The sequence below is a fragment of the Pseudoalteromonas sp. Angola-30 genome (assembly GCF_028599215.1).
GTDB lineage: Bacteria > Pseudomonadota > Gammaproteobacteria > Enterobacterales > Alteromonadaceae > Pseudoalteromonas > Pseudoalteromonas atlantica.
This window is the reverse complement of the sequence record NZ_JAQREI010000020.1, coordinates 1-57,671: the sequence shown is the minus strand read 5'-3', so window position 1 is coordinate 57,671 and position 57,671 is coordinate 1. Positions and strand designations below refer to the sequence as shown.

The window sequence follows — 57,671 nt, the reverse complement described above, 5'->3', positions numbered from 1 at the left end:
TCATCTCCAGCGGCGCACTTACAAAAAATTTACAATCAATCGATTTATCGATGCGTTTTGTATAAAAGTACGACAACAATTTAGTTTTATTGATGCTAATTAATTGACAAAACGCATGAAAAGACTTTTAATAATCCAAAAGGCTTACTTTGTAACATTTTGTTAAATAAAGTATCCTTTTTAGAAAAATTTGTGTGCTTTAAGCATAAAAAAAGTGTTAGACTAACCCTGTTGTATTACTTCTTTGAAAAATATAGTAATAAGTAACTGCTTTTTGTTTTAATCTTCAAAAAATACCTAAAAGATTAAAGCAAATGGTCAGTATGTTTCCTATATTTAGTCTACTTTGTGTTTAGGTAGCCTACGCAAGTTGCAACATAATGAACTCACATTTAGCTTTTGTGTTTCATACCTAAGGCTAAAAGTACGTGAAAATTTATTTTTAAGTAAATCTGTAAAGTTAATCAGGTAAATTAAGCTTGGCACTTTCGCCACTAGCCTGATTACCTTACAAGACATTATCCTTTAGGAGAGGAAACATGAAAACAATGACTCAAAAACAACAGGGTTTCACCCTAATCGAATTAATGATTGTTATCGCGATCATCGGTATTCTTGCAGCTATCGCTTTACCGCAATACCAAACTTACACTAAAAAAGCGCGTTTTTCTGAGGTTGTACTAGCTGCATCTTCAGCTAAAGGTTTAGTTGATGTTTGTTTCCAAACTCGTGGAGCCGGTGATTTAGATAACTGTGATACAGCTGGTGAAATAGGTTTAAACGCTACAGGTGCAGCAGCAGGGGACCATGTCGCTAGCGTTGCAGTGGCGGCTTCTGCGGTAGTTACAGCTACTGGCGCTGCCACTGTAGATAGCGCGACTTATATTCTAACTCCAACAGCAGCAAATGGTACATTAACCTGGGATCAAACTGGTACATGTATTGCTGCAGGTCTTTGTTAAACACTAAATGAAAAAACCACTAGGTTTTTCGCTAATAGAGCTAATGATAGTTATCGCTATAATAGGGATACTCATATCATTAGCTCTTCCTGCCTATAATAATCACTTTAAACGCTCAAAATTTACGGAGGTAGTGTTAGCCTCTAATGCTCTTCAACGTCAAATTGAGATTTGCTTTTACACTAAACATACCCTCAATGAATGCGATACGTTCCAGAAAGTAGGCTCAAGAAAAACTGATTTCACAGCAGCTAGCTACGTTAATGATATTGAAATAACAAGTTCATCCAATTCACTAAAGATAAAAACTACAGCATCGGCTGAATCATCAATATCAGCATCTGGCGATACATACATAATGGGTGGGGCAGTAAAATTAAATCAACTTCAGTGGCAGCTTTCTAGCGATAGTACATGCATTAGCGAAGGGACTTGTTAAACTTAAGCTTTCCATTTTCTTTCGTAACAATCACGATTCCCTTTTTTGTAATTACTCCACACATAGCTCCACACTCGCCTTCAAAGCTGGAAAGGGTAAAAAATTCGTACATTTCTACAGGTGAAATAGCTTCTTTAATTAAACTTTCATATATTTCCCTACCTTCACTACCAACTGCTGGCTCGTCAAATATATAAAATTGCTCATTATTAGCTTCTTTTCTAGACTCCCCTTTATTAACAGCAAAATACGAACCTTGCCATTTTATAAAGTAAGCCAATCTTTGGCTGTCAACCTGAAGTAGCCCATAGCCTAAAGAGCAAAATTGCAGTAAGAGAATAACACTGATATTAATAGTATTTTCTTTGCGGGATTTCACTGGCGAAAGCAGCCATAAACTCAGTAATGGGCCTAAAGCCAAATCTAATAAAAAAATGATAGTTGCTAAGCCAAATAAGTCGCTTAACAAATATCTGCCATCAATAAACCAAGTATTAAAAACTAACAAACTAAGGGTGCTTAATATAATAAGTCCCGAGATAAAGTGTATAAGTGCCCATTTTATTTTCTTAGATATAACTTTAGAAAACACTTTAAACTCTCCATTATTCAAATAGCAGTAAAAAGTAGCTGCATCAATTGTTTAAGTTCAACTTTATGGCTATTATATAGTATAAGGTTAAATTTTATACCTTGTACTTTTATACGGGATTATAATGGCTAAACAACAAGAAAAAAAAGGGCAAGATACCTTTGTTTGGGTCGGTGTTAGTGCTAGAGGTAAACGACTTGAAGGTGAGTTAAATGGCAATAGTATAGCTTTAGTTAAAGCCCAGCTTCGTAAACAAGGTATAACCCCATCTAAGGTGAAAAGAAAAGCAAAACCTCTATTCGGAACTCGTTTACAAAAAATCACACCAAAAGACATCGCAATGGTAACTCGCCAAATAGCGACTATGCTATTAGCAGGTGTGCCGTTAATTCAAGCTATCGAGATGATTGGTACTGGCGCCACAAATAAAAGCGTAGGCAAGTTAATGGAGACTGTTGGCGATGAAGTTAAATCAGGCCAACCTCTATCACAAGCACTCAGAAAACATCCTCGCTACTTTGATGATTTATATTGTGACTTAGTCGCATCGGGTGAGCAGTCGGGTGCGCTTGATAAAATATTTGACCGTGTTGCTTTATATAAAGAAAAGTCAGAAGCGCTTAAGTCAAAAATTAAAAAAGCCATGTTTTACCCTATCGCGGTTTTAGTTGTTGCGCTTATAGTTACTTCAATATTGCTTATATTTGTAGTACCGCAGTTTCAAGATATTTTTAATGGCTTTGGCGCAGAGCTGCCTGCCTTTACCTTGTTTGTAATCGCCATATCTGAATTTATGCAAGAGTATTGGTGGATTATTGTTTTACTTATTGCTGCTTTTGGTTATGGCTATAAAGAAGCGCTACTAAAAAGCCAGAAATTAAGAGATGCAACAGATAGACTTATTTTAAAAATGCCTGTTGTCGGCATGATTTTAAACAAAGCCGCGGTTGCACGATATGCTCGTACGCTTTCGACCACCTTTGCTGCAGGTGTACCCCTTGTTGATGCACTCGACTCAGCTGCTGGTGCGTCCGGTAATGCTGTGTATCGCTATGCTATTTTAGATATTAAAGCGGAGGTGAGCTCGGGTAACCAGATGAACTGGGCAATGCGTAACTCTAAAATATTCCCTGATATGGTTATTCAAATGGTGGCCATTGGTGAAGAGTCTGGCTCGTTAGATGGGATGCTAGCCAAAGTAGCAACAATTTACGAGCAAGAAGTTGATGATGCAGTTGATGGCTTATCTAGCTTATTAGAGCCGCTTATTATGGCAGTTCTTGGTGTGCTTGTAGGTGGCTTAATTGTTGCTATGTACTTGCCAATTTTCCAATTAGGCTCTGTAATTTAAAAACATAGCTGTAAGCTGTAAGCTGTAAGCTGTAAGCTGTAAGCTGTAAGCTGTAAGCTGTAAGCTGTAAGCTGTAAGCTGTAAGCTGTAAGCTGTAAGCAAAATTGTAAACGCTAATTAATAGCTTGCGAAATAAAATTGGCTTATAAATGGCCTGAAGTTAGGTATTTTAATGGAAAATCTTTTTTTTGATATAACCACTGCGATGCAAAGTCAGCAGTGGTTTTATTTTTTGACTGTGGGCTTAGTAAGCCTGTGTATTGGTAGTTTTTTAAATGTAGTTATTTATCGACTGCCGTTAATGATGCAGCGAGAATGGCAAAGTGAATGTAGATTATTATTAGAAGATGAACTAACAAACAAACCTACACAAACCAACACCAATGAGCCATTTAATTTAGTAAAACCTAACTCTACCTGCCCTAAATGCAAAACCGCGATTAAGCCTTGGCAAAATATTCCTATTATTAGTTGGATTATGCTTAAAGGTAAATGTGCTAATTGCAGTAACCCAATATCAGCGCGTTACCCAATAGTTGAAGCCATTACCGCGCTATTAAGTTTAGTTATTGCCTACACTTTTGGGGCTACTGAGCACGCCTTTTTATATATTTTTGTAACCTGGATTTTAGTGGCGCTCACCTTTATTGATATTGACCACATGCTACTGCCCGATCAGCTCACTTTACCTTTAGTATGGCTTGCGCTCATAGCCGCTGTAATGGGTATAACAATAAGCCCGAGCGAAGCAATAGTGGGGGCAGCATGCGGCTATTTAAGCCTGTGGAGTGTGTTTTGGCTATTTAAGCTATTAACCGGTAAAGAAGGCATGGGCTATGGTGATTTTAAGTTACTGGCCGTGTTTGGCGCACTGCTTGGATGGCAGTCACTATTAACCATTATTTTACTTTCAAGCGTGGTGGGCGCCATTATTGGTATTGCCCTTTTAAGTATCCAAGGTAAAGACAAAGCAACCCCTATCCCATTTGGCCCCTACTTAGCTATCGCGGGTTGGATAGCACTGCTGTGGGGAGCTCAAATTCAAGCTGCGTATTTTAATTTAATTGGTTATTAGTATGAATAAGCCAGCAACTAAAATAAACAATTGGGTATTGGGTTTAACAGGTGGTATTGGCTGCGGTAAAACGGCTGTTAGTAATATGTTTGAAGAACTGGGTATTTGCGTTGTTGATGCGGACATTGTTGCCCGCCAAGTTGTAGCGCCTAATAGCAAAGGGCTAAATGCAATCATTGAACACTTTAGCGAGGGTATTTTACTACCCGATGGTACATTAAACAGAGCAGCGCTGCGCACTAAAATATTTACCAACAATGATGATAAAGAGTGGCTTAACGCACTATTACACCCGCTTATTCGGGAGAAAATACTCACCGATTTAAATAATGCAAGCAGTGCTTATGTTGTATTGGTTGCACCATTATTGTTTGAAAATAAACTTAACAAATACTGCAACCGTACTTTATTAATTGATGTACCACAGCCTGTGCAGATTGAACGTACTATAAAACGCGACAATATTAGCCTTGAGCAGGTAAATAGCATTATAGCGTCACAAATGCCACGGGAAGAAAAACAACAAAAAGCCGATGATATTCTAAATAATGACCGCGATTTATCACTTGTTCATGCAGAACTTGTTGTTCTTCATAAAAATTACCTACAATATGCAGTATAAAATACAACTAATGCCCCTTAATGCGGTCATAACAACATAAACTCGTAATTTGGTTAGCAAAAAAGGTGTTGATAAGCACAGCGAATTTAATCACCTGCTTTTTTCTGATAAATTGTTAACTATTGAAGGACTAAAATAGGTGCGCAATGAATATTAACTCACCGTTATTGAGAAAATTTATAACGCTTGGCCGCATTGATGCCGATACCGTAAAAGCAAAACAGCAAGAGTTTGCCTCAACCGCTGAGCTTATATCTAAATGTGGAAAAATTGACAGCAACGACTTAGCTGAACAATGTATAGACTTATTTCGCGTACCGTATTTTGATTTAAAAGACTTCGACCCTGCACAAATCCCCGAAGACTTAGTTAAAGAAAAACTAATACGTAAACACCATATTTTACCGCTGGTTCAAAAAGGCAGAAAAGTATACATTGCCGCCTCAGATCCAACTGACTACGGTGCCTTTGAAAACTTTGAATTTAGCACCGGCTTATCGTGCGAAATAGTCGTGGTTGACTATATTCAGCTAGATAACAAAATTGAGCAACTACTTGATGCTGCAGGCAGCTTAGATTTAAGCGCCGATGAATTTAAAGAGTTTGCCGACTTAGATACTGAAGGCCCTAAAGAAACCACACCTAAAGATGATGATAAAGACGATGCGCCAATCATTGTTTATATCAATAAAATATTAATGGATGCCATTAAAAAAGGCGCTTCTGATTTACACTTTGAACCTTACGAGCACAAATACCGTATTCGCTTTCGTATTGATGGTATTTTGCATGAAGTTGCCAACCCGCCCAATACCTTAGCAAGTAAGCTATCGGCGCGTATCAAAGTAATGTCGAGGCTCGATATTGCTGAAAAACGTAAACCACAAGATGGCCGTATTAAATTAAAAATTACCGAGCGTAAAAGCATCGATTTTCGTGTAAGTACTATGCCTACGTTATGGGGCGAAAAAATAGTAATGCGTATTCTTGATTCATCAAGCGCTATGCTAGGTATTGATGTACTCGGCTATGAAGAAGAGCAGAAAAAGCTCTACATGGATGCGCTTGGGCAACCACAAGGCATGATACTAGTGACCGGCCCAACGGGCTCTGGTAAAACCGTATCGCTTTATACCGGTTTAAATATACTTAACCAGCCAGAGCGTAACATTAGTACCGCCGAGGATCCGGTTGAGATAAACCTTGAAGGGGTTAACCAAGTACAAATTAACCCTAAAGCCGAAATGACCTTTGCTAACGCCCTGCGTGCCTTTTTACGTCAAGATCCAGATGTAGTGATGGTAGGTGAAATACGTGATCTAGAAACCGCAGAAATTTCAATTAAAGCGGCGCAAACAGGTCACTTAGTGTTATCTACACTACATACCAACTCAGCGCCCGAAACCATAACGCGTTTATTAAATATGGGCGTGCCTGCGTATAACGTGGCAAGCTCTATAAGTTTGATTATTGCCCAGCGCTTAGCTAGGCGTTTATGCCCTAAGTGTAAAACCCCTGAAACACTGCCAGCAGAGGAGTTGGCTCGTCAAGGATTTAGCACAACACAAATTGAAGATATGACACTATACGCACCCAAAGGCTGCGAAAATTGCACCGATGGTTACAAAGGCCGAGTGGGTATTTACGAAGTAATGCAAATTACCCCTGAAATTGCACAAATTATTATGCGCGGTGGCAACTCGCTCGAAATCGCAGAGGTATCGCTACAAGCTGGGTTTAATAACTTGCGATTATCGGGTTTACGAAAAGCCGCCGATGGTTTAACGTCTCTGGCTGAAATTAATCGCGTAACCAATATGTAAAAGTGATAGCCCTAATTAGGGCTAAAACACATTGTAGAGAGTAAAGTATGCCAACAATTGTTAACTGTCCAACCTGTAAAAACAAAGTTGAATGGTCACAGCAAAGCCCACATCGTCCTTTTTGTTCTAAGCGCTGTCAGCTTATTGATTTAGGTGAATGGTCTTTTGAGAACAATAAAATATCAACGCCTATTTCCTCGGCTAACCAAATTAGCCAAGATATGATTGAAGATATTGAAGAGATGATGGCTAAAAACGATGACGACTTTTTTAAATAAGCGTTTTTCACCCTCTTAAACGACAAAAGCCAGCATTAAGCTGGCTTTATAGTGTGTAATCTATAAATTAGTCTCTTTGCTTACGGTGTTTTTTACCCATACGCTTTTGCATTTTTGCAAACTTTTCTTGCTGCTCTGCGTTAAGTACCTGCATTACTTGATGCTGTGTTTTTAGCTTAATTAAGCCAAACTCAGTGCCTTTTTCGTGGCGTGCAGCTAATAGCTCTTTTGCAGCGTTTTCGTCAAATGTTGGTGCGCTAAGTAGAGCATCCATTTTCTCTTTTTGAGCCTTACGCTGTGCTTTACGGGCTTCTTTATCATCGCCGCGCAGTGCTTTCATCTGTGTTTTTTGCGCTTCAAAAATAGCTTCAAGCTTAGTTTGCTGTTCTTGCGTTAAATCAAGCTTGTCGGCACCGCGCTCAGATAGTAAAAAATGCGCTTGAGAATGGCCTTGCTTATCGTGCATGCCGCCTTTTGCTAATACGCTACCGGCGCCAAGTGTAGCCGTTGCTAGACCACAAATAAGTACTAATTTTGAAAGTGTATTTACTTTAGTCATAATCATCACCTTAATATTGGATGGATTGAATTTGGTTGTGGCTGCTAAGCCAGTGAGTTAACTATACCTCTTGCAACGCAAAGTAACGCAAAGCAGTGTAAAGGTTGTGTAAAGATTCACTTTTGCACAATTTAAGAAGTAAAATAACCATATAGAAATTGCCTAAGGGTTTGAAATGAAGCTATTAATGATTGATGACGACACCGGTTTGTGCGAACTACTTACTGAATATTTAGCCGTGCAAGGTTTTGACGTACAAAGCGTTCACGATGGCGAGCAAGGTTTAAAGCTTGCTCTATCAAATGACTACGCGCTGATATTGCTTGATGTCATGCTCCCCACCCTTGATGGCTTTGAAGTACTTAAACAACTTAGGCAAACAAAGTTAACACCGGTTATTATGCTCACTGCAAAAGGCGAAGACTTTGACCGCATTTTTGGCTTAGAGCTTGGCGCAGACGATTACATACCCAAGCCATTTAATCACCGCGAGTTACTTGCCCGTGTAAAAGCCATTACCCGTCGTATAGAGCACATAAATAGCCTAAACGTTGCAACGCCTAGCAAAATGAATATAAATGGCATTACGGTTAATTTGGCAGCCCGAGAGGCTGCTATTAACGAGCACACCCTCACGCTTACTGGCACAGAGTACGAAGTACTGGTGTTATTAATTAAAAACGCCGGCGAAGTTGTCAGTAAAGAGCAAATAAGTGAAGAAGTGCTAGGCAGGCGCTTAGCTTCGTTCGACCGCTCAATTGATATGCACGTTAGCAATATTCGTAAAAAAATAGCTGAGCATATTCAAGGCGAGCGAATAAAAACAATGCGAGGAACAGGTTATGTCTTCATCCAAGGTGAGTAATAAACATTACTTTGCATGGCTAAAGCACCCTCGGCATTATTTATTTTTTAAAATATTTATTTGGTTTTGGCTAACAATAACAGGCACGGTGGCTGCGCTTATATTCTTAAGCAATATTACGGCAATTAATGCAGTAAGCACCGAGCCTTTGCGGGGGCCAATGAAAAAAAACCTAATTTATACTGCCAAAAGTATTGAGCGAAGTGCCACTAAACACAAGCGCACCCTTGCTGATGTTTTATCGCACCCTAGGCTTTCAAAACGAAAAATTTTATTTTTAGGCGCAGTACAACCCGAAGATGCATTAAGCAATAAAGAGATCCCCGCTGAAATAGATTTAAACTTACTTAGCTTTAGTCAAAACTTGGCGCCACAGGTCATTTTTACCGAAAAATACCAAGCTTTCGGCCCTGTTAATATTAGCGTGCCAGAGGGGCAGTTTTACCTCTACGAAATAGACATTAACCACCAACCTCCTTTGCTCATGCGCTTTAAGTTAATGCCGAATTGGATGAAAGTACTCGTAGCTATTTTTGCCTCTTTAATCCTGAGTTTTATTTTTAGTCGCAATTTAATCGCCCCAATTAACAGCCTTAAAAAAGCAGCTATAAAGCTTTCATCAGGCGATTTATCAGCGCGAGTTGCCATACCTGCAAGCAGAAAAGACGAGTTAGGAGTACTTGGGCGCGACTTTAACAGCATGGCTAATCAGCTTGAGCAACTTATTAGTGCTCAAAAGCGCTTACTGGCTGATATATCTCATGAGTTACGCTCCCCGCTTACGCGTTTAAAAATGGCAACAGGCCTTGCACAAATGCAAGCCAACGAGGCAAGCCAATCGTATTTATTACGTATAGAAAAAGAAGCAAACCAGCTTGATAAAATGATTGCCGACGTGCTGCAAGTGTCGCGTTTAGAAGCGCAAAGCCAAACTCTGTCACTGCAAAAGCAATCGTTAAAAGATATAGTAGAGCACGTATTAAACGATGCGCAGTTTGAAGCCAAGCAAAATACTAAAACACTTACTTTTAGTGGCAATGCCGATGTAATGCTAAGCTGCGATGAATCATTAGTTGCCAGCGCACTCGAAAACCTATTACGTAACGCAATAAAATACGCGCACAGCAACATTAGCTTTAACGTACACTATAACAACCAAATCTATATAGAGATTTGCGACGATGGCCCTGGCGTTCCAAATGAGCAACTGAGCAAGCTTTGTGAGCCCTTTTTTAGGCAATCAGACGCTCGCGACAGAGTAAGTGGCGGCACAGGGCTTGGCTTAGCTATCGCTAAAAATGCTATTATTGCCCACGGCGGTAGTTTAGCGCTATCTAATAAAGAAAAAGGCGGGCTTTGTGCCAATATCACCCTGCCACTAATTAAAGAGTAAGCATGTTTTACAGTACCGAATCAGCGCTTGAAAGTAACCAAGCACGCATTAATCACTTTTACGAAAATGTACTTAATAAAAACTATTTTAATGCATCTGAAGGTAAACTGTTTTTTGCTTACGCAGTGCCAGAAACAGCTAACACTGCCATAGTAATTAGCTCTGGGCGCATAGAAGGGCTTGAAAAATACAAAGAGCTGCTGTGGGAGCTTTACACTAATAACTATGCGGTATTTATAGCCGACCACCAGGGGCAAGGCCGCTCGTATCGACCGTTAAAAAATAAGCACAAGGGTTATGTAAAACGCTTTAGTGACTACAGTGCCGACTTAGATTTATTTAACCAACATATTGTAAATAAACACTGGCAAGGCAAAAAAATATTATTAGCCCACTCTATGGGCGGCGCTATAGCGTACGATTATTTTGCAAATTACCCGCATACTTTTAGCGGCGCGTTTTTATCTGCGCCCATGTTTGATATTTACACTAAAGGTATTCCTAAACCGGTAGCTAAATTTATAGCCCGCGCCGCCACAAAGCTCGGTTTTGGCTACAGTTATGCGCTAGGGCAAAACGATTACAACCCAGAAGAATTTGCGCTTAATACTTTAACCAGCAGCCAAGTGCGGTACAACCTATTTAGGCTCACTTATCAACAACAGCCACTTTTACAGTTAGGCGGCGTTACATATGGCTGGTTAAATGCAAGCTTTGCTTTTGTGTCTGCCGTGGATACCCACACAATCAACCTCCCTATTTTTATTGCCAGCGCACAAAACGATGAAGTGGTTGATAACAACGCGCAACAAAAGCTCGTAAATAGGCTCCCTAATGCCGAGCTGAAAAGCTTTGCAGGGGCTAAGCACGAGTTATTGTTTGAACGCGACGAAATTAGAAAACCTGTGCTTATGCGCTTGTATCAGTTTTGTTCTTCGTTTGATACTTAGGTACGACCGAGAGCGGATCTAGATGAATTAAAATATCAACCTCAGAGTCAAAGCGCTCGGCAAGCGCCTTCTCTACATCGTCAGCCACATTGTGGGCACGTATTAAACTTAAATGATCATCAAGCTCTAAGTGCATTTGCATAAACTTAATTTTACCGCCTTGGCGAGTGCGAATATCATGTACACCGTGTACATCTTTATGTGCGTTAGCAATATCTAAAATACTTTGCTTTTCATCATCTGGGAGTTCTTTATCCATTAGATGATCGGCACTCTCACACGCAATATCCCAACTGTTATAAAGTAAGTAACCGGCAACGCCTATGGCAAACAGCGGATCTGCGTATAACACCCCATAGTACGAGAGCAAAATAGCAAGTAATACCGCCGCATTTAAAATTAAATCCCCTTTGTAATGCACCGAGTCTGCTTTAATAGCGATGGATTCGGTATGCTTAACCACTTTGATCTGAAAAAACACAATCACTAACGTACAAGCAATAGCAAATATACTCACCCACACACCTAACAGTGAATGACTAAGCACAATTGGGTTAAATAATCGCTCAATACCGTGAAACGCCAATAAGCACCCCGACCCTGCTATAAACGCAGCCTGACCAAGTCCGGCTAGGGCTTCAGCTTTGCCATGACCAAAACGGTGATCGTCATCTGCTGGGCGCAGTGCATACCCTAGCACTAAAAAGCTCATGGCCGTGGCGGTAATATCCATTAATGAGTCGGTTAATGAGCCAAGCATAGAAGCTGAACCCGATGCCAACCACGCCCAGGTTTTAGCGGCTATCATTAAGCTAACCATAACCATGGTAACTATGCTTGATGTTTTAACCCAAAATTCGTAACTACGGTGATGCACGTTAATATTCACTACTTGCGGTATTCAATGGCGCGAGTATATCATTTTTTTTACCGGTTTCGTGTATACTGCCACTCGTCAAATTATAGATTAATAGAAAGGCGCATTATGCTGGATATCGTTTTATATCAACCTGAAATTCCACCAAATACAGGAAATATCATACGCTTGTGTGCAAACACAGGTTACTCATTGCATTTAATTGAGCCATTAGGTTTTGAGTGGGACGATAAGCGAGTAAAACGTGCCGGGCTAGATTACCACGAGTTTAGTAACGTACAGCGCCATGCCTCGTTTGATGCCTACCTTGAAAAGTGCCAACCTAAAAAAGTGTATGCATGCACCACTAAAGGCAGCCAGTTTCATCACGAAGCCAGTTATGAAGCCGGTGATTGCTTGGTATTTGGGCCAGAAACTCGCGGTCTCCCTGATGAGATGATTCAAGCGCTGCCTAACGATCAGCGTGTGCGCATTCCTATGCAGCCCAATAGCCGTAGTATGAACCTATCAAACGCTGTGGCGGTATTTGTTTATGAGTCATGGCGCCAGCTAGGCTTTCCTAACGCGCAATAAGCACCTTGTACCAAACAATAAAAAACCGACATAGCGTCGGTTTTTTTAATAGCAAAGCATGTTCATGCTTTTAATAAAGTGGGCATTATATGCTCATTTATTCGGCGCGCTGCTCTCGGCCTAATAGTGCCATGGCGGCTTCTTTCATATCTTTATTTTCATAAAGTACTTTATAAATTTGCTCAGTAATAGGCATTTCTACACCGGCGCGTTGTGCTAATAAATACACTTCTTTTGTGTTTCTAAAGCCTTCAACAACTTGCCCGATAGACTCAATAGCAGCATCAACCCCTTCACCTTTACCTAAAGCCAAACCAAAGCGACGGTTGCGCGATTGATTGTCGGTACATGTTAAGATTAAATCGCCAAGTCCAGCCATACCCATAAAGGTTTCTTGCTTTGCCCCCAAGGCACATCCTAAGCGCGTTAGCTCAGCTAAGCCGCGAGTGATCAGTGCAGTACGTGCATTAGCTCCAAAGCCCACCCCATCAGACATACCAGCACCAATGGCTATTACGTTTTTAACCGCGCCACCTAACTGAATGCCAATAAAGTCATCGTTGTTATACACGCGGAACGAGCGCCCACAATGGAGTAAATCTGCAAGTTGTTGCGCAAACTCCGTTGAGGTAGACGACACCGATATCGCAGTAGGTAGCCCCATTGCCATTTCTTTTGCAAAGGTTGGGCCTGATAAAACCGCAAGCGGCATTTCATCACCTAGTTCCTGCAGGGCCACCTCTTGTAACAAGCGACCAGTATTTGGCTCAAGCCCTTTTGTTGCCCACGCAACTTGCGCACCTTCAACCAGCGCAGGTTTAATTTGCTGCAATGTATCTGCAAAGGCATGGCTTGGCACAACCACAAGTACAATAGCACTGCTGGCTACGGCTTGTTGTAAATCGGCTTGTAATAAAAGAGTGTCGGGGAATGGTACATCAGGAAGGTAACGTTGATTTTTCCGCTCAGCTGCAAGCGTGGCAACGTCGTCGCTATTGCGACCCCAAAGTGTCACTTGGTGACCATTTCGGGCTAAGCAAATAGCAAGAGCGGTGCCGTAAGACCCCGCTCCTAATACAGTAACAGCTGAAGTTGCTGTACTCATAAATTATGCGTCTGCTGAAACCTGCTCAGCTTGCGCAGTACGTTGTTGCATGTATTGTGCAAATAACGCATCAAAGTTCACTGGCGCAAGGTTAAGCTGTGGGAAAGTACCACGGTTAACAAGATTAGATACGGCTTCACGCGCGTATGGGAATAACACGTTAGGGCAGTATGCACCTAGCATATGTGCTAGTTGTACTTCTTCAAGCTCACCAACTGTAAAAATACCGGCTTGCTGAATTTCACATAAAAACGCAGTTTCTTCACCGATAGAAGCAGTAACCGTTAGTGCTAAAACCACTTCAAACACACCTTCGTCTAGCTTATTAGAGCGCGTGTCTAGGTCTAGCTTAACTTCTGGCGTCCATTCTTTTTGAAAAATCGCAGGCGAGTTAGGCGTTTCAAACGATACATCTTTAGTGTAAATACGTTGAATAGTAAATTGTGCGCCACCTTCTTGTGCTGCTGCGTTTTGATTTTCTTCGTTCATTGTGCTTCCTACGTGTTAGTTTTTATAATTAAAATTAAGCATTTAGCTTAGCGTCAAGTTTACCTTGCGCTTCAATAGCCATCATGTCGTCGCAGCCACCGATATGTTCATCATTAATAAAAATTTGCGGTACTGTGCTTGCACCACCTGCTTTAGCAATCATTTCATCGCGAAGCTCTGGTTGAACACCAATATCAATATTTGTGTACTCAACGCCTTTACTGTTTAAAAGTGCAAGAGCACGTTGGCAAAATGGACAGTACGCTTTGGTGTATAAAACAACATTACTCATAATAAATCCTCTATCGGTACTACTAAACTGATTAGCGACCTGTTGTAGTTGGAAGGCTGGCAGATTGCCACGACCCCATACCACCTGATAATACATAAACCGATTCAAAGCCTGCTTTATGCATTGCATTAGCAATACCTTGAGCAGTCATGCCTGTGGCACATACTAGTATAATGGGTTTGCTCTTGTGCTTTTCAAGGCTTGAAAAGTCAGATTGTTTTGCTTTTTCAGGGCTTAAGTGTTCAGCACCCGCAATACGACCTGCGTTAAATTCTTTTTGAGCACGAATATCAACTACTTTGCCATCTTCACGATTAATAAGAAGTGTTAATTGCTGTGGGTTTATTTCTCTCACTGCTGAAAGCTTGCTCTTTATCCAGCCGCTTACAATAAGGAATACAAGACCAACCCAAGCTAGGCTTAAAATAGGATGATTTGTAATAAATTCAATATATTGATCCATTCTACTTCCACTATGAAATTATGTTCTAAACCTAGGGCGTGTTGGCCTTTGTGGATTGAAATTTATTCAATCTAGGGGCGATTAAATCGCGGCGCGAGATTTGTAACCTAGTGGGCTAAGTAAAAACCGAGCAAAGCTTCCGCGTCCTGCTCACGCCCCTTACCTACATCCATGTAGGCAACAAAAAGGTAATAGTCCCTAGAAAGAACCCAACGGGCAGCGCATGTTTGGTATTTATGCTACGTTATCGCCTATTTATGGGGAATAACCACACTTCATAGGCTCTGCCTTACCTAAAAACCAAACATACTGCTGCAAATTCAGCCACCAAAGTGCAACACGCCCTAATATTCTAGGTATTTTGTACTTTAGCCACGCAAGTATACCCAAACCAAGTTAAAATGCGAGTTTGCTGCGCTTTAAAAACACATAAAGCACCCCATATATGAAAGTAAGTAAAAAATTTAATATCTTGTTCTCAGTGCTGATTCTGGCGCTAAAACACGGTATGCTAAAACTAACCAGATAACCTTTTCGGCGCACAGTACCCATCAACAGGTGCTAATTTTCAGGAGCTATTATGACAGAGCATAAAAAACCACTGGTATTAATGATTTTAGACGGTTGGGGATACCGCGAAGATGAGCAAAGCAATGCGATTCTTGCGGCCAACACCCCCGTTTTAGACAACCTATGGGCAACCCGTCCACGCACATTAATTTCAGGCTCAGGTTTAGATGTAGGCTTACCTGAAGGGCAAATGGGTAACTCAGAAGTAGGCCATGTAAATTTAGGTGCTGGTCGTGTTGTTTATCAAGATTTTACTCGCATTACCAAAGCAATCAACGATGGCGAATTTGACTCAACCCCTGCCCTTGTTGAAAACATCGATAAAGCAGTCGCTGCAGGCAAAGCCGTGCATATTATGGGTTTATTAAGCCCAGGTGGTGTTCACAGCCACGAAGATCATATTGTCGCGAGTATTCAATTAGCCGCTAAACGCGGTGCAAAAGAAGTATACTTTCATGGCTTTTTAGATGGCCGTGATACACCACCACGCAGTGCTAAAGCATCAATAGAGCGTATAGAAGCCTTATTTGCCGAGCTAAATTGTGGCCGCTTAGCGTCTCTTGTGGGCCGTTATTACGCCATGGACAGAGACAACCGTTGGAACCGTGTAGAAAAAGCCTACAATGTAATGGCATTAGGTGAAGGCGAATTTAATTATGTTGATGGTGTATCGGCATTAGAAGCCGCCTATGAGCGCGACGAAAACGATGAGTTTGTAGCACCAACCACCATCGCACCACAAGGCGCTGAAGCAGCACAAATTAATGATGGCGACACTATCATCTTTGCTAATTTTAGAGCCGACCGCGCCCGTGAAATCACCCGTGCCTTTGTAGAGCCAGGCTTTGATGGGTTCGAAAAGAAAAAATCACCACAGTTAAGCGCATTTGTAATGATGACAGAATACTCAGCCGATATTGATGCCCCTATCGCATTTGGCCCTACGCCATTGGTGAACGTATTAGGTGAATGGCTTGAAAAAAATGGCAAAACGCAGCTACGTATTTCTGAAACAGAAAAATACGCTCATGTTACGTTTTTCTTTAGTGGCGGACGCGAAGATGAATTTGAAGGCGAATCACGCGAATTAATTCCTTCTCCACAGGTTGCCACTTATGACCTTCAGCCAGAAATGAATTCTGAAATGCTAACCGACAAACTTATTGAAGCCATTAAAAGCGGTAAGTTTGATGCCATTATTTGTAATTACCCGAATGGCGATATGGTGGGTCACTCTGGTGTGTTTGAAGCCGCGGTTAAAGCCTGTGAAGCTGTTGATGCATGTATAGGCCGCGTGGTGGAAGCGCTAGATGAGTTTGGCGGTGAAGCACTTATCACAGCCGATCACGGTAATGCAGAGCAAATGGCAAATACTGCCACGGGCCAAGCTCATACCGCTCACACTAGCGAGCCAGTGCCATTTATTTATGTAGGACGCGATGCAACGCCAAGTGAAGGTAAAGCATTAAGTGATGTAGCACCTACTATGCTACACCTGATGGGCATGGAGCAACCAAGCGAAATGACCGGTACGCCAATCATGACGTTGAAATAAAACATGAGCAAACCAGTAAATTGGTTTAGTGTTTATACATTTGTATTGGTTTCGTTAGTGGTTGCCCCTGCAACCGCTAACGAAAACCGCACTAAAAAAGACCTATCTGAAGTGCAATCTGCATTAGAGCAAAGCCAAGCAGAGTACAACGCACAGCGAAAAAAAATTGCCGCACTGCAAAAAAACTTAAAAAAACACGAGTTAGAAATAGCTAAAAATGCCAAAGCCCTCAATATGGCTGAGCAATCAGTAAAAGAAACCGAGCAAAAACAACAAGCACAGCAACAAAAAGCACAGCAATTAAAAGCGCAACACGCGCAATTTCAAGCCATTTTAGCGGCCCAGCTAAAAAGTGCCTACATGGCTGGGGGCGACGACTACCCCAAAATGCTTTTAAACCAACAAGACACAGCTAAATTTGAGCGTACCTTAAGCTATTACAACTATTTAAATAAAGCGCGCATAGAGCAAATTGAAGAGCTTAAAGTACTACAACAACAAATTGCAGAAAACCAAGCTGCACTTGCCAAAACCAAACAAAAATTAGCCGCCTTATTTGAAGAACAAAAAAGACGCCAAAGCGCGCTAGTAAATGCCCAAAGCGAGCGCCAAACTAACCTTAAAAACTTACAAGCACAGCTCAATAGCACTAAAAGCTCGATTAATTACTTAAAAGACAACGAGCAAACATTAATCACCACCATTGAAGAACTTGAGCAAGAGAAGACTCAAAAAATTGAATTGCTCGGCCTTAATAAAAGTAAAGGCAAGCTTAATTGGCCCAGCAAAGGAAAGCTAAAACACACATTTGGTCAGCGCAAACATGGCGGCATAGACTGGAAAGGCGTGTTAATTGGTGCAAAAGAAGGCACTAATGTAAACAGTATTAATAATGGCCAAGTTGTATTTGCTGATTGGCTTAAAGGCTTTGGCTGGGTTATTGTGGTTGATCATGGTGAGGGCTTTATGAGCCTATACGGCCATGCGCAAACATTATTAAAAGATGTGGGCGACATGGTTCGAGAAGGCGAAACGCTGGCATTAGTAGGTCAAAGCGGCGGACAGTCGAGTTCTGGTCTATACTTTGAAATACGCCACAAAGGACGCGCAGTAAATCCTGTTAAATGGTGCAGACGTATTTAAGTGAATAAAACAGCTGCACCGCATTAGGAGCAGCTGATGACTCAAAAAATACCACAAACACGCTCATTTCCCTCTTCCCGTACGCGCTATTTGTTTTTGTTGTGCGCATTGACCTGTATTGCTATTTTTTGTTTTAGCAATTCATTACTTGCCAGCTCAGTTAAAGATCTTAAAAGTCAGCAAATTTCTGAAATACTCTTCAACATTAAAGCCTATTATGTTGATGACTTGTCACTGACAAAAGGTGCACAGGGTGCCTTTAATAATCAGCAAGTAGAAATTTTACTCGACCAGCTAGACCCTTATTCTAAATACCTCAATGAAAATGACTTAGACGCTTTGTTTAATAATACAAATGGCCATTACACTGGCGTGGGCATTGAAGTGAAAGACATTGACAGTGACATTACTATTGTCGGTGTAGTTAAAAACTCCCCAGCCAAAAAGGCCGGTATTTTAGCGGGCGATATTATTGTTAGTGTTAATGATATAAACACGCAAACAGGTAGCTTAGAGCAAGTAGCTGCGTTGATAAAAGATACCCGCTTTAACGCGGTTAAACTAACAATACAACGCGCAGGGCAGCAGCAACCAATTAGCTTTGCGGTAAATCGCAAAGAAATAAACTTAGAAAGCGCCACTAGCCAATTACTCGACTCAGGCACTGGGTATTTAGCCATAAATAATTTTTCTAATCACACCTTACATGAAGTGGCGCTGCAGGTAGCTGCACTTAAAAATGATTATCGCACGCCCCTTAAAGGGTTAGTCATTGATTTACGTGACAACCCAGGTGGTACTTTACAAAGCGCAGTGGCGGTAGCGGATCTATTTTTACAAAGCGGCACTATAGTCACCACTAAAGGGCGCTATTACGACGCTAATCAAGCCTACTACGCTAAACGAGGCGACATACTAAAAGGCTTGCCTATTGTGGTGCTTATTAATGAAAATTCGGCCTCTGCGGCTGAAATACTCGCCGCTGCTTTAAAAGATAATAAGCGTGCTACAGTGGTTGGTAATCAGTCTTATGGCAAAGGCTCGGTGCAATCTTTGATCCCACTTGGTGATGGTAATACAGCGCTAAAATTAACAACTGCTAAGTACTTTACACCTGCGGGCGTATCGATTGAAGGCGTAGGAGTTACCCCCGATGTAGCAATTGCGCAAGCAACCCTTCCACAATCAAATAAAGCCGTTATAATAAAAAATGAGCAGAACAAAAATGCACCACAATTTGAACATGAAATACTGGGCGACTTGCAGTTAGTAAAAGCTAAGCAATTACTTAGCATGCAATAGTAAATAATCTGAACTATAGGTAAGCGATTTAATAACAGAATAAATATTAACACTATTAGATTCTGCTATTCTTTAGCTATAAATTTTAAGTAAATTCAAGGCAGTTAGCGCTAAAAATGGCTGCTGAGATAGCTTTATTACCCGGCGTTGAGATTAAAAAATACCCTTAATAAATTAAAAAGATAATAAAAACTATAAACGTGAAAATAATAAAATGGCTGTTGTTGGCTATCTGCTTTGTATCTAGCACTGCTTGGGCAAAGCAAATAGCCATCGTAATTGATGATATTGGCTATCATCAGCGAGATTTAGAATTTCTTACCTTACCAGGGCAATTGTCGTATTCAATTTTGCCCCACACACCCTACTCTCAAATTTTTGCCACGCTTGCCAGCCAAGCAAATAAAGAGCTTTTATTGCATGTACCTATGCAAGCCTTAAACGGTAAAGCACTCGGCCCTGGCGGGCTCACTGTAAATATGGATAAAGAACAGCTACAAAAAACTTTAGGCACCGCGTTGGCAAGCTTACCGCAAGTAAAAGGGGTTAATAACCATATGGGGTCGGCACTCACTCAACAAAGCCAAGCCATGAAGTGGACTATGGAAGTACTTAAAAAACGTAATTTATTCTTTTTAGATAGCCGTACTACCGACTTAAGCCAAGCGCAAAATGCGGCAAATTTTATCGGAGTTGAAAATATTGGCCGCCATGTGTTTTTAGACAATATAACCACGCATGAGCAACTGCAGCAAAGGCTGGATGAGCTAAAATATAAAGCAACTAAACATCACTTTGCCATAGCGATTGCCCACCCCTACCCAGAAACCATCGACTTTTTACGCCAAGCGCTACCTGAGCTCACCGAGCAAGGCTTTGAGTTAGTTCCGGTATCGCAACTAGTGCATAAAAAATACATACAATTAGCACAGGCGCAAGGTAAAGGGATCAACGCTAGGTAGCTTTAAGCGGTGTTTTAAGTATATATAAGCCATACAACTAAGCTGACAAAAGCAATATTAAATAGCTAAAACGTTGATTAAAATACTTATAGCCACAAAGCAAAAGCCCCGCATATTAATGCAGGGCTTTTTAAGTTTTACATTTTTTGCGCTATTAGCTCATAGCACTTTGCAGCTTTTTCATCGCTGTTTTTTCTAGCTGGCGAACACGCTCAGCAGATACACTGTATTTTTCAGCAAGCTCTTGTAGTGTTGCTTTGTCATCAGACAACCAGCGTGCACTTACAATGTCTTGTGAGCGTTCGTCTAGCGTTTTAAGCGCGCTAAATAAACGAGTATGTGACTGCTCTTGCCATTGTTGCTGCTCAATATCGTCAGCTAAATCAGCTGAGCCGTCTGTTAAGTATTGTACTGGTGAATATGTACTTGTTGGTGCGTCGTCGTTATCGTCGCCCGTTAAGTCAAAGCCCATGTCTTGGCCGCTCATGCGCGATTCCATTTCACGAACTTCTTTTTCACTCACACCTAGCTCATTAGCTACAGTGCTTACTTCAGCTTGGTTAAACCAACCTAAACGTTTTTTGTTTTTACGAAGATTAAAAAACAATTTACGTTGCGCTTTAGTGGTCGCAACTTTTACGATGCGCCAGTTTTTAAGCACAAACTCATGAATTTCTGCTTTAATCCAATGAACAGCGAAAGACACTAAACGTACCCCCACACTTGGGTCGAAACGCTTAACCGCTTTCATCAGGCCTATATTGCCCTCTTGGATTAAGTCGGCTTGCGGTAAACCATAACCCGAGTAGCTTTTAGCAATATGTGCTACAAAGCGTAAATGCGACATAATGAGTTGCTTTGCAGCACTAAGATCGCCTTCTTCTTGAAGTCGTGTTGCTAGCTCTTTCTCTTGCTCAGCTTTAAGCATAGGAATTGTGCTAACCGCTTGAAGGTAGCCGTCCATGCTTGCGCTTTGTTGCCCAACTGTAAGTGCCATTGCGTATAAATCTTTACTCATTTTTCACCTCGGTGATAAACATTTGAAACCATCTTAGCACTCTTTCTCTAAGAGTGCTAACCCCAATTTAAAACTTTTTTTAAGCGTAAATCAAGCGGTTTTTTAGTGTATGTTAAGTCTACTACATGCGACTGAATAAGTGATGAACTAAGGGATTGCAAGAGATTAGCGCAAGCGTAACAGCGCATTTACAACTAATCTCATTTGAGGATAATAATATACAAACATGACATTTTTGAGTCAGCCATTAGCAGCCATACTTATACTTTATCAGGCTCAATTTCTTTTATATATCGGTTAACCGATAAGTAAGAACCAATAAAGCCTAAGCTGGTTGCTAGCAATACTAATGCGCCAAACTCATTAAGCGTTAAACCAATTAACGAAAAGCTTGTTTGATACACGCCTGCAACGCTGCTTACTGCGCTAGTTAACCACCACATCATTAAGGCAATACAAATAAATGCAAACAAGCCCCCTATAACGCCATACCAAATGCCGGTCCACAAAAACGGAGCGTGTATAAACGTATTGGTAGCACCTACTAACTTCATTACTTGTATTTCTTCTTTTTTATCCATAATCGATAAGCGAATCGTATTACCAATAATAAGCGTGACAGAGGTAAGAAGTAATAAAGCAATTGTGATAACGCTTTCTTTTAATAAGTCTAATAATGCATTTAGGCGCTCAAGCCAAGCAATATCAAGCTTACCAAAATCTACTTCGCGCTCGTTCTCAAGCTTTGTAAGCAGCGCTTTAGCCGCATTAGGCTGGCGATGCCGCTTAGTAGGTGTCACTAATACAACATCGGGTAGCGGGTTGCTATCTAGGTACTCTAAAGCTTGCCCAAACCCCGACACATCTTTAAATTCAGTTAATGCTTGCTGCTTAGAAATAAATTCAACACTTTCTACCTCGGCGTAAAGTGCTAAACGCTTTACTAAGGTTTGTGTTTCTTGTTCGCTCATACTTTCTTTTACAAAAAGCGATATTTCACTGGCTTCTTCAAACCCGCTACTGACTTGCTGTACATTTTTTACGACTAAATAAAGCGTTGCAGGCAATGTTAAACTTAGCCCAAGTACAGCAATTGTCATTAATGATGCAAGTGGCGTACGCCACATTTCACCTAAACTGTGCACCCCTTGGCGAAAAATATTAATAATAAAAAAATAACCGCCAGCTATGGCTGATTTTTTTTGTTTGTCGTTTGAGTTTTGGCGTCCTTTAAATAACAAGCTCACAGCGTGCCCTCCGCAAGTGGGTCTTCAAGCATACGGCCATCTTTTAAAGTCAGGCTACGGTATTTTAAACGCGACACCAGACCAAGGTCGTGTGTTGCTATAAGTACTGTCGTACCATGTTTATTAAAATCTTCAAATAGCCTTAATATTTCCATAGAGAGCTCGGGGTCAAGGTTACCCGTTGGTTCATCAGCTAATAAAATAGGCGGAGAATTTACAATCGCTCTGGCAATACCTACGCGTTGCTGCTCACCACCAGAGAGTGTAGAAGGATGGCATTTAACTTTATCTAACAGCCCTACTTTATCTAGCGCACCATGAACTCGTTTAGCGATTTGTTTATGATGAGTGCCTTCAATAATCAACGGCAGTGCAACGTTATCAAACACAGTGTAACGCTCTAACAATCGATGATTTTGAAAAATAATACCAATATCGCGGCGCGCATAAGGAATTTGCCGAGAATTAACTTTATTTAAATCAACACCATTAATTAGCACGTTGCCTGCAGAGGGGCGCTCCATTAAGCTAATGAGCTTTAATAAGGTACTTTTACCCGCACCACTGTGGCCTGTTAAAAAAGCCAGTTCGCCAGGCTTAATATGAAATGTAACTTTTTCGAGAGCGCGATGCCCACCCGGATAGGTTTTACTTACTTGCTGAAAATTTATCATTTTTTATTATGCCAGTCCCAAATTAGTAAAATGGAATTCCTTAGCTAGGGCCTGTTGACCTTTCAGGATTGAAATTTGCTCTACCTAGAGGCTATTTAATCGCGGCGCAAGGTTTATAGCCCAGAGGACTAAGTAAAAACCGAGCAATAAAAAGTAAATAGCCCAAAGGGCAGCGCATGTTTAATCTCAAAAGATAAACAGACCAAAAAAGGGAGCAAGCTCCCTTTTATGTATTAAGCGTCATCCTCATCTTGGCTAAATAAAGCGTCAATAAAGTCATCGCTTTTAAATGCGCGTAAATCATCAATACCTTCGCCAACACCAATGTAACGAATAGGAATATTAAACTTATCTGCAACCGCAAATATAACCCCACCTTTAGCAGTACCATCAAGTTTTGAGAGGGTAATACCGGTTAAACCAACACATTGATTAAATAAGTTTACTTGGCTAATTGCATTTTGACCTGTACCCGCATCAATGGTTAGCATAACTTCATGCGGTGCATCGGGGTCAATTTTCTTCATTACGCGGGCTATTTTTTCAAGCTCTTGCATTAAGTTGTCTTTATTTTGCAAGCGCCCTGCTGTATCGGCAATTAATACATCTACATTACGCGCTTTAGCGGCTTGAAATGCATCAAACACCACCGAGGCACTATCTGCACCAGTGTGCTGGGCAATAACAGGAATGCTGTTACGCTCTCCCCACACTTGCAGCTGCTCTACGGCTGCTGCACGAAAGGTATCTCCTGCGGCCAACATAACCGACTTACCTTCATTTTGAAATTGCTTAGCTAACTTACCAATGGTTGTCGTTTTACCTACGCCGTTTACACCGACCATTAATATAACAAATGGTTTTTTATCAGCATGTACCTCAAGCGGTTGCTCAGCTGTTTTAAGCATTGCGGCCATTTCTTGCTTCATTAAGTCATAAAGCGCATCGCCATCTTTAAGCTGCTTGCGATCAGCTGCATCAGTAAGGCTATCAATCAGCTTCATGGTGGTATCAACACCTAAATCGGCGGTAAGAAGCTGTGTTTCTAAATCTTCAAATAAATCATCGTCTATTTTTTTACCACTAAAAATAGATGCAAAGCCAGAGCCTATATTTACACGGGTTTTTAATAACCCTTTTTTAAGACGTGAAAAAAAGCCTTCTTTTTTAGGCTTTTCGGCAAGTTTAGCTTCTTCTTTTGCAAGCTCTGCCGTAATGCGCTCTTGCTCTAAACGATCAGCTTCGGCCTCTGCTGCAATGCGTTCTTGCTCTGCACGTTCAGCTTCTGCCTGTTCTTGTGCAATACGCTCTTGTTCTAAGCGCTCAGCTTCTGCTTGCTCTGCTGCAATACGCTGTTGCTCTAAACGCTCAGCTTCTGCTTCTGCAGCAATTCGCTCTTGCTCTACACGTTCAGCTTCTGCTTGCTCTGCTGCAATACGCTGCAGCTCTATACGCTCAGCTTCTGCCTGTTCTTGTGCAATACGCTCTTGTTCTAAGCGTTCAGCCTCTGCCTGTTCTTGTGCAATTCGCTCTTGTTCTAAGCGTTCAGCCTCTGCCTGTTTTGCTGCAATACGCTCTTGCTCTACACGTTCAGCTTCTGCTTGCTCTGCGGCAATACGCTCTTGTTCTAAGCGATCAGCTTCTGCTTTTTCTGCAGCAATACGTTCTTGCTCTGCACGTTCAGCTTCTGCCTGTTCTTGTGCAATACGCTCTTGTTCTAAACGCTCAGCTTCAGCTTTTTCTGCTGCAACACGCTCTTGCTCTAAACGCATTTGCGCTTCTTGCTCTGCTAAATGAGCGGCTTGTGCTTGTTGTTGCGCCTGTGCTTCAGCTTGCTCTTTCGCAAGCAACTCAGCGTTGGCTTTTTCAATTGCTAATTTTTCATCTTGCTCAGCTTGCTCGCGCTCTGTGTCTAAACGTTGTTGCTCAGCTCGCTGTGCAGCCATTCGCTCTTGCTCTAAACGCATTTGCGCTTCTTGCTCAGCTAAACGTGCAGCTTGTGCTTGTTGTTGCGCCTGTGCTTCGGCTTGCTCTTTTGCAAGCAACTCTGCATTAGCCTTTTCAATTGCTAAACGCTCTGCTTGTGCTTTTTCAGCAGCAATACGCGCTTGTTCTCCACGCTCTGCTTCGGCCTTTTCTGCCGCTAAGCGCTCAGCTTCTTGTTGCTGAGCTAATGCCTGTTGTTTATCAGCTTCTGCTTGTTTTTTATCTGACTTACCAAAACCGAGCCAAGACATGAATTTACTTTTTTTTGCCATACTTGCTAATAACCACTTATAAAAATCTGATAAACTAAAATTTGAAATAGCTTGGTGTGGCTCAGCAAAGCGTGCCGGCCAAACAACCGTTCAAAACGTAAGTGCTAAATAGTAACACTTTTAATGCGGTTGAAAAATGAAGCTAAACGTAAACTACGCACAATATTATCTGAGCTAGATCCCTTATACCATTTTTTAGTGACCTAAATGAGAAAAAAAACAACGAAAAATAAAGCAATTAGCAAATCTACTGACGGCTTTATTAGAGTAATCAGCGGGCAATTTCGTGGCCGTAAACTGCCGGTAAAAAATGTAGAAGGGCTACGCCCAACAACAGACCGCATTAAAGAAACCGTGTTTAATTGGTTAATGCAAGATACGCGCGATGCAACAGTACTCGATTGCTTTGCAGGCTCTGGCGGGCTTGGCTTTGAAGCGCTGTCTCGGTTTGCTAAAAGCACCACGTTTATCGAACTAGATGCCTCGGCTGCTAAGCAAATTGAGCAAAATATTAGTACCTTAAAGCTTGAAAATGCACAGGTAAAACACACTAATTCACTCTCATATTTAGAGCAAAAGAATACAAATTCACCATTTAATTTAGTTTTTGTTGACCCACCATTTCGCAAAAACTTAGCGCAAAGTAGCTGTGATTTATTAGAAAATAACCAATGGCTTAGCGAAGACGCGCTCATTTATGTTGAGGTAGAAACCGAACTAAGCAGCTTTTCACAACCAGATAACTGGCTGTTAATTAAAGAAAAAAAAGCAGGGCAAGTATTCTGTAGGCTATACCAACGCCAGCCAAATTAACACTATTTAAGCCGCTGCATTTCTGTTAATATTATCCTTTACATGTGGTGTTGCTTCGGATTACAATACCGCACCATTTTTGAACCACTTGATCAATGTTTGATCAACTTGAGCAACGCTCATAATTTAGGTAGGTGAATTTTTAATGCCAGTAATTAAAGTAAGAGAGAACGAACCGTTTGACGTAGCACTTCGTCGCTTCAAGCGTTCATGTGAAAAAGCAGGTATCCTTTCAGAAGTTCGTCGTCGCGAGCACTATGAAAAGCCAACAGCTGAGCGTAAGCGTAAAAAAGCTGCAGCGGTTAAGCGTCACATGAAAAAGCTTTCTCGCGATAACGCACGTCGCGTTAAATTATACTAATAGTATTAGGTCTTGTATAAATGAGCCTTTTAATAACGCTAAAAGATGCGCAAAAAGATGCGATGAGAGCGAAAGACAAACAACGTCTTAACCCTATTCGCATGGTGCTTGCCGCAATCAAGCAACGTGAGATTGACGAGCAAATAACACTAGACGACGCAGGTATTACCTCCGTTATAGTGAAGCTTGTTAAACAACGTCGTGATTCTTACACTCAGTACAAAGATGCTGGGCGTGAAGATTTAGCCGAAATTGAAGCCAATGAGATCGCAGCACTAGAAACTTTTTTACCTCAACAATTGAGTGAAGAAGAAATAGTTGCCCTTATTGATGCGGCTATTGCTGATACTAATGCAGCAGGTATGCAAGACATGGGTAAAGTAATGGGCATAATCAAAAGCAAAGCCGAAGGACGTGCCGATATGGGCAAGCTTTCTGGTTTAATTAAGCAACGATTAACAGCCTAATACTCCCACATACACAAAGTATGATTAAAGCAAACCGAGCCTAGTGCTCGGTTTCTTCGTTTAAGTAGACAAACAAAACGCTTTTAAGTAATGCTCGTGCATGTAATTAAGTGATTTATTGTGTAGCTACAAAAGCACATCGAAGGCTAGGTAAAATGGGTTATTTAGGGCTATCACTTACTGCGCCTGCACTGCTCTACCTTCAATATCCTAGCTTTGTATGCTGTTAGCGTCAGGTTTAGCACCTAAAAATGATTAAGTATTATTGCCCATGGATATAATGTAGCTTTTTAGCTTACCGATACCCCTTTTATAAATGCGCGCATTGTGTTGAAATTACACCTCACCAATTGTTAGGACTACTTACAAAACATGGCTGGAAAGATCCCACGAAATTTTATTGACGATTTACTCGCCAGAACAGATATTGTAGAGCTAATAGACTCTAAAGTTGGTCTTAAAAAAGCAGGTAAAGACTACCAAGCTTGCTGCCCTTTCCATAACGAAAAATCTCCCTCGTTTACTGTTTCTCAAGATAAACAGTTTTACCACTGCTTTGGCTGTGGTGCTAATGGCAACGCTATTTCGTTTGTTATGGAATACGACAAGCTTGAATTTGTTGATGCCATAGAAGAGCTCGCAAGCCTTTTAAATTTAGACGTACCTCGCGAGAAAGGCACTAGCTCAGCACCTGAGCGCACGGCAGCGCAAAAGCGCTCAGATTACGATTTAATGTTACACACAGCACGCTTTTACCAGCATCAATTAAAGCACCACAGTAACTCTGCTGCGGTGATTGACTATGTAAAAGGGCGTGGTTTAAGTGGCGAAACCGTTAAAAAGTTTATGATTGGTTATGCGCCGAGCGAATGGGAAGCGCTGTGCCAACAACTTGGCAGAACAAAAGAGCAAAAAGAACAGCTGGTCGAGCTTAAGCTCGCCTCAGAAAAAACACCAGGTAGGCAGTTTGATTTTTTCCGCGATCGGTTAATGTTCCCTATTCGTGATAAACGTGGCCGTGTTATCGCCTTTGGCGGGCGTGTAATGCAAGCCGACCAAGGGCCAAAATACCTCAACTCACCAGAGACCCGCATTTTTCATAAAGGCTTTGAGCTATATGGTCTTTATGAGGCAAAACAAGCACATAAAAAGCTTGAACATGTACTTATTGTAGAAGGTTACATGGATGTAGTTGCACTTGCAGAGCAAGGTATTGAATATGCCGTAGCTGCGCTTGGCACCGCAACAACAAGCGAGCATATGCATACGCTATTTAGAACCACCGACAAAGTTATTTGTTGTTACGATGGCGACAGAGCTGGCCGCGACGCTGCATGGCGAGCACTAGAAAATGCCCTGCCCTACTTAAACGATGGCAAAGCATTACACTTTGTATTTTTACCTGACGGGGAAGACCCTGATTCACTGGTTCAGCAAGAAGGTAAAACACAGTTTGAGCAACGTTTAAGCCAAGCAGATGATTTTACCAAAGTGTTATTTAATAAGCTTAGCCAAGAAGTAGACCTAACACTCGACTCAGGCAAAGCTAAGCTGTTGAGTGCCGCTTTGCCGTTAATTGAAAAAATTCCGAGTGAATTTTACCAAGAAAATATTTTAGAGCAGTTAGGACGATTAATTGGCCGTACGCGTGAGCAACTAAATAGCCGCTTAAAAACACCAAAGCAACAACACGCTGTTGAACGAAAATTTAAAATTACCCCAATGCGCCAAGCTATTGGTATTTTAATTCAGCACCCACAGTTAGCTAAAAGTGTGCCCCATTTGCCAGAATTGGCGCAAATGAACATAGCAGGCATTGGTTTGCTACTGCGCTTACAAGAGCGCGCACTGCAAAAAGACAATGCTAACACAGCGGTTTTACTCGAATCATTTAGAGATTCCGAGGATTACGAACCGCTAGTAAAGCTTGCCACATGGCAGCACCAAATTAGTGATGAGCGTTTAGAGACTGTTTTTCAAAATACTTTTAAATTTATTGAAGATCAGTGTTTAAATTATCGACTAGAGACCCTATTAATAAAGGACAAGACACAGGGCTTATCAAGTGATGAAAAACTAGAATGTCATTTACTTATGACAGCGCTAAAAGCGAGTAACAGCTAGTCAGACTTGATTTAAACTGTTATACTGTGCTATTCACTGCGTCACATTATTAAAGTTAGTTAAAAGGCTAACTCTATGATGACGCCTGTTGTATCAACTTATCAGAGTGGAAGAAACAATCTCTATGGATCCAACTCCTCAGTCACAATTAAAACTTCTGATTCAAAAAGGTAAAGAGCAAGGCTACTTAACTTTTGCTGAAGTAAATGATCACCTTCCACAAGACATAATCGACTCAGATCAAGTAGAAGATATCATTAGCATGATTAATGACATGGGTATCAAGGTTAGCGAAAACGCGCCTGATGCTGATGAATTAATGATGCAAGAAACCACGACAGACGAAGACGCAGCAGAAGCTGCTGCTGCAGCCCTTGCAACTGTAGAAAAAGAAATTGGCCGTACAACTGACCCAGTGCGCATGTATATGCGTGAAATGGGTACTGTTGAACTTCTTACACGTGAAGGCGAAATTGTAATCGCTAAGCGCATTGAAGAAGGTATCAACCAGGTACAAATTTCTGTTGCCGAATACCCTGAAGCGATTACTTACCTACTTGAACAGTGGGATAAGTTTGAAGCAGAAGAAATGCGCTTAAGCGACATTATTTCAGGCTTTTTCGACCCTAACGAAGACGAAGCGCAAATCTCAGCAACTCACATTGGCTCTGAATTAAGTGAAGAACAACTTGATGAAGACGATGATGAAGATGACAAAGACAGCGATGACGATGAAGACGAAGAAGAAGTAGATACAGGCCCAGATCCAGAAGAAGCCCGTATTCACTTTGAAAACTTACGTGATTTATACGTTAAAGCTCGCGCTACCTTTGATGAAAAAGGGCGTTCGCACCCAGATTCTCAAGCCGCTATTTTTGAAATTGGCGAGCTTTTCAGAACCTTTAAATTAGTACCAAAACAGTTTGATCGCATGGTTAACAACATGCGTGAAATGATGGATAGAGTGCGTATTCAAGAACGCCTTATCATGAAACAAGCGGTACAAATTGCTAAGCTACCTAAGAAAACGTTTATTAAGCACTTTGCTAATAACGAAACTGACTCAGCGTGGCTAGACCTAGAAATAAATGCTAACGAAAAACATTCAGCTAAACTTGAAGAAGTGAAGCCTGAAATTATTCGTTGCATCCAAAAGCTATGTGTAATTGAAGAAAGCACAGGCTTAAGCATTGAGCGTATTAAAGACATTAACCGTCGTATGAGCATTGGTGAAGCAAAAGCGCGCCGTGCGAAAAAAGAAATGGTTGAAGCTAACTTACGTCTTGTAATCTCAATTGCTAAAAAATACACAAACCGTGGTTTACAGTTCTTAGATTTAATCCAAGAAGGTAACATTGGCTTGATGAAAGCGGTAGATAAGTTTGAATACCGCCGTGGTTATAAGTTCTCGACTTATGCTACGTGGTGGATTCGCCAAGCGATTACCCGCTCAATTGCTGACCAAGCAAGAACAATCCGTATTCCAGTACATATGATAGAAACGATTAATAAACTTAACCGTATATCTCGTCAAATGTTACAAGAAATGGGTCGTGAGCCAAATCCTGAAGAATTAGCAGAACGCATGATGATGCCTGAGGATAAAATCCGTAAGGTACTTAAAATTGCCAAAGAGCCAATTTCGATGGAAACACCAATCGGTGATGATGAAGATTCGCACTTAGGTGACTTTATCGAAGATACCACTATTGATTCGCCAATCGACTCGGCAACTATGGAATCTCTTCGTGGCGCAACAAACGATGTGTTAGCAGGCCTTACAGCCCGTGAAGCTAAAGTACTTCGTATGCGCTTTGGTATTGATATGAATACCGACCACACCTTAGAAGAAGTAGGTAAACAGTTTGACGTAACACGTGAGCGTATTCGTCAAATAGAAGCGAAAGCACTGCGTAAATTACGCCACCCTTCTCGCTCTGATTTACTAAAAAGCTTTTTAGACGCTAAATAATTTAGCGCTTCATATAAACTAAAAAGGCCGCTGTAGCGGCCTTTTTTCTATTTAAAGGAAACAACCATGGCTTGGATCCAAATCCGTATCAATGCCAATGCTGCTACCGCAGATGCAGTGAGTGACTTATTAATGGAAGCAGGCAGCGCCTCTGTTACTTTTATTGACGCTAAAGACACGCCTATTTATGAGCCTAAAATTGGCACCGTTGAGTTTTGGGCCGATACCACTGTAATTGGTCTATTTGAAGCCAATCATGATATGAACGCGGTAATTGAATTACTTAAGCGTCATGATGAAATTAAAGACACACTGGTATACAAAATTGAGCAACTAGAAGATAAAGACTGGGAACGTGAGTGGATGGATAACTTTCACCCAATCCAGTTCGGCGAAAAACTGTGGATATGCCCAAGCTGGCGCGACATTCCAGACCCAGATGCAGTTAATGTACTGCTCGACCCTGGCCTTGCATTTGGTACGGGTACGCATGCAACAACGGCACTGTGCCTTAAATGGCTAGAAAGCCAAGATTTAAGTGGTAAAACAGTGGTTGATTTTGGTTGTGGATCGGGCATTTTAGGTATCGCAGCCATTAAACTTGGCGCAGAGCGCATGATAGGTATTGATATTGACCCGCAAGCTCTAGAAGCAAGCTTAGATAACGCACAACGTAATGGCGTAGCCGATAAGCTTGAAGTATACCTACCAGAAAACCAACCTGAGTTTAGTGCTGATATTGTAGTCGCTAATATTTTAGCGCAGCCGCTGCGTGAGCTTCACAGTGTAATTTTGGGATTACTTAAACCGGGTGGCAAAATTGCTATGTCGGGCATATTAGAAGAACAAGCCCAATCGGTTGCCGATATTTACGCACCGTTTATTGAGCTTGACGATATTGCACTAGAGGGTGATTGGACCCGTGTAAGCGGTACAAAAAATAGCTAACCGCATACATTTATAATTTTAGAGTTTTAACTCAAAACTTGCATGTAAAGCCTGTATTTAACAGGCTTTACTATTTTTTTACAGTTAGAAAATTAGCATGCATAATTTGACAAAATTATTTTTTGTTTAAATTTCAAACAAATCGACCCACTTGTCATGCGGTTATCAAAAGTCAATACGAAAAGGGCAAAAAAAAGTCACTTTTGTTCAATTTATAGCCTTTGATTTTTCCTAAAAAAACCGTAAACTTAGCGCCCCTTGAAAAGAGGCCTATTGAATACAGTGCGTATCGGTTCATACCAACTTGAGAATAATGTAATAGTCGCGCCAATGGCAGGTATTACAGACAGACCATTTAGACAGCTTTGCCGCCGCTTAGGCGCAGGCTTAGCCGTGTCTGAAATGTTATCGTCAAACCCGAAGGTTTGGAAAACTGAAAAATCGATGAACCGTATGGATCACAGCGGTGAGTCGGGTATACGCGCGGTGCAAATTGCAGGAGCTGATCCTGAGCTTATGGCGCAGGCCGCACAATTCAATGTTGCTAACGGTGCACAGATCATAGATATCAATATGGGGTGCCCAGCAAAAAAAGTGAACAAGAAACTCGCAGGCTCTGCATTATTACAGTTTCCTGAACTTGTGGAAGAGATAGTTGATGCAGTGGTTAACGCTGTTGATATCCCTGTCACACTTAAAATCCGTACAGGATGGGATCAGGACAACCGTAATGGTGTAGAGATTGCGAGAATAGCTGAGCGTTATGGCATTGCGTCACTTGCCGTACATGGGCGTACACGCGCATGTATGTACAAAGGTGAAGCAGAATATGCCACGATTAGGGATATAAAACGCTCAGTGTCGATACCTGTGGTTGCTAATGGTGATATTACATCTCCAGAAAAAGCAAAGCAGGTTTTGGACTATACGGGTGCAGATGCCATCATGATTGGCCGAGCCGCCCAAGGTCGCCCTTGGATATTTAGGGAGATAGACCACTATTTGCGAACTGGAGAACACTTACCACCACCTGCTATTTCAGAGGTGCGAAGTATTTTAATGGAGCATTTAGATAACCTCCATGCGTTTTACGGCGAGCCAATGGGAGCGCGAATCGCTCGCAAACATGTATCTTGGTATTTGCAAACCCATGACAGTGACGGTCAGTTTAGGCGAGTATTTAATGCGCTCGACAACCCACAAGCACAGGTTGACGCATTAACGCAATACTTTAAAACACTAGCAGCTAACTAAGAAAGAAAGAGATTAAATAATGTTCGAACAAAACGTGACTTCTCCATTTATCACAAACCCTCATGTTCAGTCACACGAGAAACCGCAGCCATTGCGTGATGCAGTAAAAAAAGCTGTTCACCACTATTTAAAGCAGCTTAACGGTCAAGATGTGCAAGACGTTTACGACCTTGTTCTTTCAGAGCTAGAAGCGCCATTACTTGAAGAAGTAATGACATACACACGTGGTAACCAAACTCGTGCGGCAATTTTACTAGGTATCAACCGTGGTACTTTACGTAAAAAGCTTAAAAAATACGGCATGAACTAATACCAATTATATTGAAAGCGTAAGCATGCTAACGAGCTAAACAAGCCCATAACGGCGTTAAAAATTTCTTATGTAGAATAACTACACTGTGAAATTTTTGCCTTGTTATAGAGTTGTTTTTCTATCGCTATAACTGCTTACTAATCCAATACAATTGGTATCATGCAAAAAAAGCACCTTAGGGTGCTTTTTTTATGCACACAATTTAGTATAGATGTTGCAAAATGCTCACGCTTATTGGCGCTTTATAAGTCGTTTTTTGAGTAGTAATCAGTTAAAATGCCCGCTTCTAAGCTAGCTCATAAACTGAGGAAATTAAACTACAATGGATACTCATCGTCCTATTCGTCGCGCACTATTAAGTGTGTCTGATAAAACCGGTATTGTTGAATTTGCCCGCGCACTAGAAGCGCAAGGTGTAGATATTTTATCAACTGGCGGTACCTGCAAACTCCTTGCTGATAACGGCATAAAAGTGACTGAAGTATCAGATCACACAGGTCATCCTGAAATCATGGATGGTCGCGTAAAAACCCTTCATCCTAAAATTCACGGCGGTATTTTAGCGCGCCGCGGACAAGATGAAAGCGTAATGGCAGATAATAACATCTCTGCTATCGATATTGTTGTAGTTAACTTATACCCCTTTGCGAATACTGTCGCTCAAGAAAACTGCAGCCTTGAAGATGCTATTGAAAACATTGATATTGGCGGACCTACCATGGTTCGTGCAGCCGCTAAAAACCACAAAGACGTCACCATCGTGGTAAACGCAAACGATTACGAGCGCGTTATTAGCGAAATGCAAAGCAACAATGGCTCAACAACGTACAAAACACGTTTTGATTTAGCCATTGCCGCGTATGAGCACACAGCTCAGTACGATGGCATGATTGCTAACTACTTTGGCAAAATGGTGCCTGATTACACTGAAGAAGCCGCTGAAGAGACTAAATTCCCACGCACTATCAACATGCAGTTCACTAAAAAGCAAGATATGCGTTACGGTGAAAACTCGCATCAAGATGCAGCTTTTTATGTTGAAAACAACGTAAGCGAAGCGTCTGTTGCAACAGCTACTCAGCTACAAGGTAAAGCCCTGTCGTTTAATAACATTGCAGATACCGACGCCGCACTTGAGTGTGTTAAAGAATTTGATGTACCTGCATGTGTTATTGTTAAACACGCAAACCCGTGTGGCGTTTCAATTGGCGAAGATATTCTTAGTGCTTACGACCGCGCCTTTAAAACAGATCCAACCTCAGCGTTTGGTGGCATTATTGCCTTTAACCGCGAGCTTGACGCTGCAACAGCACAAGCCATTGTTGAGCGTCAATTTGTTGAAGTAATTATTGCCCCTAGCGTTTCAAGCGAAGCAGCAAAAATTGTTGAAGCTAAAAAGAACGTACGCTTATTAGCGTGTGGTCAATGGAGTGGCAAAGCAACTGGCCACGATATTAAACGCGTTAACGGCGGTGTTTTAGTACAAGACCGCGACCTAGGCATGGTTACCCAAGGCGATTTAAAAGTCGTATCTAAGCGCCAACCTTCTGAGCAAGAACTTAAAGATTTACTATTTTGCTGGAAAGTGGCTAAGTTTGTTAAATCAAACGCGATTGTATATGCCCGCGACGGTATGACCATTGGCGTAGGCGCAGGCCAAATGAGCCGTGTTTACTCAGCTAAAATAGCGGGTATTAAAGCCGCTGATGAAAACCTAGAAGTACCTGGCTCTGTAATGGCATCAGATGCGTTTTTCCCATTCCGTGATGGTATAGACGCAGCCGCAGCCGCTGGTATTACTGCGGTTATTCAGCCGGGTGGTTCAATGCGCGATGAAGAAGTTATCGCCGCCGCTGACGAAGCTGGCATGGCGATGGTATTTACCGGCATGCGCCACTTCCGCCACTAATCACACAAAGGGTTAAACACAACGTTTAGCCCTTTTTGTTTGCAATCAATTCACGTATTCTGGTTCAGCACCTATATAAAATGTTAAGGAACAAACGATGAAATTTGCACTAAAGTCACTACTTGTTGCCTCGCTTACGCTGACCTCAACAATGGCACTTAGCCATAACCATGAGTCAAGCCTTAGCCATGCTATTCAATCAAGCGAGCGTAGCGCTAAAAATAGCGCCCGCGATGAATACCGTCACCCTGAGCAAACACTGGCATTTTTTGGTTTTAAACCAACAATGACCGTGGTTGAAATTGCCCCTGGTGGTGGTTGGTACAGCGAAATTTTAGCCCCAGCACTTAAAGAGCAAGGCTTATATTACGCAGCGCATTTTCCGAGTGATTCATCGGTAGGTTACTACCAGCGCTCTTTAGCTGGCTTTAAGAAAAAAGTGGCCGAAGATGAGCGTTTTAGCAAAGTAAAAATTTCTGAGTTTGCCCCATTAACGCACACTGATATTGCCCCAGCCGGCACTGCCGACATGGTATTAACCTTTCGCAATGTACATAACTGGTACATGGGCAAAGACACTAAAGGCGCACTCAGTGCATTTAAGTCTTTTTATAAGGCTTTAAAACCAGGTGGCGTATTAGGTGTAGTTGAACATCGCTTAGATGAAAGCCGACCTGATGAGGACCAAAAATCAACCGGCTACATGAAGCAAAGTTACGTGGTCGATTTAGCTAAAAAAGCTGGATTTGAATTAGTTGCAAGCAGTGAGATTAACGCCAATCCAAAAGATACAGCCGATCACCCTAAAGGGGTGTGGACGCTACCACCTAGCTTACGCCTTGGCGAACAAGACGCTGATAAATACAAAGCTATTGGTGAAAGCGACCGTATGACGCTGAAATTTAAAAAACCGCTTTAAATAGGAATATTTCGCCATGAATGTATTAGTCATTGGCAGCGGCGGCCGCGAACACGCACTTGCGTTTAAGGCCGCTCAAAACACGAAAGTAAACACTGTATTTGTAGCACCGGGTAATGCCGGTACTGCACTTGAGCCAAAACTAGAAAACGTTGCAATTAACGTTGAAGACCTAGATGGCCTATTAAGCTTTGCGCAACAAAACAATGTAGAACTTACTATTGTTGGCCCTGAAGTACCGCTTGTATTGGGCGTTGTAGATAAGTTCCGTGAACACGGTCTCGCTATTTTTGGTCCAACAGCCGGTGCAGCGCAGCTAGAAGGCTCTAAGTCGTTTACTAAAGACTTTTTAGCTCGCCATGCCATCCCAACTGCTGATTACCAAACGTTTGAACAAATTGACCCAGCCCTTGCTTATTTAAAAGAAAAAGGCGCGCCAATTGTAATAAAAGCTGACGGTCTAGCTGCTGGTAAAGGCGTTATTGTGGCAATGGATGAGCGCGAAGCTGAAGACGCTATTCGCGATATGCTTGCCGGTAATGCTTTTGGCGAGGCTGGCAGCCGCGTCGTGATCGAAGAGTTTTTAGAAGGCGAAGAAGCCTCTTTTATTGTTATGGTTGATGGTAAAAACATTTTGCCATTTGCAACAAGCCAAGATCATAAGCGTGCATACAATGGCGATGAAGGTCCAAATACTGGCGGCATGGGCGCATACTCACCGGCACCTGTAGTAACCGACGAAATCCACCAGCGCATTATGAACGAAGTAATCGTTCCTACCGTTGAGGGTATGGCAAGCGAAGGTCATCCTTACACTGGCTTTTTATACGCAGGCTTAATGATAGATGCCCAGGGCACGCCTAAAGTAATTGAGTACAACTGTCGTTTTGGTGACCCTGAAACGCAACCAATGATGCTTCGTCTTAAATCAGACTTAGTTGAACTAGTTGAGGCGGCAAACCGCGAAGAGCTTGATAAAACAACCATTGAGTTTGACCCGCGCGCAGCCGTAGGTGTTGTACTTGCCGCTAAAGGCTACCCAGGTGATTACCCTAAAGGTGATGCAATATCAGGCCTTAAAGTTAACTACCCTGCTGATGAAAAAGTATTTCATGCGGGTACTAAGCAAGATGGCGAAAACGTTGTCACCGCAGGTGGACGTGTATTATGTGCAACGGCACTCGGCAATACCGTTACCGAGGCACAGCAACGTGCATACGAGCTTGTAAAACAAATTAGCTGGGAAGGTATGGAGTACCGCACCGATATTGCTTACAGAGCGATTGCCCGAGAGCAGTAGCCTGTAACTAAATTATTGGTTTAACTTAGGGCCTGTTTATCTTTCGAGATTAAATTTGCAGCAGTCTGTTTGGTATTTAGGCAAGGCAGAGCCTATGTAGTGTGGTTATTCCCCATAAATAGGCGATAACGCAGTATAAATACCAAGCACGCGCTGCACGAAGGTTCGTCCTAGGGACGATTAACTCTTTGTTGCTCGGTTTTTACTTAGCCCACTAGGTTACAAACCTCGCGCCACGATTAAATCGTCCCTAGTTAGAACAAATTTTAATCCTGAAGGATAAGCAGGCCCTAAAAATTTAACTAAAAAAGCGCAGTTTATATGCGCTTTTTTAGTGCTACACTAATTAAAAGATTTATTACAAGTATACAACGTTGGAAACGAAAACTTTACGTTATCATGCCGCGGCCATAGCCATACTGATTTTCATATTTTATATTATTAGCACACTCGCTTCTAACCTGGTTGTGCCGACTCGCTATACCATCGATAAAACCACGCCTGTATATTTAGACTTTGCCTACTACATAGATGAAAGTAAATCTCACACACTCAACGATATTATTTTAAATCCCGAGCTAATCACCCACCAGCCGTTAACCGATATTCAATGGAGCTTTAAGCAGCAAAACTATTGGCTATTTATAGACCTTGAAAATAAAAGCTTGGATGCTCAAGACATTGTTGCCCATTTTGATAACCCGATGGTTGATCACCTCAGCGTGTATCGGTTAAACAAAAGAAATGAGCTTATAGAAAGCTATAAATTAGGTGATAAAGTAAAGTCTCTCACGCTTTTCCAATATAGCGTACCGCATATACGTTTTGCACTTGAGAGTAAAACAACAGAGCGCTTAGCCATAAAAATAGATACAACGGGGATCAGCAAAACCCCAGTTAATTTGTATCGCCATAAAGAATTTGTTGATTTAGTTCGCTCGCAAACCGGCATTTGGGGCATATTTGCCGGCGTGTTATTAATGGCTGCTCTGTATAATTTAGTGCTTTATTTTGGGATTAAAGACCGCGTTTATTTAGTTTATATAGGCTATATAATTAGTGCGCTGTGTTTAATGGGCATTGTAATGGGCTTTGGCTTTTACTTGTGGCCCCTAGAGTGGCAATTGTACTTACACGAAAAAGTGATTTTTTCAAACTACGCAATGGCCTTTTTTACGCTCGCCTTTTGCACCATGTTTTTGCGCTATCACAAGGACAAATGCTGGCGCTATAAAATGAGTAAAGCGCTACTTATTTTAATATCTTTATTATCAATCACCACTTTATTTATACCCGAGTACATTGCAGCACCCATCTTTTTTTGTGTATTAAGCTTGTTATATATTACGTGTGTTATTTTAATTTATAACAAACTACGCACGGGCTTTAGGTGGGCGAAGTTTTACGTTTTTTCGTGGGTTCCCCTCATTGTTGGCGCGGCAATACAGCCGTTAGAATTAACGGGCTATTTGGATTATAGCTTTGCGATTCGTCACGCGTTTTTAGTGGCTATATTGTGTGAAGTTATTTTAATGGCTATGGCACTTGCCGATAGAGTGCGCTACCAGCGCGAGCGTGCGCTTTATCATGCTACACATACTCAGCAAACTAAATTACTTAACAGTGCCAAATTAAAACAAGCGTTTATGAGCTTACAAGCACAGGGGCGAAATACCACCTTGTGTTTAATTAAAATTCGCCATTTTAACTCGCTCAATACCATTATTACCCCATCGCAGGGCTACACTTTAATAAAGCACGTGGCTAAACAAATAGAGTTAGAGCTTAGCCATGAGCGCGAATTTACCAACCTCGATACAGATTTTAATAACAGCCCCCGCTTAGCCGACTTAGGCAGCGGGGTATTTGCCTGCATATCTACTAAAAACCAAAACCAGGAGTCACTTGAAGGGGCCTTAATTAAAGTTATAAATAGCCTGCCCAAGCAATACGAAATTCAAGGTTTAAACTTACAACTTACCTATAACATAGGGATTAGTAGCGCAGCCCACAGTGACGACTTTGAATACTGGACAAAACGGGGTTACTTGGCACTTAAAAAAGCTAAAAGTAATAACGATTTAGTAGTAAGCGCTTCTAACGGCAGTAATATATTAATGGATGTAGCATTAGCTGCTAAATTACAAAAAGCAATTAAAGACAACCAACTAGCGTTGTATTATCAGCCTCAAATAGGGTTGAACTTTAATCAAGTATGTGGCGCCGAAGCGCTGCTACGTTGGCCCGACCCGGCTTTTAAAGGCGTATCGATAGAAGAGCTGATCACCCTTGCTGAGCACACAGGTATTATTAACGAGCTTACCTTATGGGTTATTGAGCAAGCCTGTAAAGATATCCTCAAACTAACCGAGCAAGGCTATAACGATCACCCAATTAGCGTAAATTTAAGTGCTAAAAATCTGTCGATTAAAAACCTAGCCGAAAAAGTCGAAAACGTCCTTATAAAATACCAAGTTCCGGCGCAGCTTCTTAAGTTTGAATTAACGGAGTCAGCATTAGTCGAAAGCCACGAAGCGCTTATTTCATTGGTTAATGAGCTTTCTGATTTAGGGGTGCGCGTGGTCCTTGATGACTTTGGCACTGGCTATTCATCGCTAAGTTATTTGGTTAATTACCGCTTTACGGAGCTCAAAGTAGATAAATCGTTTGTATTTGATTTAACGAATAACACCGCCAATAAAGTGATTGTGCAAACCGCTATAGATATGGCACATAACCTAGGGCTATCTATAACCATGGAAGGCATAGAAACCCAAGATGTGCATCACTTATTAAAAGAAATGGGCGCCGACAGAGCGCAAGGTTACCTATACGCTAAGCCACTCCCCCTAGATGACTATTTGTATTTCTTAAAAAGCCAATACAGTTTAAAGATGTTAAACTCCACGTTTTAATATCAACATCTTTAGGGGCCAAGTAAAGATGCAAGGCACTTTGCGTAAATTAAAATCGAGCTTAACAGAGCCGGTTCAATATCATCTTCCTGTGGGCGACAACCTAGTCGACCTAAACGCACTCATTGGTAAAGAGTTAACGCTGACGTTTAGCGGTACCATTTTATGCTCAAACTGTGGCAAAAAAACCAAAAAGAGTTACTCGCAAGGCCACTGTTTTGTGTGCATGCGCAAGCTTGCCAGCTGCGATATGTGCATTATGAAACCAGAAACCTGCCATTACGATAAAGGCACCTGTCGCGAGCCGCAATGGGGCGAAGAAAACTGCATGATCCCGCATTATGTGTATTTAGCCAATACCTCTGGGCTTAAAGTAGGCATTACTCGCCATACGCAAATACCGACACGTTGGGTTGATCAAGGCGCCACTCAAGCACTGCCTATTTTTAAAGTACAAACACGTTTGCAATCAGGTTTAGTTGAGGTGGCATTGGCCGAGTTTATTGCCGATAAAACCAATTGGCGTAACATGCTAAAGGGCCAAAACGAAGCCATTGATCTTAAAGCCGCCGCGACAGAGCTGATCCCGCAAATTAGCGATAAATTAAACGAGCTAAGCGAGTTATTTGGTGCCACAGCCATAGAGCAACTTGATGAAGACGTGGTTGATTTAAACTTTCCGGTAACAGAGTACCCCACTAAAATTAGCTCGTTTAATTTTGATAAAAACCCAGTAGTAAGCGGCGTGCTGCAAGGTATAAAAGGTCAGTACTTAATTTTTGATACTGGCGTTATTAATGTGCGTAAATTTACCTCATACGAGGTAACAGTAGGGTAACTATGCTAAACAGCTTTCCACAGTTATTAATTGTTTATAATGAGCTTGAAATAGCGCACGATAAACAAGAACAAGAAGCGTGTTTGCACAGCGTTACGCAAAGTGAGCTTAGTAATGTGCGCGTGTTAAACAAGCAAGGTGAGTACGTTGACCTGCAAGGCGCTGCATGCGCCCCTCTTTCACAGGAGCAGCTAGCACAACTGGTCACCACTTATTTATTAAATGAAGGGCAATGCTGCCTTGGCAAAATTAAAACCCTTAATACCAAGCAGGCGTTTGATTTACTAGGTTTATAACCCTTTAGTTATACCAATTCGCTTAATTAAGTATTATTGCGGATTGGTATTAGTACTCACTAAGCACTTTTATATGCGCTACAGCACTTCTTCCTAATGCTGATAGCGCATAGCCCCCCTCAAGGTAAGATATAACACCTTTGCAGCCACTCTCTTTTGCAACGTCGCATAATTGCTCTGTAAGCCAGCTGTAGTCATCTTCTACAAACTTTAAACTTGCCATGTCATCTTCTAGGTGGGCATCAAACCCTGCACTGATAAATAACAGCTCTGGCTTAAAGGCTTTTAATTTTGGCAACCATTGGGTATTAAACACTTCTTTTAAATCATCGCCACTGCTGGCAATTGGCAAAGGGGAATTAACTACGTGGCTGTTATTTTTTACGGCTGTGTTTGGGTAAAATGGGTATTGAAATAACGAACAAAGTAATACGTTTTCATCGTTTATAAATATGTCTTGGGTGCCATTACCATGGTGTACGTCAAAATCAGCTATTGCTATACGCTTAATGCCTTTGCTTTGAGCATACTTAACTGCTATTGCTAAATTATTAAATACACAAAACCCAGAAGAAGCGTGTGCATTGGCATGATGCCCTGGCGGGCGTACAGCGCAAAACGCCGCATCGAGTTTATCTGCGAGTATTTCATCTACAGCCAACAACCCTGCTCCTACGGCCCGCTCTACCGCTTTAAACGAATCAGGGCAAAGCCAGGTGTCGCCATCAAGGTTATGTAGCCCCTGCTCAGGAACTAAGCGCTCCACAAGGTTAACTAATGACTCATCATGGGCTAATAAGTAATGCTCACGCTGCGCTTTAGGCGCTTGTAGATGCGTTAAGCCAATATCTACCCCACTTGCCAAAAGTCTATCTGCAATAGCGTCTAGGCGCTCTGGGCACTCAGGATGATCGTCAATCATTTTATGTTTACGGCAATGAGGATGTGAAATAACTGCAGTACGCATAAACGCTCCTTTAATGTGAGTGCTTAATATAACAAAGCCACCTTACGGTGGCTTTGCGACTTTGGTGTATAGCATCACTACTTAGCTTTTAAATTAAGGTTTCTAAAATCAAAACTAAAGTCTGTTACCGCTGTTGATACCGCACGCATTTTTGCGCTATTAACACGGTTGTTTGCGCCCATATCAAAACGAATAAACGCATCGGCCTCGAGTAGCTTTTCATCCCACTTAACAATAAACGTATTACCTGTGTAATGCTCAAGCGTGCCTTTTAAGCGTTTGGTATGGGTAAAATCAATACGTAGTTTGCCATCTAGTTGCTCAATAATTACATCGCCGTACCAATCGTCATGTAACGTGCCGGTGTAATTTATATTAGGTAACTGTGGCTGGTAATCTGCTGGGGTGTCGGGTTTTGCATTGGCGTAGGCTTTTTGTTTACTCGCAAAATGTTTTTTAGCCAACTCTTCAACCCAGTCTTTATCTTCAAGTTCAAGGGCATCTTCAAGCACTTCGTGGGTTACTGCCGAAAGTGCACTAAATGCTTGCTGATTAGATAAAATAACAATGCCGAGCTTTTTCTCAGGCAATAATGTAACTTGCGACACCATACCTAAAATGCCCCCGCCATGGCCTAGCTTTTTAAAGCCGTGGTAATCTTCAATGCTCCAACCTAGCCCATAGCCTCTAAATTGCTGATGATAGGCCTCATACGCACTTTTAGAAGCCATAGAGGTAATATGCGGGTGCCACATTTGCGCTTGCTGTTTTTCACTAAATAGTTGCTCGCCGCTTGGCATTTTTCCGCCAGCTAACTGCGTTAGTAACCATTGGCTCATATCGTTTACGCTTGATGCAATAGCCCCTGCGCCTCTAAAGTCTTCTAGGTAGTTAACAAAAAAAGGATTGAGCTTACCATCCATTGGTATGTGGCCAATTGCCCAGTTTTTATTGCTTTTTGGAATACGCGAAAAGCCCGCGCGCGAGTTATCCATGTGCAAAGGCTGTAATATATTTTTTTCGATGTAATCGTTCCAGCTCATACCTGATACACGTGCCACCACTTCGCCTGCGGTTACAAACATTAAGTTGTTATAGGCATACTGGCTGCGAAAGCTGCTGGCTGGCTTTAAATACTGTAGGCCGGCTAAAATATCCTCTATAGATTTATCAGTACTTGGCCAAATCATTAAATCGCCCTGCCCAAGCCCTAAGCCACTGCGATGGCTTAATAAATCACGAACACGCATTTCGCGGGTGACGTAGGAGTCGTACAACCTAAACTCAGGTAAGTGGTCAATTACCCTGTCATCCCAGCTTAACTTACCTTCATCAACCAACTTAGCCAGCGCTGCACTGGTAAACGCTTTTGTGTTTGAGGCAATACCAAAAAGTGTGTCTTTGTTCACTTTTGCATTTGTATTGAGGTTGCTTGTCCCAAACCCTTTAGCAAATACAACTTTATCGTCTTGCACAACCGCTACCGCCATACCCGGTACGTCAAAGCGTGCCATTGAGGTGTTAATGACCTCTTCTAAGTCCGTGGTATTAATTTGTGCCCAACTATTAAAAGTGGCACTGGCAAGCAACGCTAAACTGGCTAATTTAGTGAGTTTCATGGTTATCCTTATTATTTTTGGTGCACTGCAAATTCAATATCAGCACGCTCTTTATTTGTATCGGGCTTATGCGGCCGATTAAGTATTGCATCACTGTATTCTTTTGGTACGCCCGCCTCAAGCGCCCCGCGATGAACGTGCTGAATATACCAGTCGTATGGCAGTACATCGTTATCGTGGGTGTTAGCAATATAGCAATGGGCCTCTATTTGCTCACCATCTAACAAAGTGGGCTTAATAGCCACGCAATCGTAGCCTGGGCCTTCTATGGTATCTAAAATTGCTTTTTCGGCTTCATCAAGTTCATACACCACGCCATATACCAAGGCGTTTTTGTCATCACTTTTTTGAATACTGCACTTGCCCGAGCCATCTTTAAATAACATATTAAACGTAAGCTCGTAGCCTTTTAGTACAGCTGTGCCAACTCGCTTTGCTTTTGGCAAACGCGCAAGCAAGCGGTTAGAGGACATATTCGATCCAAACGAAAAATTATAAATAGGCATGACTTCTCCCTAGGGTTAAATTACTACACGAATGGCTAAAGCAATTAAAATAACACCTATACCCCGGTCAAACCAATAGCCGCTTTTTTGAAAAAACGCCCGTACACTGGGGTTTGACAATACTAAAGAAAGCATAGAAAACCACACCCACGTTGCCAAAGCCATATAAACCCCATACACAATTTGCACGCTAGTTGGTGTAGTTACACTAATAACTAAGGTAAATAACGACATAAAAAAGAGAGTGGCTTTAGGATTAAGCGCGTTGGTTAAAAAGCCACGCCTAAATGCATGCCATACGCTTTCTTGTGGGGTAGCTTTGTTTTCTATGTTGTCTGTTTTATTTACCGGTGGTTTGGCAGCCCTTAATGCTTGTACGCCTAAATAGGCTAAATACGCCCCCGCAACATACTTTAATGCCATAAATAAATTAGGCGATTGCGTTAAAATTAGGGCTACCCCTAATACGCAATATCCTACGTGTAATAAAATAGCAGCGCCCACGCCAGCGCTTGTCCATAGGGCGTTACGCCTGCCCTGCTGTATACTTTGTTTGAGCACCACGGCAAAGTCGGGGCCTGGGCTGGCTACTGCAAAAAAGTGGGCGATGGCAATCAGTAAAAATTCGTCTAAGTAGTTCACAAGTATCCGGTTTAAGTTGGTGCATAGGCAAGCAATAGCGGATTAGCAGAGTTATCAACTAATGCTTTGATCTCTTTTTGGGCTTTTTTAAATTGGCTGCGCAAATGTGGCTTTAAATGTTTTTTAGAGTCACGATCGTTTTTAAAATAACTAATCAGCGCGTGCATAAATACGGTATGAGTTTCGCTGAGCTTCGCTTCACGATTAGCATAAGGGTTATAGCACGAGCCACACCCGCCTTTAAATTGATACACAGTGTTGCTCATCATTACCCCAAACCCTAAAAAACAGGCCAGCGCATCTGCCGCTTGTGGCAAGTAGTCTTTACCGCCTGGCGGTAACACCCCAACATGATGAATTAATACAGTAGCCAGCGTGCCGGCAAAGCTGGCTACTAAATCTTGCGGCTGATTAATTTGATTAGGATTAAACGAGACATTAATCGTATGGCTTGGCGGTACAATAAGTTGGCTTTGCTCTCCGCGTAAGTGTTCAGCAAATTCAAAATGCGGAAATACTTGCGGCTGTAACTGCTGTGGCGCAACTAATTGTATTGGCCACGCACTCATACCTGCGTAATCACGTACTCGTACAAATACCTTAGTGGCCATTTCCTCAATACTCGATACCGAATCAGGAAAATGCGCCACCGTTGGCAATATTATTTGCGTGTGCTTGGTAAAAAATGCGGCATCAAAGTGCTCTACCGCCCAAATAAAGGTATCAATTAGCCACTGCTGCTCGGCTTGTTCTAGCAGCGGCTTTGATTTAAATAACGCTAACATAGTGTGCTCTTATTTTTGTTCAAGTGCCCAGTTCCAAGCTTGTGTATTGTATAAAGGCACAGTTGAAAGTGCGTGGTGGTGGCTGCCGCTCGACTCTTTAGTCGAGTACGATAAGTACAGTAATGTGCGGTTTTGTGCATCGTAAATACGGCGTACTTTTAGCGATTTAAATAAAATACTTTTTGATGACTTAAACACCACTTCGCCCGACTTACTGCGATCTATTGCTTGTAACATATCGGCTGTAATTGGCCCAGTTTGACGACACGCAATAGACATATCAGAGGGATCTGAAAAATCTAAGTCGGCCTCAATATGGCTAATATGGCACGTAACCCCTTTTACTAGCGGATCTTGCTGCGAATTTACCACTACATCTTTAGTAGTAAACAGCCCTAAGCTCACCGATGCAACATCATCTGAGCAGGCACTTAAGGTAACCACTGCACTTAATAGCACAGCTAAACGTTTAAAGCGGTGTGGAAATTTCATATTAATCCTTAATTTTGCTTTATAAGCGAAGGTTCACGTGACTGTTTTTATACTACCATCAAAAATTAATACAACTAAATTTAGGCCATTGAGGGGTTAGCGCACAGTTCAGGCTTTGGTACAATTATACGTACGCCCACGTAGTAACTCATAATAGGAAACGCGTAAATGCCGCACATTATTATTGAACACTCTGAAGATCTTCCTGTATTACCGCAAGTACTTGTTGAAAAAGTGCACAACGCGACTTTTCAAAGTGGTTTGTTTGACTTAGAAACCATTAAAACCCGCGCTATTGCTTATCAGCAATACCAACTAGGTGAAGGAAAAGAAGGGTTTATTCATATTGCGGCGCATATCATGGCCGGGCGCTCTATTGAACAAAAGCAAATGTTAAGCGAGAGCTTGCTTGAGTGCTTAAAAACTTATTGCCGAGATTCTGACAGCTTAAGCGTTAATATTTACGACATTCAACACGAAATTTACCGTAAAAATTAACCCGTTTAAAAACGCGTTTTTTTAACCTAAGCTTTGGATAATAAACCTCTTAACCAAAGCTTAGATTAACTAAGTTACAACGCGTTTTTTAGCTTAATGTTGTAACTTTTTAGAGTGTAAACTTACCCAGTAAGTCTTTTAATATATTCGACTCTTCATTTAGCCCATTGCATAGCTGCTCTGAGGTTTTCATATTTTGTTTTGTTTGCTCAGCAGAATCAGAAATCATCACCACATTTTGACTAATTTCTGAGGTAGCCAACGTTTGCTCGCGGGTGGCTGTAGCCACTGAGCTATTTAGCTCACTTAGCGTAACAATTTCTTGAGATATACCCGTTAAGGTACTCCCTGTTACTTTTAAACGTTCGGCGTTTTCTAGGGTATTTTTACTGCCAAGCTCTATAGCCGACACCGTACTTGAAGCCTTAGAATTTAACGTGTCTATCATTTCGTTAATTTGCTCGGTCGACTCTGCAGTACGCATAGCAAGGGTTCTTACTTCATCGGCTACAACGGCAAAACCACGACCGTGTTCGCCTGCCCGCGCAGCTTCTATGGCAGCATTGAGTGCCAGTAAGTTAGTTTGCTCCGATATTGCTTTAATAACATCAAGCACCTGCGTAATTGACTTTATCTCACCTGAAAGCTCAGTTACCGAGGCAACCGAGGTAGCCATGGCGTTTTCTAGCTGCTCCATTTGCTTTATCGTGCTATTTACAAACTCTACTCCTTTATGAGTCGCTTCTTCTGTTGAAGTCGCAATGTCAGAGGCGTTACTGGCACTGTTTGAAATGTCTTGTACGGTTACTTCCATTTCGTTAACGGCTGCCGCCACCGTTTGCGTGCTAGATGATTGTACCTCGGCCAAGTTAGCCGCGCCCTGTACTTGTACTAACACATTTTCTGAAATGCTTTTAACATGGTTTGCTGAGTCCGACACTTGCTTAAACATGCCATGTAACTGCTCTAAAAATAAATTAAAGTTAGCGGCAAGTTCTGATATTTCGTTGTTATCGTTAGTAGGCAGCCTTACGGTTAAATCGCCATCTTTTTTAGTTAACGCGCTCACTGCAGCAGTTATGTTTTCAATAGGTTTAAATATTTGCGACACTAAAACTCTGGCCAGAGCAAAACCAATAATGGCAATGATTACACCAAATAATAAATTGCTATTAATGGCACTATTTATTGGCCCGTATAACTGCTGCTCGGGCACTTCTGCCACTAAATGCCAACCTAATGACTCAATAGGCGTACTCGACACAACATAATCTTCACCTGCCATTGTTTTACTAATAATGGCGCCATTTTTAATATCGTTAATATTAATTTTTTGACCCATTTTACTTCTGTCACTGTGAAGCATTACCTCACCTTCATCAGAGACCAAATACACCACACCGGCTTCGCCAATACGGTATTCGTTAATTAAGTTGATCATAGAATCGAGCGAGCGCCCCACGCCGGTAATGGCGGTACGCTCGCCGTTAATTTGCAGTGCATAGTTAATAAAAACTACCATGCTATTTGTGGTTTTATCTATATCCAGTGCTATTTCAAAGGGTCTTTTAGAGGATAAAAACTGATCAAACCATACATCTTCGCTTCTATCTATCTGTCTAGATATGCCAATATCGGTGTAATAGTTGTTGGTATTTTTGGAAATTATATAAGCAATAACTGCGTTGTTATCTTTTTTAATACTGGCTAAATAATTAATATAATCGGTTCTTGCTTGCTCACTCTCACCGTTACTTAGCCACTGTTTAACAAAGCTGTTTTGCGCAATTTCTTTGGCAACAATTATAGGAATGGCAAGTTCGAGTTCAATTTTGCTTTTTACTTCACTCAGTGCGGTGGGTAAATCAACCTTTGCGAGCTTTTCATCGGTATGATTTTGAATACTATTTGAAAATAAAAATGTAGAAACCGCTAACGGCACAACAATAGCCAAAATAAGACTAATATAAACTTTTTGTTTAAGTAACATACGATACCTGTAAATGGATAAAGGACTTAACAAACAATTGCTTAGAATAAATATAGGATCGGCTGAGCAATAAGCCCAATAATTAGAAAATAGAACATAAAAGAAGAGCGTGTATTTTAATTTAATCCACCACAGGAAAGCGAATTAAATTTTAAAGGCGCAAGGCTAGCAACACTAACCTCGCGTAAGGTGCACTAGGGTGAATCGGGCCACTCTTGCTCGTTAATTATCCCTTGCGCAATCAGGTTTTTTCTTAATTGGCTAATAGTGTGTTTTAACTCGTCACGAATAAGCCTAATGGCAGGCGTTATAAGCTGGCGGCTAGGCAGTACTAACCACATTTCAGTGAGGGGGATTTTGTAATCGGGCATTAACCTTTTTAGCCTGCCAGCTAATAAATCTTCAGCTACATCAATGGCCGATTTTTTGGCTATCCCGGTGCCATCAACACACCAACGCCTTACTATATCGCCATCGTTAACGGCGCGGTCGCTGCTCATTTTAACCTTGTATTTTTGGTTATCGTTATACAGCTCCCACCCATCATGCACTACCTCGTAGAGCTTATATAAAAGGGCATTATGATTCAGTAGGTCATCTGGCGTTAACGGCTCACCGTGCTTTTTAATGTAATCTGGCGAGGCGCATAGCACGTGTGCTATGTTACAAATTTTAAAGCCGTATAAATTTAGCTCCTGTGCGGCCTCTTTAGTTAAGGCGCGCAGCGCAACATCAATTCCATCACGGTAAAAATCAGCGCGGCTGTCGCTTGCTTGTAAGCGCAGCGTCACTTCACTGTGTTTATCCATAATATTATTTAGCAATACCCGCATAAGGTTGCGCCCCATTTCCGATGACACTGCTATTCGCACTTCACCACTAATAGATTGCTGCTCCTCATGAATAAGCACTTGCCCTTGTTGCAATAAATCGAGAGCCTGCTGACACAGAGGTAAATACCGTTCCCCTTCGGGCGTGAGGCGAATTTGCCTTGTTGTGCGTACAAATATTTGTGCCCCAAGCGCCTGCTCTATTCGCTTTAATGAGACACTTGCAGCCGATGAGCTCATATCTAATTGATTTGCAGCAGCTGTAATTGATTGCAGCTCAGCCACTTTGAGTAATACTTGTAAATCAGCTATTTTCATCAAACCCTCTTATTGCATAAACCAGCATGCGTAACTATAGCGTTATTATCCACGTTTTTGCGAAAGTGTATTTAACTTATGCCCATTTATTGACTGAATTTTAAGCCGTACTATAGCGCTATACCAACTTAACGGAGCTTTTAAATGAAATTTTTACTAAACGCATCAACTCTTGCACTGGTTGCAACACTTATATCAACGCCAGCCTCTGCAGAGCAAAGCACATCACAAGTTGTTGCTGCAAGCAATATTGACTGGGGTTACTTAAACCCGCTACGTGGTGATAAAAGCCCTGGCGCTGCAGATTTATGGGGAAACCGCACAACCGACACTGCAACAGGCATGTTAGTACGCTTTAAAAAAGGCTTTGAATCTCCGCCGCACATTCACAACATTACCTACCGCGGTATCGTTATTGAAGGGCAAATGCATAATGACGACCCAACAGCCGAAAAAATGTGGATGCCAGCGGGTTCGTTTTGGACACAACCTGCAGGTGAAAACCACACCACTGCAGCCAATGCTGAAACAAACTTAATTTACTTAGAAATCGACTCAGGGCCGTACTTAGTTAAACCAACTAATGCCCAGTTTGATAATGGTGAGCGCCCGTTAAACCTACATGCAGACAACATAGTATGGTTAAACAGCAGCGATTTAAACGACATTAACGCCCAAGGCGTGCAAACCACCTACCTTTGGGGAAGTACAGCCGATATGAACGGCTCAATGATTAAACTTCCTGCCGGCTTTAAAGGTGAAATAAAAACAGATGCAAGCGAATTTCGTGCTGTTGTTATAGCCGGCGCCGTAGAGTACAACTCAAGCGAGCAAGATAAAGCGCAAAACCTAAGCGCAGGCAGCTATGTAGAATCAACCGGTAACTTTACCCACACGATTGAGAACACTAGCGACAAAACAGCCACTATTTACATTCGTACTAACAGTAAGTACCAAGTAGATTAATTGGTTAAAGCCTCTAGCAAGCCATTGCTAGAGGCTACTTATTCACCTATTTAAATCTTTATATGCAAATCCAGCCATCGCCTTTCGATATTAAAATACAAGCATAAAAGAAACACTGAGTGTTAAAAAATACGAAAAAGAGGTAATCGAAAAGTCTCGTGCCTACACTCCAGCCAAGCTCACGCAATCAGTGAACAGCAAACTAGAAAAAATAACTTATCTACACAAATAGCCCACGCAGCAGGGTTAAAGCCCATGAACTTTTAACAATTGCCAAAGTATTAGAGCGTAAAGCAGACAAGCGCCCTACACTAGATAGTAAATGGCTTGGTCGAGAAGGTAGTATTTATACAGTAAAAGGTAAAGGCCTCAGGCATAGCTACGCACAAGAAAGAATGGATGAGCTAAAAAAATTAGGCTTGGGTAGAGCAACAGCTCTCGAAACTGTGTCACAAGAGCTCGGTCATTTCAGGGCTGAAATTACTGAAGTTTATTTGAGGTAACTATTCTTTTAGTTTGTATATTTCATTTAGTTAAAATCTTATTCTATCTTAAGTTATTTGAGGTCATCGAATTGTATACAGGCATCATGAACAAATCTTAAGATGATCACCTCACAGAACAAAAAGCTCGTCTCTAACTCAAATTGAAACAGGGGCATCATTTTGCTCAGGATCCAATGAGAAATGATCAAAAGGATATCGCCTAAACCTTTTTAACATATCATACGTAAATTCATTTGAGCTTATTACTGCGTCTAGCCCCTCTTGATCATAAGTATCATTTAGGAGCATAACTTTTTCTACCTCACCTATTGGCTGGATAATTAGCTCTTCAAATTGAGAGCTTAGTTCAATTATATTAACCTCATCATTTAATTTAGCCGCGTTTACTACACATATAATACCTAACGCATATGTTTCATTTTCTTTTAATTCTTCAAAGCTATTAAGTTCTATGAAAATCCCTTCAAAATAGTGTGCGTACTGTTTAACCCATTTTTGAAATTTATTATCTCTAAGTGCGTTACCAATACGATTTACTAATTCTTCAGGAAGAGCCAGACGATTATATTGCGCAACCTTCCATCTAAGTAGCGAATTGAGAGAATCAAGTAATAATTTTGAAGTTGGTTTGGTATGCAAAAGGAGTGCTCTATTGAAAGACACAGCGCCATTCATGTTAATATCAAACTTACTTTTATCATGTACAAGAACCATTTTCCTTGGATCTATGATTTTAGCATTTGAGTTTTTAGCCTTTGGGTTAAGAAAACAGACCTGTGCTTCTACATTAGGTAATACTTCAAAGTCACCATATACAACATCACAGCTCATGCTAATAATAATAATATGAGCAACTGGATTATCGGGTAGCTCAGGGATAGGAATCCCGTGTTCATTTGCTGCTGCCAATAACTGTTGGCAGCTAATTACACTTCCTTGTCTCCATTCTAGTTCCAGAAGTATCTGTCTTGAATCGGTAGGATTATCCATTAATAAACACTTCTCCCGACAGTGAATTAATGTCATTCATCGAAGAGATTGGTTTATTTGACCTCTCTAAGCCTTTTTCATTTTGGTTAGCAAGAATTCTTGCATGCTCAACTATTCTGGGACGATCTAAATTATCCTGAGTAAGTAATTCTATGTATGATTTTCCGTCTAATATGACACTTTTAGCTTTGCGACCAAAAGGCTTAGAGCTGAAGTTAGAGATCTCTTGAGCAATTGAAAATACCTCCTGCAGCCTTTTAAAAGTTGCATCTCCTTTTATATCTCCACCTTTTTTCCAGTTATATACTGTAGCTCTTTTAACTCCAATGACTTGCTCTAAATCAGAAACACTAACACCAAGAGAGGAAAATATTGTATGTAACATATCTGTTGTTGAAATTGGTTTTATATTTTTATTCTCTTGATAGCTTAATGGCTTTAAATTAGAAATTGTTACTACCGATACATCACCACTTCTCAATGCAGTAAATCTAGTAGTATCAGGCTGTTGTGAATCCCAACCATTAAGTAAAATTTGCTTATTCTCGGCTACTTGAGCGTTTGCACTTGCGGCTGTTGCAGCTGTTAAAATTAGTACGCCAGCTTTAACTAAGGTACTACTTCTACTTGATGAACTAATAGCAAATGAATTCATAAAACTTCTCCTATTTCCCTTTTATTCCAAACCTTTTCCGCATGAGCGCTTAATATGCCCCAGAAGATATCCGCACTATCTCCGTGCAATAATTGTAAAGATTTGTTTATCGTTTCGATAGACAGCCCCATCACCTCTTTTTCGTTGGGCAGCCATGAATGATCAACATCTAAAAGTGCATACTTACTGGGAGATGCAGTTTTCCAAATATCTTTAATGTTAACTGAGACACTTACTGGAGGGGGATCCTGTATATCACGAGGGAAAAGCTCAATGGTTCCGTTATCAGGAAGCCTTTCTTCCAGTTCAACTCTAATAATTCCATGATCTGTTTGCCTTTGCTGCCTAAAAGTATTCAGAGTACTTAACTGACTGGCTCTGTGTGTATGTGAAATCCACTCTTCACTTATGTAATCTGTATATTGTTCGTCTTGCTGAGGTAGAAAAACATCAGTATATCGAAGCCCCATTCGACGCATCCCAGCGTTTTTTGCTTGCGGGAAGCTATTGAAAAAGGCTTCAATTATTAGTGTCCAAAAATCTTTAAACTCATCAAAGTGCTTGTAATCAGTTGTTCGAAAACATAAAGACTCTGTAGTTAGAATTACACTTTTATTGCGCTGCAAACTCAGAAAGTCAAAACGTTGATTCTTATGAGTCTTAAACTCAAGATGCCCTTCGGTAGTTGGTTGAGCTTCAACTTGATTAAGTTCTGATTCATGAAAAATTGATAGTCCAAGATCAAAAAGAGAACTTTTAAAATCCTCTAAACCTTGCTCTATTTTTTTCTTCGGGATAGTCGTGAATCTCAAATCGACCAAAGCCATTACTAATGGAGAATGCTCCAAAATAAACTTATTCATACGCTACAACTAAATTGACAGTGAATTTTACAGTTAAATATACACCTTATTATACACTTTACCAATAGATCTATATAAAGTGTTAACTATTTCGTTCTTATTATATAGAAATAAAAAGTAGCGCAGAGGTAGCACAGGGTAATTTCTGTTAGTAGGTATTTACTTGGAAAGCTTTGAAAAGTGGTGGCCCCTCCCAGACTCGAACTGGGGACCTAACGATTATGAGTCGTGTGCTCTAACCAACTGAGCTAAGGGGCCAACTTTGTATAACTACGAGGTAGTTAATTTTTGAAGCGTTTAGCCACTGAGCGACTAAAGCGGGTTGCAGTATAAAAAGTTTTTTAAGGCTTGTCACTAGCAAAAACCTTTATTTTAACAATCAGTAAGCTGACTGCTTAAATAGTAATCTTTTTGCATGCGAATAGGCAGGAAATAACAGAAAAATAAACACAGAAGTATGTAAGCCGCTTTTTTACAATTTTAATAACTATAAAAAAGTGGCCGGCTCACATTGAACACACCACACATTATTTTTTAGCAATAATGTAGATAGCGTGAATTAAACCAGGGAAGTAACCCAGTAAAGTTAGTAAAATATTTAGCCAAAAATGCATACCTAAACCAACTTGTAAAAATACACCCAGTGGCGGTAATAAAATCGACAGTATTATACGAATGATATCCATGATGTAGCTCCTTTAAAAATGACAAGCAAAAAGCCCAGCTAAGCTGGGCTTTTTAGTATAGTGTATTATTCAGCAACAATAGTTAGTTCATCTACTACGTCACGAACATCTTCAGCATTTTTAGCAATTTTTACTGCTAACTGCTTTTCAGCTTCTGTTTCAACAGAACCTTTAAGTTTTACTATACCGTTGTCGGTATCAACGTCGATATCTGTACCGTCAACTTCTGAGTCAAATAAGAAACGTGTAGTAATTACTGTGGTGATTTTAGCGTCAGTTAAGTCGTTATCATCATCATCCATAGTGTCACGATCTTTGTCGTCCATATCCATGTTTTTCACAACAGTTAGGTTGTTTTCTACATCAGATACGCCATCTAGGCTAATTACAAGTTCTTCAGCTAGCTCTTTATCAAGGTCGCTGTTTACTTTACCTGTAAGTACTACCTTGCCATTTTTTACATCAGTGTTAATGTCAAAGTTGTTTAGATTAGTGTTCATAAGAAGCACTGTTTCTGCCTTACCATCAATCCAAGCATCTTTACTTTCATTTTCCCAAGTGCCCGCTTGAGCACCCATAGCTGTAGTACCTAGAACTAAAGCCGCAATCATAGATTTGTTGAATGTTTTCATAATCTTTCTCCTTTTGATTAAAGACACTTTTATATATGCGAGCTTTAGGCCAACTTTATTAACTCTTTAAATTCATGGAGTTAGCTATTTTATTAGGTATAAATAAAAATACCTCCGAGTAAACATTTACAGGCTATTAGGTAAAACTTTCTTAAGTGGTGAAAATAACGATTATATTGCTGTTTTGGTTAATCTATCGTTAATATAATAAATTAAGCGGATTTATTAAATAATAAGCCATTGATATATAAATAGTTAAGTTTTGGTACACCACTTGCTATGTACAGTGGTAACTCATATAAAAAGGATTATTCCCATGTCTGTAAAAATTGAAGACCGCCCAATAGAGCAAGTTCGCGAACAAGTGATAGATCAACTTATTTATAACTACAGCCATGGCGTTATTTCAGCTGAAGCCTTTGAAAGGCGCTTAGACAGTGCAATGGAAGCAACCGATAATATCGCGTTACTTAATTTAGTAGAGGATTTAACCCTTACTACGGATACCCAGTACAGTGCTCAAAAGCAAACGCAATTTGCCCCTAACTACAGCGCCCAACAAGCGGATGAAGAAAACTTAACACTGCGAAGCATTTTAGGCTCAAGCGAGCGTAGCGGCCAATGGGTGGTGCCTAAAGATATTTATATTCAAAACTATATGGGGTCGATTGTTTTAGATTTTACTGATGCCATTTTTGCCCACCAACATGTTACCGTGCATGTAAATTGTATTTTTGGCAGCGAAGAAATTTACGTACCAGAGCACGTCAATGTAGTTTCTAAAATGTTTTGTATATTAGGTAGTTTTGAAAACAAAACGGTGTCGCTTAATAAGCGCCAAGGCCCCACAATTAACCTAGAAGGTAAAACAGTTTTAGGTTCGGTGGAAGTAAAAGTTAAACGCACCATTAAAGAAAAGTTTGTGAGTTTTGCTAATGATTTAAAGGCCCAGCTTGGGGTGAGTAATAAATAATACGGGTAAAAACACAATGGGTAGAAAAGCCATATTATGCGCTTTTCTACACCGTTAGTTACTGCCTATTTTATAAGTCGTTATTACGCTCGCTTGGAATGTCACTCATATACTGCACAAACTCAACCTCGAACCCTGCTGGGTCTAAGTAATATACGTTTTTTCTAAATGGGTTTTCTGCACCCTCTTTATCAATGCTAAATCCGGCGTGTTTTAAGCGCTGTATAACAGCGTCTAGGTTGTTTGTAACGTAGGCAAAGTGAGCCAGCCCGACTTGATGCCCTGCCAAATCTCTGTTTTTATGCTCGCCATTATCGCTTATAGCAATGTAATGGTTATCGTCGCCAAAATGTACCCAGCGCTTAGGTTTGCCATACCAGGTGTTATGCCCTTCACTTCTAATAGACCAGTAAGGAAAGGCTGCCTGGTAAAATTTAAGCATGGCATTTATATCGTTTACTACTAAATGTACGTGTTCTAATTTCATTATTATTTACCCTAGTTGATTGCTTAAACACAAGATAAAACCTCAAGCTAACTTTAGGTAAAGCACTTTTTTTATTTTTTAGTATTATTGGCGTGTATTGCCCTTGTAAGATTAATTTTTACAACAGTATGTTTGCTATAAGGACACGGAAGCTTTGCCTACATGGATGTAGGTAAGGGGCGTGAGCAGGACGCGGAAGCTTTGCCTACATGGATGTAGGTAAGGAGCGTGAGCAGGACGCGGAAGCTTTGCCTACATGGATGTAGGTAAGGAGCGTGAGCAGGACGCGGAAGCTTTGCCTACATGGATGTAGGTAAGGAGCGTGAGCAGGACGCGGAAGCTTTGCCTACATGGATGTAGGTAAGGAGCGTGAGCAGGACGCGGAAGCTTTGCCTACATG

At 41.2% G+C, this 57,671-nt stretch carries 58 protein-coding genes and 1 tRNA gene (1 of these 59 running past the window's edge); 33 read left to right on the top strand and 26 right to left on the bottom strand.

The window, feature by feature from the left end; genetic code table 11:
• The 3 genes from nadC to PSH54_RS18295 all read left to right on the top strand — a co-directional run.
• On the top strand, positions 1-65 hold the end of the coding sequence (nadC, locus tag PSH54_RS18305) for a carboxylating nicotinate-nucleotide diphosphorylase (RefSeq protein ID WP_273606788.1). Its footprint begins 781 nt before the window's first position; only the last 65 of its 846 coding nucleotides appear in the window; its start codon lies beyond the left edge, outside the window; it ends in the stop codon at positions 63-65.
• A gap of 474 nt (positions 66-539) precedes the next feature.
• The gene (locus tag PSH54_RS18300) at positions 540-962 is read left to right on the top strand and encodes a pilin (protein ID WP_273606787.1); all 423 of its coding nucleotides are present in this window, start codon (positions 540-542) and stop codon (positions 960-962) included.
• A 7-nt stretch (positions 963-969) separates the two neighbouring features.
• Positions 970-1,401, top strand: a complete 432-nt coding sequence (locus PSH54_RS18295; protein WP_273606786.1) for a pilin — start codon at positions 970-972, stop codon at positions 1,399-1,401.
• Here PSH54_RS18295 and PSH54_RS18290 read toward each other — a convergent pair.
• Positions 1,382-1,993 (bottom strand): fimbrial assembly protein, encoded by a 612-nt coding sequence (locus PSH54_RS18290; RefSeq protein WP_273606785.1) that lies wholly within the window; start codon positions 1,991-1,993, stop codon positions 1,382-1,384. The genes PSH54_RS18295 and PSH54_RS18290 overlap by 20 nt on opposite strands.
• 124 nt (positions 1,994-2,117) lie before the next feature.
• On the opposite strand from PSH54_RS18290, the gene PSH54_RS18285 reads away from it, so the two are divergent.
• The 5 genes from PSH54_RS18285 to yacG all read left to right on the top strand — a co-directional run bounded on the left by PSH54_RS18285 (position 2,118) and on the right by yacG (position 7,142).
• Complete coding sequence (locus PSH54_RS18285; RefSeq protein ID WP_273606784.1) at positions 2,118-3,344, top strand: type II secretion system F family protein; 1,227 nt, start codon at positions 2,118-2,120, stop codon at positions 3,342-3,344.
• A gap of 172 nt (positions 3,345-3,516) precedes the next feature.
• Complete coding sequence (locus PSH54_RS18280) at positions 3,517-4,419, top strand: prepilin peptidase (RefSeq protein WP_273606783.1); 903 nt, start codon at positions 3,517-3,519, stop codon at positions 4,417-4,419.
• Position 4,420: 1 nt separating this feature from the next.
• Positions 4,421-5,041, top strand: a complete 621-nt coding sequence (gene coaE / locus PSH54_RS18275) for a dephospho-CoA kinase (RefSeq protein WP_273606782.1) — start codon at positions 4,421-4,423, stop codon at positions 5,039-5,041.
• 146 nt (positions 5,042-5,187) lie between these two features.
• Positions 5,188-6,864, top strand: coding sequence for a type IV-A pilus assembly ATPase PilB (pilB, locus tag PSH54_RS18270; protein ID WP_273606781.1), 1,677 nt, complete (start codon positions 5,188-5,190; stop codon positions 6,862-6,864).
• Between the two features lie 47 nt (positions 6,865-6,911).
• On the top strand, positions 6,912-7,142 hold the full coding sequence (yacG, locus tag PSH54_RS18265; RefSeq protein WP_004588606.1) for a DNA gyrase inhibitor YacG: 231 nt from the start codon (positions 6,912-6,914) through the stop codon (positions 7,140-7,142).
• A gap of 67 nt (positions 7,143-7,209) precedes the next feature.
• Here the strand turns inward: yacG and PSH54_RS18260 are convergent, their stop codons facing one another.
• Complete coding sequence (locus PSH54_RS18260; RefSeq protein ID WP_273606780.1) at positions 7,210-7,701, bottom strand: Spy/CpxP family protein refolding chaperone; 492 nt, start codon at positions 7,699-7,701, stop codon at positions 7,210-7,212.
• Positions 7,702-7,876: 175 nt separating this feature from the next.
• Here PSH54_RS18260 and PSH54_RS18255 point away from each other — a divergent pair, with 175 nt between their 5' ends.
• From PSH54_RS18255 to PSH54_RS18245, 3 genes are read left to right on the top strand one after another with little or no spacing between them, the layout of a single operon-like run.
• Positions 7,877-8,566 (top strand): response regulator, encoded by a 690-nt coding sequence (locus PSH54_RS18255; RefSeq protein WP_273606779.1) that lies wholly within the window; start codon positions 7,877-7,879, stop codon positions 8,564-8,566.
• A complete protein-coding gene (locus tag PSH54_RS18250; RefSeq protein WP_273606778.1) occupies positions 8,544-9,959 on the top strand; it encodes an ATP-binding protein in 1,416 nt (471 codons plus the stop codon). The genes PSH54_RS18255 and PSH54_RS18250 overlap by 23 nt, the downstream gene beginning before the upstream one ends.
• A gap of 2 nt (positions 9,960-9,961) precedes the next feature.
• Entirely contained in the window at positions 9,962-10,909 is a 948-nt protein-coding gene (locus PSH54_RS18245) for an alpha/beta fold hydrolase (RefSeq protein WP_273606777.1), read from the top strand.
• Here PSH54_RS18245 and PSH54_RS18240 read toward each other — a convergent pair.
• Positions 10,869-11,735 carry a cation diffusion facilitator family transporter gene (locus tag PSH54_RS18240; RefSeq protein WP_084554422.1) on the bottom strand — a complete coding sequence of 289 codons (867 nt, stop codon included), beginning with the start codon at positions 11,733-11,735 and terminating at the stop codon, positions 10,869-10,871. The genes PSH54_RS18245 and PSH54_RS18240 overlap by 41 nt on opposite strands.
• A gap of 159 nt (positions 11,736-11,894) precedes the next feature.
• Here PSH54_RS18240 and trmL point away from each other — a divergent pair, with 159 nt between their 5' ends.
• Positions 11,895-12,359, top strand: a complete 465-nt coding sequence (trmL, locus tag PSH54_RS18235) for a tRNA (uridine(34)/cytosine(34)/5-carboxymethylaminomethyluridine(34)-2'-O)-methyltransferase TrmL (protein WP_273606776.1) — start codon at positions 11,895-11,897, stop codon at positions 12,357-12,359.
• Between the two features lie 97 nt (positions 12,360-12,456).
• Here the strand turns inward: trmL and gpsA are convergent, their stop codons facing one another.
• From gpsA to PSH54_RS18215, 4 genes are read right to left on the bottom strand one after another with little or no spacing between them, the layout of a single operon-like run.
• Complete coding sequence (gene gpsA, locus PSH54_RS18230) at positions 12,457-13,464, bottom strand: NAD(P)H-dependent glycerol-3-phosphate dehydrogenase (protein ID WP_024031407.1); 1,008 nt, start codon at positions 13,462-13,464, stop codon at positions 12,457-12,459.
• 3 nt (positions 13,465-13,467) lie between these two features.
• Positions 13,468-13,953, bottom strand: a complete 486-nt coding sequence (gene secB, locus PSH54_RS18225) for a protein-export chaperone SecB (protein ID WP_004588614.1) — start codon at positions 13,951-13,953, stop codon at positions 13,468-13,470.
• A gap of 34 nt (positions 13,954-13,987) precedes the next feature.
• Entirely contained in the window at positions 13,988-14,245 is a 258-nt protein-coding gene (grxC, locus tag PSH54_RS18220) for a glutaredoxin 3 (protein ID WP_004588615.1), read from the bottom strand.
• A gap of 31 nt (positions 14,246-14,276) precedes the next feature.
• Positions 14,277-14,708, bottom strand: a complete 432-nt coding sequence (locus PSH54_RS18215; protein WP_273606775.1) for a rhodanese-like domain-containing protein — start codon at positions 14,706-14,708, stop codon at positions 14,277-14,279.
• A 580-nt stretch (positions 14,709-15,288) separates the two neighbouring features.
• Between PSH54_RS18215 and gpmM the strand changes: the two genes are divergently transcribed.
• The 4 genes from gpmM to PSH54_RS18195 all read left to right on the top strand — a co-directional run bounded on the left by gpmM (position 15,289) and on the right by PSH54_RS18195 (position 20,240).
• The gene (gene gpmM, locus PSH54_RS18210; RefSeq protein WP_273606774.1) at positions 15,289-16,833 is read left to right on the top strand and encodes a 2,3-bisphosphoglycerate-independent phosphoglycerate mutase; all 1,545 of its coding nucleotides are present in this window, start codon (positions 15,289-15,291) and stop codon (positions 16,831-16,833) included.
• Between the two features lie 3 nt (positions 16,834-16,836).
• Positions 16,837-17,976 (top strand): murein hydrolase activator EnvC family protein, encoded by a 1,140-nt coding sequence (locus PSH54_RS18205; protein ID WP_096740206.1) that lies wholly within the window; start codon positions 16,837-16,839, stop codon positions 17,974-17,976.
• A gap of 36 nt (positions 17,977-18,012) precedes the next feature.
• Entirely contained in the window at positions 18,013-19,278 is a 1,266-nt protein-coding gene (locus tag PSH54_RS18200) for a S41 family peptidase (protein WP_273606773.1), read from the top strand.
• 200 nt (positions 19,279-19,478) lie between these two features.
• Positions 19,479-20,240: a divergent polysaccharide deacetylase family protein gene (locus PSH54_RS18195; protein WP_004588620.1), complete on the top strand. Its 762-nt coding sequence runs from the start codon at positions 19,479-19,481 to the stop codon at positions 20,238-20,240.
• A 154-nt stretch (positions 20,241-20,394) separates the two neighbouring features.
• Here PSH54_RS18195 and rpoH read toward each other — a convergent pair whose 3' ends face one another.
• The 4 genes from rpoH to ftsY form a co-directional block, all read right to left on the bottom strand.
• On the bottom strand, positions 20,395-21,258 hold the full coding sequence (gene rpoH / locus PSH54_RS18190; RefSeq protein ID WP_004588621.1) for an RNA polymerase sigma factor RpoH: 864 nt from the start codon (positions 21,256-21,258) through the stop codon (positions 20,395-20,397).
• A 260-nt stretch (positions 21,259-21,518) separates the two neighbouring features.
• The gene (gene ftsX, locus PSH54_RS18185) at positions 21,519-22,505 is read right to left on the bottom strand and encodes a permease-like cell division protein FtsX (RefSeq protein ID WP_004588622.1); all 987 of its coding nucleotides are present in this window, start codon (positions 22,503-22,505) and stop codon (positions 21,519-21,521) included.
• Complete coding sequence (ftsE, locus tag PSH54_RS18180; protein ID WP_004588623.1) at positions 22,502-23,179, bottom strand: cell division ATP-binding protein FtsE; 678 nt, start codon at positions 23,177-23,179, stop codon at positions 22,502-22,504. Before ftsE ends, ftsX begins: the two co-directional genes overlap by 4 nt.
• A 233-nt stretch (positions 23,180-23,412) precedes the next feature.
• On the bottom strand, positions 23,413-25,437 hold the full coding sequence (gene ftsY / locus PSH54_RS18175) for a signal recognition particle-docking protein FtsY (RefSeq protein ID WP_273606772.1): 2,025 nt from the start codon (positions 25,435-25,437) through the stop codon (positions 23,413-23,415).
• 207 nt (positions 25,438-25,644) lie between these two features.
• On the opposite strand from ftsY, the gene rsmD reads away from it, so the two are divergent.
• From rsmD to PSH54_RS18105, 14 genes are all read left to right on the top strand, one after another.
• The gene (rsmD, locus tag PSH54_RS18170) at positions 25,645-26,250 is read left to right on the top strand and encodes a 16S rRNA (guanine(966)-N(2))-methyltransferase RsmD (RefSeq protein WP_004588625.1); all 606 of its coding nucleotides are present in this window, start codon (positions 25,645-25,647) and stop codon (positions 26,248-26,250) included.
• A gap of 145 nt (positions 26,251-26,395) precedes the next feature.
• Positions 26,396-26,611, top strand: coding sequence for a 30S ribosomal protein S21 (rpsU, locus tag PSH54_RS18165; protein WP_002957797.1), 216 nt, complete (start codon positions 26,396-26,398; stop codon positions 26,609-26,611).
• A gap of 20 nt (positions 26,612-26,631) precedes the next feature.
• Positions 26,632-27,078: a GatB/YqeY domain-containing protein gene (locus tag PSH54_RS18160; RefSeq protein ID WP_004588626.1), complete on the top strand. Its 447-nt coding sequence runs from the start codon at positions 26,632-26,634 to the stop codon at positions 27,076-27,078.
• A gap of 372 nt (positions 27,079-27,450) precedes the next feature.
• Positions 27,451-29,202 (top strand): DNA primase, encoded by a 1,752-nt coding sequence (dnaG, locus tag PSH54_RS18155; protein ID WP_004588627.1) that lies wholly within the window; start codon positions 27,451-27,453, stop codon positions 29,200-29,202.
• A 124-nt stretch (positions 29,203-29,326) separates the two neighbouring features.
• On the top strand, positions 29,327-31,174 hold the full coding sequence (gene rpoD / locus PSH54_RS18150; RefSeq protein ID WP_054983281.1) for an RNA polymerase sigma factor RpoD: 1,848 nt from the start codon (positions 29,327-29,329) through the stop codon (positions 31,172-31,174).
• Positions 31,175-31,240: 66 nt separating this feature from the next.
• A complete protein-coding gene (gene prmA / locus PSH54_RS18145) occupies positions 31,241-32,122 on the top strand; it encodes a 50S ribosomal protein L11 methyltransferase (RefSeq protein WP_273603671.1) in 882 nt (293 codons plus the stop codon).
• Positions 32,123-32,404: 282 nt separating this feature from the next.
• The gene (dusB, locus tag PSH54_RS18140; RefSeq protein WP_004588630.1) at positions 32,405-33,376 is read left to right on the top strand and encodes a tRNA dihydrouridine synthase DusB; all 972 of its coding nucleotides are present in this window, start codon (positions 32,405-32,407) and stop codon (positions 33,374-33,376) included.
• A 19-nt stretch (positions 33,377-33,395) separates the two neighbouring features.
• Complete coding sequence (fis, locus tag PSH54_RS18135) at positions 33,396-33,686, top strand: DNA-binding transcriptional regulator Fis (RefSeq protein ID WP_002957804.1); 291 nt, start codon at positions 33,396-33,398, stop codon at positions 33,684-33,686.
• A gap of 325 nt (positions 33,687-34,011) precedes the next feature.
• Positions 34,012-35,598, top strand: coding sequence for a bifunctional phosphoribosylaminoimidazolecarboxamide formyltransferase/IMP cyclohydrolase (purH, locus tag PSH54_RS18130; RefSeq protein WP_004588631.1), 1,587 nt, complete (start codon positions 34,012-34,014; stop codon positions 35,596-35,598).
• A gap of 97 nt (positions 35,599-35,695) precedes the next feature.
• Entirely contained in the window at positions 35,696-36,517 is an 822-nt protein-coding gene (locus tag PSH54_RS18125) for a class I SAM-dependent methyltransferase (protein WP_024031417.1), read from the top strand.
• A 16-nt stretch (positions 36,518-36,533) separates the two neighbouring features.
• Positions 36,534-37,817, top strand: coding sequence for a phosphoribosylamine--glycine ligase (gene purD, locus PSH54_RS18120; protein WP_024031418.1), 1,284 nt, complete (start codon positions 36,534-36,536; stop codon positions 37,815-37,817).
• Between the two features lie 374 nt (positions 37,818-38,191).
• On the top strand, positions 38,192-40,732 hold the full coding sequence (locus PSH54_RS18115; protein WP_273606771.1) for an EAL domain-containing protein: 2,541 nt from the start codon (positions 38,192-38,194) through the stop codon (positions 40,730-40,732).
• Between the two features lie 28 nt (positions 40,733-40,760).
• Positions 40,761-41,570, top strand: coding sequence for a DUF2797 domain-containing protein (locus PSH54_RS18110; protein WP_273606770.1), 810 nt, complete (start codon positions 40,761-40,763; stop codon positions 41,568-41,570).
• 2 nt (positions 41,571-41,572) lie between these two features.
• Positions 41,573-41,866, top strand: a complete 294-nt coding sequence (locus tag PSH54_RS18105; protein ID WP_004588636.1) for a hypothetical protein — start codon at positions 41,573-41,575, stop codon at positions 41,864-41,866.
• A gap of 49 nt (positions 41,867-41,915) precedes the next feature.
• Here PSH54_RS18105 and PSH54_RS18100 read toward each other — a convergent pair whose 3' ends face one another.
• The 6 genes from PSH54_RS18100 to PSH54_RS18075 all read right to left on the bottom strand — a co-directional run bounded on the left by PSH54_RS18100 (position 41,916) and on the right by PSH54_RS18075 (position 46,877).
• Positions 41,916-42,833: a histone deacetylase family protein gene (locus PSH54_RS18100; protein WP_273606769.1), complete on the bottom strand. Its 918-nt coding sequence runs from the start codon at positions 42,831-42,833 to the stop codon at positions 41,916-41,918.
• 77 nt (positions 42,834-42,910) lie between these two features.
• The gene (locus PSH54_RS18095) at positions 42,911-44,452 is read right to left on the bottom strand and encodes a serine hydrolase (RefSeq protein WP_138579473.1); all 1,542 of its coding nucleotides are present in this window, start codon (positions 44,450-44,452) and stop codon (positions 42,911-42,913) included.
• Positions 44,453-44,463: 11 nt separating this feature from the next.
• Positions 44,464-44,958 (bottom strand): gamma-glutamylcyclotransferase family protein, encoded by a 495-nt coding sequence (locus tag PSH54_RS18090; RefSeq protein WP_029772759.1) that lies wholly within the window; start codon positions 44,956-44,958, stop codon positions 44,464-44,466.
• A 15-nt stretch (positions 44,959-44,973) separates the two neighbouring features.
• Entirely contained in the window at positions 44,974-45,600 is a 627-nt protein-coding gene (locus PSH54_RS18085; protein ID WP_273606768.1) for a LysE family translocator, read from the bottom strand.
• A gap of 11 nt (positions 45,601-45,611) precedes the next feature.
• Positions 45,612-46,385, bottom strand: coding sequence for a hypothetical protein (locus PSH54_RS18080; RefSeq protein WP_096740215.1), 774 nt, complete (start codon positions 46,383-46,385; stop codon positions 45,612-45,614).
• Positions 46,386-46,394: 9 nt separating this feature from the next.
• On the bottom strand, positions 46,395-46,877 hold the full coding sequence (locus tag PSH54_RS18075; protein WP_064387365.1) for a CreA family protein: 483 nt from the start codon (positions 46,875-46,877) through the stop codon (positions 46,395-46,397).
• A gap of 168 nt (positions 46,878-47,045) precedes the next feature.
• On the opposite strand from PSH54_RS18075, the gene PSH54_RS18070 reads away from it, so the two are divergent.
• The gene (locus tag PSH54_RS18070) at positions 47,046-47,375 is read left to right on the top strand and encodes a 5-carboxymethyl-2-hydroxymuconate Delta-isomerase (protein ID WP_004588643.1); all 330 of its coding nucleotides are present in this window, start codon (positions 47,046-47,048) and stop codon (positions 47,373-47,375) included.
• Positions 47,376-47,484: 109 nt separating this feature from the next.
• Here PSH54_RS18070 and PSH54_RS18065 read toward each other — a convergent pair whose 3' ends face one another.
• Complete coding sequence (locus PSH54_RS18065) at positions 47,485-49,365, bottom strand: methyl-accepting chemotaxis protein (RefSeq protein ID WP_273606767.1); 1,881 nt, start codon at positions 49,363-49,365, stop codon at positions 47,485-47,487.
• 194 nt (positions 49,366-49,559) lie between these two features.
• The gene (locus PSH54_RS18060) at positions 49,560-50,513 is read right to left on the bottom strand and encodes a LysR family transcriptional regulator (protein ID WP_256851377.1); all 954 of its coding nucleotides are present in this window, start codon (positions 50,511-50,513) and stop codon (positions 49,560-49,562) included.
• A gap of 144 nt (positions 50,514-50,657) precedes the next feature.
• Between PSH54_RS18060 and PSH54_RS18055 the strand changes: the two genes are divergently transcribed.
• A complete protein-coding gene (locus PSH54_RS18055) occupies positions 50,658-51,479 on the top strand; it encodes a DUF4437 domain-containing protein (protein WP_273606766.1) in 822 nt (273 codons plus the stop codon).
• Positions 51,480-52,120: 641 nt separating this feature from the next.
• On the opposite strand, the gene PSH54_RS18045 is transcribed toward PSH54_RS18055, so the two are convergent.
• The 6 genes from PSH54_RS18045 to PSH54_RS18020 all read right to left on the bottom strand — a co-directional run bounded on the left by PSH54_RS18045 (position 52,121) and on the right by PSH54_RS18020 (position 55,811).
• Positions 52,121-52,975 carry a hypothetical protein gene (locus tag PSH54_RS18045; protein WP_273606765.1) on the bottom strand — a complete coding sequence of 285 codons (855 nt, stop codon included), beginning with the start codon at positions 52,973-52,975 and terminating at the stop codon, positions 52,121-52,123.
• Positions 52,968-53,630, bottom strand: coding sequence for a hypothetical protein (locus tag PSH54_RS18040; RefSeq protein ID WP_273606764.1), 663 nt, complete (start codon positions 53,628-53,630; stop codon positions 52,968-52,970). The genes PSH54_RS18045 and PSH54_RS18040 overlap by 8 nt, the downstream gene beginning before the upstream one ends.
• On the bottom strand, positions 53,627-54,493 hold the full coding sequence (locus tag PSH54_RS18035) for a TIGR04255 family protein (protein WP_273606763.1): 867 nt from the start codon (positions 54,491-54,493) through the stop codon (positions 53,627-53,629). The genes PSH54_RS18040 and PSH54_RS18035 overlap by 4 nt, the downstream gene beginning before the upstream one ends.
• 181 nt (positions 54,494-54,674) lie before the next feature.
• Positions 54,675-54,751: transfer RNA gene (locus PSH54_RS18030), tRNA-Ile, on the bottom strand.
• Between the two features lie 269 nt (positions 54,752-55,020).
• A complete protein-coding gene (locus PSH54_RS18025) occupies positions 55,021-55,179 on the bottom strand; it encodes a YqaE/Pmp3 family membrane protein (protein WP_004587604.1) in 159 nt (52 codons plus the stop codon).
• Positions 55,180-55,244: 65 nt separating this feature from the next.
• Positions 55,245-55,811, bottom strand: a complete 567-nt coding sequence (locus PSH54_RS18020; protein ID WP_004587605.1) for a BON domain-containing protein — start codon at positions 55,809-55,811, stop codon at positions 55,245-55,247.
• A 316-nt stretch (positions 55,812-56,127) separates the two neighbouring features.
• Between PSH54_RS18020 and PSH54_RS18015 the strand changes: the two genes are divergently transcribed.
• Positions 56,128-56,784, top strand: a complete 657-nt coding sequence (locus PSH54_RS18015; protein WP_024031434.1) for a LiaF domain-containing protein — start codon at positions 56,128-56,130, stop codon at positions 56,782-56,784.
• Positions 56,785-56,854: 70 nt separating this feature from the next.
• Here PSH54_RS18015 and PSH54_RS18010 read toward each other — a convergent pair whose 3' ends face one another.
• Positions 56,855-57,271: a VOC family protein gene (locus PSH54_RS18010; RefSeq protein ID WP_004587607.1), complete on the bottom strand. Its 417-nt coding sequence runs from the start codon at positions 57,269-57,271 to the stop codon at positions 56,855-56,857.
• Between the last annotated feature and the right edge of the window lie 400 nt (positions 57,272-57,671).

Excerpts from the sequence above, each read along its gene's own strand:
- PSH54_RS18065 (WP_273606767.1), bottom strand. The coding sequence starts at position 49,365 with ATGTTACTTAAACAAAAAGTTTATATTAGTCTTATTTTGGCTATTGTT.
- PSH54_RS18020 (WP_004587605.1), bottom strand. The coding sequence starts at position 55,811 with ATGAAAACATTCAACAAATCTATGATTGCGGCTTTAGTTCTAGGTACT.
- purD (WP_024031418.1), top strand. The coding sequence starts at position 36,534 with ATGAATGTATTAGTCATTGGCAGCGGCGGCCGCGAACACGCACTTGCG.
- PSH54_RS18055 (WP_273606766.1), top strand. The coding sequence starts at position 50,658 with ATGAAATTTTTACTAAACGCATCAACTCTTGCACTGGTTGCAACACTT.
- PSH54_RS18010 (WP_004587607.1), bottom strand. The coding sequence starts at position 57,271 with ATGAAATTAGAACACGTACATTTAGTAGTAAACGATATAAATGCCATG.
- gpsA (WP_024031407.1), bottom strand. The coding sequence starts at position 13,464 with ATGAGTACAGCAACTTCAGCTGTTACTGTATTAGGAGCGGGGTCTTAC.
- fis (WP_002957804.1), top strand. The coding sequence starts at position 33,396 with ATGTTCGAACAAAACGTGACTTCTCCATTTATCACAAACCCTCATGTT.
- PSH54_RS18040 (WP_273606764.1), bottom strand. The coding sequence starts at position 53,630 with ATGAATTCATTTGCTATTAGTTCATCAAGTAGAAGTAGTACCTTAGTT.
- PSH54_RS18160 (WP_004588626.1), top strand. The coding sequence starts at position 26,632 with ATGAGCCTTTTAATAACGCTAAAAGATGCGCAAAAAGATGCGATGAGA.
- PSH54_RS18300 (WP_273606787.1), top strand. The coding sequence starts at position 540 with ATGAAAACAATGACTCAAAAACAACAGGGTTTCACCCTAATCGAATTA.
- PSH54_RS18245 (WP_273606777.1), top strand. The coding sequence starts at position 9,962 with ATGTTTTACAGTACCGAATCAGCGCTTGAAAGTAACCAAGCACGCATT.
- rsmD (WP_004588625.1), top strand. The coding sequence starts at position 25,645 with ATGAGAAAAAAAACAACGAAAAATAAAGCAATTAGCAAATCTACTGAC.
- trmL (WP_273606776.1), top strand. The coding sequence starts at position 11,895 with ATGCTGGATATCGTTTTATATCAACCTGAAATTCCACCAAATACAGGA.
- PSH54_RS18090 (WP_029772759.1), bottom strand. The coding sequence starts at position 44,958 with ATGCCTATTTATAATTTTTCGTTTGGATCGAATATGTCCTCTAACCGC.
- ftsY (WP_273606772.1), bottom strand. The coding sequence starts at position 25,437 with ATGGCAAAAAAAAGTAAATTCATGTCTTGGCTCGGTTTTGGTAAGTCA.
- PSH54_RS18200 (WP_273606773.1), top strand. The coding sequence starts at position 18,013 with ATGACTCAAAAAATACCACAAACACGCTCATTTCCCTCTTCCCGTACG.
- rpoD (WP_054983281.1), top strand. The coding sequence starts at position 29,327 with ATGGATCCAACTCCTCAGTCACAATTAAAACTTCTGATTCAAAAAGGT.
- rpoH (WP_004588621.1), bottom strand. The coding sequence starts at position 21,258 with ATGAGTAAAGATTTATACGCAATGGCACTTACAGTTGGGCAACAAAGC.
- purH (WP_004588631.1), top strand. The coding sequence starts at position 34,012 with ATGGATACTCATCGTCCTATTCGTCGCGCACTATTAAGTGTGTCTGAT.
- PSH54_RS18100 (WP_273606769.1), bottom strand. The coding sequence starts at position 42,833 with ATGCGTACTGCAGTTATTTCACATCCTCATTGCCGTAAACATAAAATG.
- PSH54_RS18240 (WP_084554422.1), bottom strand. The coding sequence starts at position 11,735 with ATGGTTATGGTTAGCTTAATGATAGCCGCTAAAACCTGGGCGTGGTTG.
- grxC (WP_004588615.1), bottom strand. The coding sequence starts at position 14,245 with ATGAGTAATGTTGTTTTATACACCAAAGCGTACTGTCCATTTTGCCAA.
- PSH54_RS18045 (WP_273606765.1), bottom strand. The coding sequence starts at position 52,975 with ATGGATAATCCTACCGATTCAAGACAGATACTTCTGGAACTAGAATGG.
- PSH54_RS18070 (WP_004588643.1), top strand. The coding sequence starts at position 47,046 with ATGCCGCACATTATTATTGAACACTCTGAAGATCTTCCTGTATTACCG.
- PSH54_RS18080 (WP_096740215.1), bottom strand. The coding sequence starts at position 46,385 with ATGTTAGCGTTATTTAAATCAAAGCCGCTGCTAGAACAAGCCGAGCAG.
- ftsE (WP_004588623.1), bottom strand. The coding sequence starts at position 23,179 with ATGATAAATTTTCAGCAAGTAAGTAAAACCTATCCGGGTGGGCATCGC.
- yacG (WP_004588606.1), top strand. The coding sequence starts at position 6,912 with ATGCCAACAATTGTTAACTGTCCAACCTGTAAAAACAAAGTTGAATGG.
- PSH54_RS18260 (WP_273606780.1), bottom strand. The coding sequence starts at position 7,701 with ATGACTAAAGTAAATACACTTTCAAAATTAGTACTTATTTGTGGTCTA.
- PSH54_RS18250 (WP_273606778.1), top strand. The coding sequence starts at position 8,544 with ATGTCTTCATCCAAGGTGAGTAATAAACATTACTTTGCATGGCTAAAG.
- PSH54_RS18060 (WP_256851377.1), bottom strand. The coding sequence starts at position 50,513 with ATGAAAATAGCTGATTTACAAGTATTACTCAAAGTGGCTGAGCTGCAA.
- PSH54_RS18035 (WP_273606763.1), bottom strand. The coding sequence starts at position 54,493 with ATGAATAAGTTTATTTTGGAGCATTCTCCATTAGTAATGGCTTTGGTC.
- PSH54_RS18285 (WP_273606784.1), top strand. The coding sequence starts at position 2,118 with ATGGCTAAACAACAAGAAAAAAAAGGGCAAGATACCTTTGTTTGGGTC.
- dnaG (WP_004588627.1), top strand. The coding sequence starts at position 27,451 with ATGGCTGGAAAGATCCCACGAAATTTTATTGACGATTTACTCGCCAGA.
- pilB (WP_273606781.1), top strand. The coding sequence starts at position 5,188 with ATGAATATTAACTCACCGTTATTGAGAAAATTTATAACGCTTGGCCGC.
- secB (WP_004588614.1), bottom strand. The coding sequence starts at position 13,953 with ATGAACGAAGAAAATCAAAACGCAGCAGCACAAGAAGGTGGCGCACAA.
- PSH54_RS18205 (WP_096740206.1), top strand. The coding sequence starts at position 16,837 with ATGAGCAAACCAGTAAATTGGTTTAGTGTTTATACATTTGTATTGGTT.
- PSH54_RS18255 (WP_273606779.1), top strand. The coding sequence starts at position 7,877 with ATGAAGCTATTAATGATTGATGACGACACCGGTTTGTGCGAACTACTT.
- PSH54_RS18075 (WP_064387365.1), bottom strand. The coding sequence starts at position 46,877 with ATGAAATTTCCACACCGCTTTAAACGTTTAGCTGTGCTATTAAGTGCA.
- PSH54_RS18280 (WP_273606783.1), top strand. The coding sequence starts at position 3,517 with ATGGAAAATCTTTTTTTTGATATAACCACTGCGATGCAAAGTCAGCAG.
- PSH54_RS18295 (WP_273606786.1), top strand. The coding sequence starts at position 970 with ATGAAAAAACCACTAGGTTTTTCGCTAATAGAGCTAATGATAGTTATC.
- PSH54_RS18025 (WP_004587604.1), bottom strand. The coding sequence starts at position 55,179 with ATGGATATCATTCGTATAATACTGTCGATTTTATTACCGCCACTGGGT.
- PSH54_RS18015 (WP_024031434.1), top strand. The coding sequence starts at position 56,128 with ATGTCTGTAAAAATTGAAGACCGCCCAATAGAGCAAGTTCGCGAACAA.
- PSH54_RS18095 (WP_138579473.1), bottom strand. The coding sequence starts at position 44,452 with ATGAAACTCACTAAATTAGCCAGTTTAGCGTTGCTTGCCAGTGCCACT.
- gpmM (WP_273606774.1), top strand. The coding sequence starts at position 15,289 with ATGACAGAGCATAAAAAACCACTGGTATTAATGATTTTAGACGGTTGG.
- PSH54_RS18125 (WP_024031417.1), top strand. The coding sequence starts at position 35,696 with ATGAAATTTGCACTAAAGTCACTACTTGTTGCCTCGCTTACGCTGACC.
- PSH54_RS18215 (WP_273606775.1), bottom strand. The coding sequence starts at position 14,708 with ATGGATCAATATATTGAATTTATTACAAATCATCCTATTTTAAGCCTA.
- rpsU (WP_002957797.1), top strand. The coding sequence starts at position 26,396 with ATGCCAGTAATTAAAGTAAGAGAGAACGAACCGTTTGACGTAGCACTT.
- coaE (WP_273606782.1), top strand. The coding sequence starts at position 4,421 with ATGAATAAGCCAGCAACTAAAATAAACAATTGGGTATTGGGTTTAACA.
- PSH54_RS18105 (WP_004588636.1), top strand. The coding sequence starts at position 41,573 with ATGCTAAACAGCTTTCCACAGTTATTAATTGTTTATAATGAGCTTGAA.
- PSH54_RS18110 (WP_273606770.1), top strand. The coding sequence starts at position 40,761 with ATGCAAGGCACTTTGCGTAAATTAAAATCGAGCTTAACAGAGCCGGTT.
- prmA (WP_273603671.1), top strand. The coding sequence starts at position 31,241 with ATGGCTTGGATCCAAATCCGTATCAATGCCAATGCTGCTACCGCAGAT.